The 56,241-nt window shown below is 62.7% G+C and carries 55 protein-coding genes, 2 tRNA genes and 1 pseudogene (2 of these 58 running past the window's edge); 34 read left to right on the forward strand and 24 right to left on the reverse strand.

From position 1 onward, the window contains the following. Both DH08_RS20855 and DH08_RS20860 read left to right on the forward strand, forming a co-directional pair. A protein-coding gene (locus tag DH08_RS20855; RefSeq protein ID WP_192181222.1) for a hypothetical protein crosses the window boundary here: on the forward strand, window positions 1–248 show its 3' portion. The gene continues 7 nt to the left of window position 1, outside the view; only the last 248 of its 255 coding nucleotides appear in the window; its start codon lies beyond the left edge, outside the window; it ends in the stop codon at window positions 246–248. A 442-nt stretch (window positions 249–690) separates the two neighbouring features. Then, complete coding sequence (locus DH08_RS20860) at window positions 691–912, forward strand: site-specific integrase (RefSeq protein WP_192181110.1); 222 nt, start codon at window positions 691–693, stop codon at window positions 910–912. A 57-nt stretch (window positions 913–969) separates the two neighbouring features. Here DH08_RS20860 and DH08_RS20865 read toward each other — a convergent pair. Both DH08_RS20865 and DH08_RS20870 read right to left on the reverse strand, forming a co-directional pair. After that, window positions 970–1,044: transfer RNA gene (locus tag DH08_RS20865), tRNA-Val, on the reverse strand. Between the two features lie 137 nt (window positions 1,045–1,181). Continuing rightward, entirely contained in the window at window positions 1,182–1,865 is a 684-nt protein-coding gene (locus DH08_RS20870) for a phosphoglycolate phosphatase (RefSeq protein WP_192181111.1), read from the reverse strand. A 359-nt stretch (window positions 1,866–2,224) separates the two neighbouring features. Between DH08_RS20870 and rpiA the strand changes: the two genes are divergently transcribed. From rpiA to gor, 3 genes are all read left to right on the forward strand, one after another. After that, a complete protein-coding gene (rpiA, locus tag DH08_RS20875) occupies window positions 2,225–2,956 on the forward strand; it encodes a ribose-5-phosphate isomerase RpiA (RefSeq protein ID WP_192181112.1) in 732 nt (243 codons plus the stop codon). After that, window positions 2,943–3,557, forward strand: coding sequence for a DUF2059 domain-containing protein (locus DH08_RS20880; RefSeq protein WP_192181113.1), 615 nt, complete (start codon window positions 2,943–2,945; stop codon window positions 3,555–3,557). Before rpiA ends, DH08_RS20880 begins: the two co-directional genes overlap by 14 nt. A 119-nt stretch (window positions 3,558–3,676) precedes the next feature. After that, a complete protein-coding gene (gene gor / locus DH08_RS20885; protein WP_192181114.1) occupies window positions 3,677–5,068 on the forward strand; it encodes a glutathione-disulfide reductase in 1,392 nt (463 codons plus the stop codon). Window positions 5,069–5,132: 64 nt separating this feature from the next. Here gor and mgtE read toward each other — a convergent pair whose 3' ends face one another. Both mgtE and DH08_RS20895 read right to left on the reverse strand, forming a co-directional pair. Then, a complete protein-coding gene (gene mgtE, locus DH08_RS20890) occupies window positions 5,133–6,497 on the reverse strand; it encodes a magnesium transporter (RefSeq protein ID WP_192181115.1) in 1,365 nt (454 codons plus the stop codon). Between the two features lie 389 nt (window positions 6,498–6,886). Next, complete coding sequence (locus DH08_RS20895) at window positions 6,887–8,785, reverse strand: ABC transporter ATP-binding protein/permease (RefSeq protein ID WP_192181116.1); 1,899 nt, start codon at window positions 8,783–8,785, stop codon at window positions 6,887–6,889. A gap of 582 nt (window positions 8,786–9,367) precedes the next feature. Here DH08_RS20895 and DH08_RS20900 point away from each other — a divergent pair. Next, window positions 9,368–9,802, forward strand: a complete 435-nt coding sequence (locus DH08_RS20900; RefSeq protein WP_246800947.1) for a hypothetical protein — start codon at window positions 9,368–9,370, stop codon at window positions 9,800–9,802. 61 nt (window positions 9,803–9,863) lie between these two features. On the opposite strand, the gene DH08_RS20905 is transcribed toward DH08_RS20900, so the two are convergent. Together DH08_RS20905 and DH08_RS20910 are read right to left on the reverse strand one after the other, a co-directional pair. After that, window positions 9,864–10,544, reverse strand: a complete 681-nt coding sequence (locus DH08_RS20905) for a DsbA family oxidoreductase (RefSeq protein WP_192181117.1) — start codon at window positions 10,542–10,544, stop codon at window positions 9,864–9,866. A gap of 24 nt (window positions 10,545–10,568) precedes the next feature. After that, entirely contained in the window at window positions 10,569–12,389 is a 1,821-nt protein-coding gene (locus DH08_RS20910) for an extracellular solute-binding protein (RefSeq protein WP_192181118.1), read from the reverse strand. A gap of 289 nt (window positions 12,390–12,678) precedes the next feature. Here DH08_RS20910 and DH08_RS20915 point away from each other — a divergent pair, with 289 nt between their 5' ends. Beyond that, on the forward strand, window positions 12,679–13,308 hold the full coding sequence (locus tag DH08_RS20915) for an invasion associated locus B family protein (RefSeq protein ID WP_006199773.1): 630 nt from the start codon (window positions 12,679–12,681) through the stop codon (window positions 13,306–13,308). A 62-nt stretch (window positions 13,309–13,370) separates the two neighbouring features. Here DH08_RS20915 and hspQ read toward each other — a convergent pair whose 3' ends face one another. Both hspQ and DH08_RS20925 read right to left on the reverse strand, forming a co-directional pair. Further along, window positions 13,371–13,694 (reverse strand): heat shock protein HspQ, encoded by a 324-nt coding sequence (hspQ, locus tag DH08_RS20920; protein ID WP_192181119.1) that lies wholly within the window; start codon window positions 13,692–13,694, stop codon window positions 13,371–13,373. 221 nt (window positions 13,695–13,915) lie between these two features. Then, entirely contained in the window at window positions 13,916–15,127 is a 1,212-nt protein-coding gene (locus tag DH08_RS20925; protein WP_192181120.1) for a UbiH/UbiF family hydroxylase, read from the reverse strand. Between the two features lie 102 nt (window positions 15,128–15,229). Between DH08_RS20925 and DH08_RS20930 the strand changes: the two genes are divergently transcribed. The 8 genes from DH08_RS20930 to DH08_RS20965 all read left to right on the forward strand — a co-directional run bounded on the left by DH08_RS20930 (window position 15,230) and on the right by DH08_RS20965 (window position 23,462). After that, window positions 15,230–16,117: a DUF2182 domain-containing protein gene (locus DH08_RS20930; protein ID WP_192181121.1), complete on the forward strand. Its 888-nt coding sequence runs from the start codon at window positions 15,230–15,232 to the stop codon at window positions 16,115–16,117. A 15-nt stretch (window positions 16,118–16,132) separates the two neighbouring features. Continuing rightward, entirely contained in the window at window positions 16,133–16,747 is a 615-nt protein-coding gene (locus tag DH08_RS20935; RefSeq protein ID WP_192181122.1) for a DUF1326 domain-containing protein, read from the forward strand. Continuing rightward, the gene (pcsA, locus tag DH08_RS20940) at window positions 16,744–17,586 is read left to right on the forward strand and encodes a phosphatidylcholine synthase (protein WP_345892425.1); all 843 of its coding nucleotides are present in this window, start codon (window positions 16,744–16,746) and stop codon (window positions 17,584–17,586) included. The genes DH08_RS20935 and pcsA overlap by 4 nt, the downstream gene beginning before the upstream one ends. 41 nt (window positions 17,587–17,627) lie before the next feature. After that, window positions 17,628–18,605: a quinone oxidoreductase family protein gene (locus tag DH08_RS20945; RefSeq protein WP_192181123.1), complete on the forward strand. Its 978-nt coding sequence runs from the start codon at window positions 17,628–17,630 to the stop codon at window positions 18,603–18,605. A 133-nt stretch (window positions 18,606–18,738) separates the two neighbouring features. Further along, the gene (locus DH08_RS20950; protein WP_192181124.1) at window positions 18,739–20,316 is read left to right on the forward strand and encodes an ABC transporter ATP-binding protein; all 1,578 of its coding nucleotides are present in this window, start codon (window positions 18,739–18,741) and stop codon (window positions 20,314–20,316) included. Beyond that, a complete protein-coding gene (locus DH08_RS20955) occupies window positions 20,313–21,425 on the forward strand; it encodes an ABC transporter permease (protein ID WP_192181125.1) in 1,113 nt (370 codons plus the stop codon). The genes DH08_RS20950 and DH08_RS20955 overlap by 4 nt, the downstream gene beginning before the upstream one ends. Further along, window positions 21,425–22,345, forward strand: a complete 921-nt coding sequence (locus DH08_RS20960; RefSeq protein WP_192181126.1) for an ABC transporter permease — start codon at window positions 21,425–21,427, stop codon at window positions 22,343–22,345. The genes DH08_RS20955 and DH08_RS20960 overlap by 1 nt, the downstream gene beginning before the upstream one ends. A gap of 49 nt (window positions 22,346–22,394) precedes the next feature. Next, the gene (locus DH08_RS20965; RefSeq protein WP_192181127.1) at window positions 22,395–23,462 is read left to right on the forward strand and encodes a BMP family ABC transporter substrate-binding protein; all 1,068 of its coding nucleotides are present in this window, start codon (window positions 22,395–22,397) and stop codon (window positions 23,460–23,462) included. A 44-nt stretch (window positions 23,463–23,506) separates the two neighbouring features. On the opposite strand, the gene DH08_RS20970 is transcribed toward DH08_RS20965, so the two are convergent. After that, complete coding sequence (locus DH08_RS20970) at window positions 23,507–24,610, reverse strand: acyltransferase family protein (protein WP_192181128.1); 1,104 nt, start codon at window positions 24,608–24,610, stop codon at window positions 23,507–23,509. Between the two features lie 356 nt (window positions 24,611–24,966). Between DH08_RS20970 and DH08_RS20975 the strand changes: the two genes are divergently transcribed. Then, on the forward strand, window positions 24,967–25,410 hold the full coding sequence (locus DH08_RS20975) for a hypothetical protein (protein ID WP_192181129.1): 444 nt from the start codon (window positions 24,967–24,969) through the stop codon (window positions 25,408–25,410). 160 nt (window positions 25,411–25,570) lie between these two features. On the opposite strand, the gene rimO is transcribed toward DH08_RS20975, so the two are convergent. The 3 genes from rimO to DH08_RS20990 form a co-directional block, all read right to left on the reverse strand. After that, window positions 25,571–26,887 carry a 30S ribosomal protein S12 methylthiotransferase RimO gene (rimO, locus tag DH08_RS20980; RefSeq protein WP_192181130.1) on the reverse strand — a complete coding sequence of 439 codons (1,317 nt, stop codon included), beginning with the start codon at window positions 26,885–26,887 and terminating at the stop codon, window positions 25,571–25,573. A 172-nt stretch (window positions 26,888–27,059) separates the two neighbouring features. Beyond that, the gene (locus DH08_RS20985; RefSeq protein WP_192181131.1) at window positions 27,060–27,746 is read right to left on the reverse strand and encodes a TerC family protein; all 687 of its coding nucleotides are present in this window, start codon (window positions 27,744–27,746) and stop codon (window positions 27,060–27,062) included. 190 nt (window positions 27,747–27,936) lie between these two features. After that, complete coding sequence (locus DH08_RS20990; protein WP_192181132.1) at window positions 27,937–28,344, reverse strand: DUF930 domain-containing protein; 408 nt, start codon at window positions 28,342–28,344, stop codon at window positions 27,937–27,939. A gap of 288 nt (window positions 28,345–28,632) precedes the next feature. Between DH08_RS20990 and DH08_RS20995 the strand changes: the two genes are divergently transcribed. After that, entirely contained in the window at window positions 28,633–29,160 is a 528-nt protein-coding gene (locus DH08_RS20995) for an OmpA family protein (RefSeq protein WP_192181133.1), read from the forward strand. 49 nt (window positions 29,161–29,209) lie between these two features. On the opposite strand, the gene DH08_RS21000 is transcribed toward DH08_RS20995, so the two are convergent. Beyond that, window positions 29,210–30,670 (reverse strand): caspase family protein, encoded by a 1,461-nt coding sequence (locus tag DH08_RS21000; RefSeq protein WP_246800948.1) that lies wholly within the window; start codon window positions 30,668–30,670, stop codon window positions 29,210–29,212. 397 nt (window positions 30,671–31,067) lie between these two features. Between DH08_RS21000 and DH08_RS21005 the strand changes: the two genes are divergently transcribed. From DH08_RS21005 to DH08_RS21015, 3 genes are all read left to right on the forward strand, one after another. Beyond that, the gene (locus DH08_RS21005) at window positions 31,068–32,162 is read left to right on the forward strand and encodes an autotransporter outer membrane beta-barrel domain-containing protein (protein WP_192181134.1); all 1,095 of its coding nucleotides are present in this window, start codon (window positions 31,068–31,070) and stop codon (window positions 32,160–32,162) included. Window positions 32,163–32,434: 272 nt separating this feature from the next. Beyond that, the gene (locus tag DH08_RS21010; protein ID WP_345892428.1) at window positions 32,435–33,316 is read left to right on the forward strand and encodes a helix-turn-helix domain-containing protein; all 882 of its coding nucleotides are present in this window, start codon (window positions 32,435–32,437) and stop codon (window positions 33,314–33,316) included. Between the two features lie 154 nt (window positions 33,317–33,470). Continuing rightward, window positions 33,471–35,633 (forward strand): TonB-dependent siderophore receptor, encoded by a 2,163-nt coding sequence (locus DH08_RS21015; protein ID WP_192181135.1) that lies wholly within the window; start codon window positions 33,471–33,473, stop codon window positions 35,631–35,633. 36 nt (window positions 35,634–35,669) lie between these two features. Here DH08_RS21015 and DH08_RS21020 read toward each other — a convergent pair whose 3' ends face one another. Continuing rightward, window positions 35,670–36,206, reverse strand: coding sequence for a DnaJ domain-containing protein (locus DH08_RS21020; protein WP_192181136.1), 537 nt, complete (start codon window positions 36,204–36,206; stop codon window positions 35,670–35,672). Window positions 36,207–36,736: 530 nt separating this feature from the next. Here DH08_RS21020 and DH08_RS21025 point away from each other — a divergent pair. The 3 genes from DH08_RS21025 to DH08_RS21035 all read left to right on the forward strand — a co-directional run bounded on the left by DH08_RS21025 (window position 36,737) and on the right by DH08_RS21035 (window position 37,924). Then, window positions 36,737–36,826, forward strand: a tRNA-Ser gene (locus DH08_RS21025). A 196-nt stretch (window positions 36,827–37,022) separates the two neighbouring features. Next, window positions 37,023–37,241: a hypothetical protein gene (locus tag DH08_RS21030; protein WP_192181137.1), complete on the forward strand. Its 219-nt coding sequence runs from the start codon at window positions 37,023–37,025 to the stop codon at window positions 37,239–37,241. 23 nt (window positions 37,242–37,264) lie between these two features. After that, window positions 37,265–37,924, forward strand: coding sequence for a hypothetical protein (locus tag DH08_RS21035; RefSeq protein WP_192181138.1), 660 nt, complete (start codon window positions 37,265–37,267; stop codon window positions 37,922–37,924). A gap of 21 nt (window positions 37,925–37,945) precedes the next feature. Here the strand turns inward: DH08_RS21035 and DH08_RS21040 are convergent, their stop codons facing one another. Further along, the gene (locus DH08_RS21040; RefSeq protein WP_192181139.1) at window positions 37,946–38,194 is read right to left on the reverse strand and encodes a hypothetical protein; all 249 of its coding nucleotides are present in this window, start codon (window positions 38,192–38,194) and stop codon (window positions 37,946–37,948) included. 230 nt (window positions 38,195–38,424) lie between these two features. Between DH08_RS21040 and DH08_RS21045 the strand changes: the two genes are divergently transcribed. The 7 genes from DH08_RS21045 to DH08_RS21075 all read left to right on the forward strand — a co-directional run bounded on the left by DH08_RS21045 (window position 38,425) and on the right by DH08_RS21075 (window position 46,042). Next, window positions 38,425–39,666 (forward strand): septal ring lytic transglycosylase RlpA family protein, encoded by a 1,242-nt coding sequence (locus DH08_RS21045; protein WP_192181140.1) that lies wholly within the window; start codon window positions 38,425–38,427, stop codon window positions 39,664–39,666. A gap of 89 nt (window positions 39,667–39,755) precedes the next feature. After that, window positions 39,756–40,913: a D-alanyl-D-alanine carboxypeptidase family protein gene (locus DH08_RS21050; RefSeq protein ID WP_192181141.1), complete on the forward strand. Its 1,158-nt coding sequence runs from the start codon at window positions 39,756–39,758 to the stop codon at window positions 40,911–40,913. A gap of 154 nt (window positions 40,914–41,067) precedes the next feature. Next, on the forward strand, window positions 41,068–41,742 hold the full coding sequence (gene tmk / locus DH08_RS21055; protein WP_192181142.1) for a dTMP kinase: 675 nt from the start codon (window positions 41,068–41,070) through the stop codon (window positions 41,740–41,742). After that, complete coding sequence (locus tag DH08_RS21060; protein WP_192181143.1) at window positions 41,739–42,794, forward strand: DNA polymerase III subunit delta'; 1,056 nt, start codon at window positions 41,739–41,741, stop codon at window positions 42,792–42,794. The genes tmk and DH08_RS21060 overlap by 4 nt, the downstream gene beginning before the upstream one ends. An 82-nt stretch (window positions 42,795–42,876) precedes the next feature. Beyond that, window positions 42,877–44,424 (forward strand): methionine--tRNA ligase, encoded by a 1,548-nt coding sequence (gene metG, locus DH08_RS21065; RefSeq protein ID WP_192181144.1) that lies wholly within the window; start codon window positions 42,877–42,879, stop codon window positions 44,422–44,424. Continuing rightward, window positions 44,424–45,218, forward strand: coding sequence for a TatD family hydrolase (locus DH08_RS21070; RefSeq protein WP_192181145.1), 795 nt, complete (start codon window positions 44,424–44,426; stop codon window positions 45,216–45,218). The genes metG and DH08_RS21070 overlap by 1 nt, the downstream gene beginning before the upstream one ends. Window positions 45,219–45,220: 2 nt before the next feature. Then, entirely contained in the window at window positions 45,221–46,042 is an 822-nt protein-coding gene (locus DH08_RS21075) for an MBL fold metallo-hydrolase (protein ID WP_192181146.1), read from the forward strand. A 10-nt stretch (window positions 46,043–46,052) separates the two neighbouring features. On the opposite strand, the gene DH08_RS21080 is transcribed toward DH08_RS21075, so the two are convergent. Both DH08_RS21080 and DH08_RS21085 read right to left on the reverse strand, forming a co-directional pair. Continuing rightward, on the reverse strand, window positions 46,053–46,775 hold the full coding sequence (locus tag DH08_RS21080) for a GNAT family N-acetyltransferase (protein WP_345892429.1): 723 nt from the start codon (window positions 46,773–46,775) through the stop codon (window positions 46,053–46,055). 214 nt (window positions 46,776–46,989) lie between these two features. Continuing rightward, window positions 46,990–47,472, reverse strand: coding sequence for a RidA family protein (locus tag DH08_RS21085; protein ID WP_192181148.1), 483 nt, complete (start codon window positions 47,470–47,472; stop codon window positions 46,990–46,992). A gap of 189 nt (window positions 47,473–47,661) precedes the next feature. Here DH08_RS21085 and DH08_RS21090 point away from each other — a divergent pair, with 189 nt between their 5' ends. Both DH08_RS21090 and DH08_RS21095 read left to right on the forward strand, forming a co-directional pair. Next, window positions 47,662–48,342 (forward strand): TetR/AcrR family transcriptional regulator, encoded by a 681-nt coding sequence (locus DH08_RS21090; protein ID WP_192181219.1) that lies wholly within the window; start codon window positions 47,662–47,664, stop codon window positions 48,340–48,342. 235 nt (window positions 48,343–48,577) lie between these two features. Continuing rightward, window positions 48,578–48,847: pseudogene (locus DH08_RS21095) on the forward strand (arginase family protein); the annotation flags it as partial. Between the two features lie 20 nt (window positions 48,848–48,867). Here DH08_RS21095 and DH08_RS21100 read toward each other — a convergent pair. From DH08_RS21100 to DH08_RS21130, 7 genes are all read right to left on the reverse strand, one after another. After that, a complete protein-coding gene (locus DH08_RS21100; protein WP_192181149.1) occupies window positions 48,868–49,338 on the reverse strand; it encodes a hypothetical protein in 471 nt (156 codons plus the stop codon). Between the two features lie 33 nt (window positions 49,339–49,371). Continuing rightward, complete coding sequence (locus tag DH08_RS21105; RefSeq protein WP_192181150.1) at window positions 49,372–50,238, reverse strand: aldose 1-epimerase family protein; 867 nt, start codon at window positions 50,236–50,238, stop codon at window positions 49,372–49,374. A gap of 211 nt (window positions 50,239–50,449) precedes the next feature. Continuing rightward, window positions 50,450–51,166 (reverse strand): Bax inhibitor-1/YccA family protein, encoded by a 717-nt coding sequence (locus DH08_RS21110; protein ID WP_192181151.1) that lies wholly within the window; start codon window positions 51,164–51,166, stop codon window positions 50,450–50,452. Between the two features lie 25 nt (window positions 51,167–51,191). After that, window positions 51,192–51,959 (reverse strand): anti-sigma factor family protein, encoded by a 768-nt coding sequence (locus DH08_RS21115; protein WP_192181152.1) that lies wholly within the window; start codon window positions 51,957–51,959, stop codon window positions 51,192–51,194. Continuing rightward, the gene (locus DH08_RS21120) at window positions 51,956–52,489 is read right to left on the reverse strand and encodes a sigma-70 family RNA polymerase sigma factor (RefSeq protein ID WP_428338783.1); all 534 of its coding nucleotides are present in this window, start codon (window positions 52,487–52,489) and stop codon (window positions 51,956–51,958) included. Before DH08_RS21120 ends, DH08_RS21115 begins: the two co-directional genes overlap by 4 nt. Before the next feature lie 111 nt (window positions 52,490–52,600). Beyond that, entirely contained in the window at window positions 52,601–53,416 is an 816-nt protein-coding gene (phnX, locus tag DH08_RS21125; protein WP_192181154.1) for a phosphonoacetaldehyde hydrolase, read from the reverse strand. 28 nt (window positions 53,417–53,444) lie between these two features. After that, the gene (locus tag DH08_RS21130; protein WP_192181155.1) at window positions 53,445–54,599 is read right to left on the reverse strand and encodes a TIGR03364 family FAD-dependent oxidoreductase; all 1,155 of its coding nucleotides are present in this window, start codon (window positions 54,597–54,599) and stop codon (window positions 53,445–53,447) included. A 183-nt stretch (window positions 54,600–54,782) separates the two neighbouring features. On the opposite strand from DH08_RS21130, the gene DH08_RS21135 reads away from it, so the two are divergent. Next, window positions 54,783–55,967, forward strand: coding sequence for an amino acid aminotransferase (locus DH08_RS21135; protein WP_192181156.1), 1,185 nt, complete (start codon window positions 54,783–54,785; stop codon window positions 55,965–55,967). Window positions 55,968–56,079: 112 nt separating this feature from the next. Then, window positions 56,080–56,241, forward strand: the start of a protein-coding gene (mazG, locus tag DH08_RS21140; RefSeq protein ID WP_192181220.1) for a nucleoside triphosphate pyrophosphohydrolase. The gene runs 663 nt beyond the window's last position; only the first 162 of its 825 coding nucleotides appear in the window; the start codon lies at window positions 56,080–56,082; its stop codon lies off the right edge, out of view.

The following is a 56,241-nucleotide window of genomic DNA, read 5'->3' on the forward strand; positions in this document are numbered from 1 at the left end:
CCGAGAACACAAACTTCTCGGAAAAGAGATCTGAAAACCTGGTCTCAGAAGCACAAGCGCGCCGGGACTTTCTCAAGAAGGCAGGGCGTTTTGCTGCGGTGACGCCGCCGGCTATAACACTTTTGCTCGGCACAAGCTTGAACTCCAAAGCGATTGCCAAATCCGGTGGATCACGCCCTGGTCATGGCTGGGGGGATAGTAATCATATCCACACCGGCCCTCCCGGCGGTGGTCCGAAGAAGAAATAATCAGACGTGTCGCCGGCCTGTTTCCAGTACAAGCGACACTGTCTTAGGAAAGCCCGGTCTGCACACCCGCGCCGGGCTTTTCCCTTGGCACATGGCTAGAACGGACAAGTTGAACTAGGCATACCTCCGGTTGCGACTCTGGGCTCATCCGATTTGAGGGCCAGAGGACCCAAACACCGCCGTTTTGGCAGCTAGCAGCGAATCATGACCGGCCTATAACTCGCCAGCCGGCGAACCTACCCCGTTTTCCGGTTAGGTCCGGCGGTCGAACCCCAAGCCACCCCAGCCCCCCGGCCGCCGGGCCGCTGGACGTTGTTGGCCTGCAAACTTAGCCGTCACATAAAGCCGTGTTTGCGTTGAGGATCTACGAGGCACGCGACACCAGATGGCGCACCTATCGGCCGCCAGGCCAATTCCTTCACGTCGTCGCATACGAGGGCCGGTGCAGAAGATGCGCAGGCCCTGGTACACCGCCCGCGAGTTCTCCGAGCTGGGCGAGTACGTCACGCCGCATATCCTTCGCCACACGCGGGCGACTTGGATGATGCAGGCCGGCATTGACCTCTGGAAGGCCGCCGGTGCCGTCGGCATGTCCGTCAAGATCCTCGAAGAAGTCTACGGCACGCACCATCCCGATTTCCAGAAAGAGGCGGCAGAGGTGTGATTGTGGTGCGGAAGTTGTGCGGAAGGAAATCGAATGACTGCTAAGTGCTTGAAAGGATGGTGGGCGATGCAGGGATTGAACCTGCGACCCCACCCGTGTGAAGGGTGTGCTCTCCCGCTGAGCTAATCGCCCGCTCGTTGCCCGAAGGCCAAGCGAGCCGCGATATAAGGGAGGCTGCCTTGTGAAGTCAAGGCGATGTGCCACCATTCCGACAAGGACTGAAACGGGGCAAGGCCGGGCAGGCGCCGGAGGCTGATTGCCTTTGTCGCTCAGCCGCCGGCCGCGGCGATCAGCCGTTCCGCCAGATCCAGCGTCAGCGCATCGAAATGCGAGATCACCGCCGACGGCTCGAATTCGCGCACATGGCGGTCGGTGTAGCCGAAATCGACGGCCACCACCGGAATGCCGGCGGCCTTGGCGGTGTCGATGTCGGTCTGCGAATCACCGACCATCAGCGCCCGATGCGGGTCGCCGCCGGCCAGCCTGATGGTTTCGGTGAGATGGCGCGGATCGGGCTTGCGGAAGGCGAACGTGTCCTGGCCGGCGATCGCAGAAAAGTGCTTCGCCAGGCCGAGCGCCTCGATCAGGGCCACAGAATTAGCCTCGTATTTGTTGGTGCATACGGCCAGCAGATAGCCGGCCTCCTCGAAGCGGGCGATCGCCTCGACGACGCCGGGGTAGGGGCGCGACTTGCCGGGGATGTTGTCGGTGTAGTGATCGAGGAACAGTTTCAACAACCGGTCATGCTCCTCCACCGCCAGCGATCGCCGCTGTGCTGCATGGGCGCGTTCGATCATCACCCGGCCGCCATGGCCGACGTAGCGCTTGAAGCCGGCCTCGTCGACGGCCGCCAGTTCGCTGGCGGCGAGACTGTGGTTGAGGCTGTCGAGCAGATCCGGCGCCGTGTCGACCAGCGTCCCGTCGAGGTCGAACACGATGATCGGTCTGGTCATGGCCTGTCCTGTGGCGATTGCATGCCGGCAGGCGATAGCGGCTGCGGCGCGTCAAGGCAAGCGGGCTGGGCAAGCGGGCTGGCAGGCAGTCGAGGCAAGCAGACCCACCGGATTTCGCGGCGAGCCGCCAGAAATGAAAAACCCGCCACGGCGGCGGGTCGTTGGCGCAAATCAGCACCATGGACCAACATATAGCATACCTGCTGTCACCGTGTCAACGATTTCCAGGACGATATTCCTATGACGGCTGCCCACGCATCGCTCCCTGCGCGTCGCCAGGCGCACCGCCGCCGCCAAGGGCTTTGACCAGACTGGCAAAAATGTTAGGAGCCCGAGACGCTAGGATCGGGGGCAGCAGCATGGATGCGAGGCAATTGAAGGTCGAGGCCGCGCGGGCAGCCCTTGCCCATGTGAGCGAAGGCATGCGGCTCGGCATCGGCACCGGCTCGACCGCCGAGGAGTTCGTGCGGCTGCTCGCCGAAAAGGTCGCCACCGGCCTCACCATCGTCGGCGTGCCGACGTCGGAACGCACCGCGGCGCTCTGCCATGAGCTCGGCGTGCCGCTGTCGACGCTCGAGGAAACGCCCGAGCTCGACCTCACCATCGACGGCGCCGACGAGGTCGACCCGGCGCTGACCCTGATCAAGGGCGGCGGCGGCGCGCTGCTGCGCGAGAAGATCGTCGCGGCGGCATCCGGGCGCATGATCGTCATTGCCGACCGTTCGAAAATGGTCGAGACGCTCGGCCGTTTCCCGCTACCGATCGAGGTCAATCAATTCGGCCTGCGGGCGACCGAAATCGCGGTTCGTGCAGCGGCCAAAAGTCTCGGTCTTTCCGGCCCCATTACATTGAGGATGACGGGGGGCCAGCCTTTTGTTACAGACGGCGGCCATTTTATCCTCGATGCATCTTTTGGCCGCATTCCGGATACAAGAGCGCTTTCGAATGCTCTCCACGCCATACCGGGCGTCGTCGAGCACGGTCTTTTCATCGGGCTGGCGTCAGCGGCCATCATCGCCGGCGGCGACGGCATCCAAACCGTCCATGCCGCCCGAAAACCAGGGAGTTCTACCGACCATGATGTTGCATAACCGGGTTCGCAGCCTTTCGGCCATTCTGGTGGCTTCGGCCGTCTTCGCGTTTTCCTCGCCTGTCTTCGCGCAGGACGTGACCGAATCGCACCTGAAGGCAGCGCGCGCCGCCGTCGCCGCGATCCACGCCACCGACCCGTTCGACAACATCCTGCCGCAGGCCGCCGCCGCTCTCGAACAGCAGCTTATCCAGAAGAACCCGGACATGCAGGAACTGATCGGCAAGACCATCACCGACAAGGCGGTGGCATTGGCCTCGCGCCGCGCCGACCTCGAGAAGGAAGCAGCGCTGGCCTATGCCAAGGTCTTCTCCGAGAAGGAGCTCAGCGACATCGCCGCGTTCTACAGCTCCGACTCCGGCAAGAAGCTGCTCGACAGCGGCCCGACCGTGACGCGCGACCTGGTGAAGGCCGCCGACATCTGGCAGAACGGCCTTGCCCGCGATCTCGCCCAGCAGGTCGGCGAAACGCTGGCCGCGGCGGCGAAGGCCAATGCGCCGGCAGCGCCCGCTGCTCCCGCTGACGCCACGGCCCCGGCGGCTCCCGCCGACGGCGCTGCCCCGGCCGAAGGCGACGCGCCCGCCGACAACACGCAGAACTGATTTACCCCTTGCAGATGGCCTGACGGCCGCTGGACCAGAAAGCCCGGTTTATCCGGGCTTTTCTTTTGGCCATTGGCAGCCTACCTGTCTCACACATTTTGAAGGTGCAGGAGCAGTCTATGGCCGGTTACGACTACGATCTTTTCGTCATCGGCGGCGGCTCCGGCGGGGTGAGGGCGGCGCGTGTCGCGGCCGCACTCGGCAAGCGCGTCGGCATCGCCGAGGAATACCGCTATGGCGGCACCTGCGTCATCCGCGGCTGCGTGCCGAAGAAGCTCTACGTCTATGCCTCGCAATTTCCCGAGCATTTCGCAGATGCCGCCGGCTATGGCTGGACGGTGCCCGAGGCGAGCTTCGACTGGCCGACGCTGGTCGCCAACAAGGATCGCGAGATCGCCCGGCTGGAAGCCATCTACGAGAAGAACGTGAGAGGCGCCGGCGGCGAGACCTTCCATTCGCGCGCCATGCTGGTCGACCCTCATGTGGTGCATCTTCTCGGCGAGGATCGCACCGTCACCGCCGACCAGATCCTGATCGCCACCGGCGGTCGCCCGGCGCCACATCCGGCACTCCCCGGTCACGAGCATTGCATCTTTTCAAACGAAGCCTTCGACCTCAAGAAACTGCCGAAGGCGATCATGATCGAGGGCGGCGGCTATATCGCCGTCGAATTCGCCAACATCTTCCATGGGCTCGGCGTCGACACCACGCTGGTCTATCGCGGCAAGGAGATCCTGTCGCGCTTCGACATGGACCTGCGGCGCACGCTGCACGAAACCATGGAGAAGAAGGGGATAAAAATCCTCTGTCACGCCGTGTCGGAATGGGTCCGCAAGCGGCCGGACGGGCGGCTGGACGCTTTAGTCACCGGCGGCAAGGTGCTGACGGTCGACCAGGTCATGCTCGCCATCGGCCGTATCCCCAACACCGAGAACATGGGGCTGGAAGGCGTCGGCATCGAGCTCGGCCAAACCGGCGCCATTGTTGTCGACCAATACTCCCGCACCAACATCGACAACATCTGGGCGATCGGCGATGTCACCAACCGCGTGCAATTGACCCCGGTGGCGATCCACGAGGCGATGTGTTTCATCGAGACCGCCTTCAAGGGCAATCCGACCGCGCCCGATCACGACACCATACCGACGGCGGTATTCTCGCAGCCCGAGATCGGCACCGTCGGCCTGGCGGAAGACGAAGCGGTCAAGCGCTTTTCCGACATCGAAATCTACCGTGCCTCATTCCGCCCGATGCGGCACACGCTGTCCGGCCGTGACGAGAAGATGCTGATGAAACTGGTGGTCGACGGCGCTTCGAAGAGAGTGCTCGGGGCCCACATCCTCGGGCCGGATGCCGGCGAGATGGCGCAGCTTCTCGGCATTCCACTGAAGGCCGGGCTGACCAAGGACGACTTCGACCGCACCATGGCCGTGCATCCGACGGCGGCGGAGGAACTGGTCACCATGTACAAGCCGACCTACCGCGTGAAGGACGGCCAGCGCATCGATTGACGCCTGTTCCGACAACAGCCCTCGCGGCAACAGGATTGCCGCGAGGGGAGTGCTTGACGTTTGCTTAGAGCAGCGTGCCGCGCAGGATGACCAGCGCCACCGAGAAGTAGATCACCAGTCCGGTGACATCGACCAGCGTGGCGACGAACGGCGCCGACGCGCTGGCGGGGTCGAAGCCGATGCGTTTCAGCGCGAATGGCAGCATCGATCCCGACAGCGAGCCGAAGGTGACGATGCCGACCAGTGCCGCGCCGACGGTCGCCGCGATCAGCTCCCAGTGCGGGCCGTAGTCGTAGAAGCCGAAATACTGCCACAGCGTGATGCGGCAGACGCCGACGACGCCGAGGATCGATCCCAGCACAAGCCCGGTCGGCAGTTCGCGCAAGGCCACCCGCCACCAGTCGCCAAGGCCGATCTCGCGCAGCGCCAGTGCGCGGATGACCAGCGAGGTCGCCTGCGAGCCGGAATTGCCGCCCGAACTCATGATCAGCGGGATGAACAGCGTGAGCACGATTGCCTTTTCCAGCTCGCCTTCATAGCTCTGCATCGCGTTGGCGGTCAGCATCTCGCTGATGAACAGCGCGCAGAGCCAGCCCGCACGTTTCTGGATCATGGCGAGAAAGCTCATCTTCATGTAGGGCTCGTCGAGCGCCTCCATGCCGCCGAAACGATGCACGTCCTCGGTCGTCCCCTCGACCATCGTGTCGATGATGTCGTCGATGGTGACGATGCCGAGGATCTTGCCGTGGTCGACGACCGGAACGGCGAGCAAATCGTATTTGGAGATCAGCTGCGCCACCTTTTCGCTGTCGGTGAGCGGCGAGACCGTCACCGGCACGCGATCCAGCGCGACATCCATCACCAGATCGTCCGGCTCGCCGCTGATCAGCCGCCGCAGGCCCGTCGAGCGCACCAGGACATGCGTCTCGGGATCGACGATATAGATCGCGTAGATGGTCTCGCGCGTCCGCTCGACCTTGCGGATGTAGTCCAGCGTGCGGCCCACGGTCCAATCCGAGGGCACGCTGACGAACTCCGTCGTCATTAGCGACGCCGCGCTGCCTTCGGGATAGCCCAGAATGGCAAGCAGCGTGGCGCGCAGCGGCGGCGCGAGTTCGACGAGCAGTTCGGAACGCGCCGGTTCTTCCAACTCGCGCAGGATGTCGGCGGCGCGGTCGACCGACATGGCGGTGAGCAGCTTGCCGGCCTTGGCGCGTGGCAGCGCCTCGACAAGCTCGGATGCGCCGTCGAGCTCCGGCTGGTCGAAGATCTCGACCAGCCGCTCGAAGGGCACTTCGCAAAGCAGCTCGATCGCCGTTTCGCGAGGCTCGTGGTTCAGGGCCTCGACGACGTCGGCGACGTGATCGTTTGCCAGGATACGAGCGATGGCGACGGCCTCGTCGCCCGCTACGGGGGAAAGTTCGTTCATTGGTTCACTCCTTGCCGTCCGGCAGGACGTGAACCGGTCAGGTCACGTCTAGGCGGACGGCGGTTGCGTTCGACTACTGTCGCCAGGCATGGCGCGGTGACCTTTCTGCTCGCGGGCTAGCGCATGACCCCGAAAATCGGTTTCGATTTTCGGAAAGGATCATGCGCAAATTCTAGGTTTCTACAGCGTCCTTTGCGCGTCCGAAGTGACGCGCGGCGCTGTAGGTTGGAATTCTGCGAGCCGGCGCAACATAGGAGCGCCTCTTGCCGAGTCAATCGCAGCAAAGGGCAAAAACGACACCGGAGAGGCGAGATCGCGAGACTGTGATCGCCGCGCGAGGTCGCGCTAACGCGGCTGATGCCGGCGGGCAAGGATGCGCGGTGCCTAGACTATTTCTGCTTCAGCCGGCGCGGGAAGCGCAGCCATTTGTCCTCGACCGGCCTTGGGACCGGCCTTGGCTGTGCGAGGATGGTGGTGAGTTCGCGCGGCAGGCTTGGAGCCAGCGGCTTCTTGGTCGCGACGCCATCCGAGATCGCGACCACGCTGTGATAGAACTCGGCTCCGGACAGCGAGCGCGGCGGCGTGGCCTCGTGCATGACGCTGATCACCGTGACGTCGGGGCAGTTGTCCTTGATCCCCTGGTGGAAGGCGATCTTGCCTTCGGGATCGAGCGCGCCGGTTGCCTCGTCGAGGAACAGCAGCCCAGGCTGCTGCAGGATGATGCGGGCGACCACCAGCTTCTGCTTCTGGCCACCTGAAAGAACCTGGTCCCAGTTCTTCCCTTCGCGGCTTTCATCGGCCATGTGCTCGATGAAGTCGCCAAGGCCGGCCTTGTGCAAGGCCGATGCAACCTGCGCATCGCCATGATCTTGCTCGGAGCCGGGCAGGCAGACCAGCTGCTTCAACGTGACCTGCTGCAGCTTGACCTCCTGGGCGGCATAGAAACTCCTGATCCCTTCCGGGAAGACGATGGTGCCGCGGCCATAGGGCCACAGGCCGTTGATCGCCTTGATCAGCGAGGTCTTGCCGCAGCCCGATTCGCCTTTGAGGAACGTCCATTCACCACGCCGGAAGCGCAGGTTCGCCACGCTCAGGAACGGCGTCGCGTCCTCGCCCTGATGCGCCAGTTCGAGCTTCTGGATGGTCAGGCCGAAAACCGGGTTCTGGCGGTCGTAGCGGAAGTCGGAACGGCCGGTCTGGCTGTAGAACTCCTGCGGCTGCTGGACGTTCTCGATGGCGTTCGCCAGTTCGGTCACACGCTGGCTGTTGGCCCGCAATGTCGCGATATTAGGCATGACATGGATGAACCATGAACACTGGCTGATCAGCGAATTGACCAATTCGGAGCCGGTAATGTAGCCCTTGAGATCGAAGCCGTTGTGGATGAACGGAACAAGGCCCGGCCCATAGGCGACAATGCGGGCACCTATGAAATTGTAGATCAGCTCGAACGAATTATAGCTGGTGTTGACGATGTTCAGTCGCGCCCAGGTGCGGTCGATATCGACATAGAGCCGGCTGTGCATCGACTTCTGCACATTCTCGCCTTGCGAGGCGGCGACATGGAAACTGCGGCGCAGGAAGGTCGTCAGTTCGCCGCGATAGCTGCCTTCGGACTGCTGCATCCTGACGTTGAGACGTTCCAGCAGTCTGCCCAGCTTCACCGCGATCCAGGTGTTCAGCGGCACATAGGTGGCGACGGCCAGGAAGGCCAGGATCGCGCTGCCGTAGCTGCCGAGGAACTCCAGTCCTCTCACTTCCACCGAGGTCTCAAGCAGCTTCTGGCCGACGAAATAGAGTGACGTGGCAACAGCCAGGACGCCCATGGCGAGGCCGATGGCTCCGCCGGTCATGTCCTTGATCGATTCCTGGATGCGCTGGTCGATGTTGTCGGGAGCCGCGTTGCCGGACGAACCATGCTGGGCGTGGAAATGCGTGTGATTGGTGTCGAGCAGCGCTTCGTTGAAGCGGCTGTCCAGCCAGCCGCGCCATTTGCGATGCAGCGTCGCCGAAACGAGGCTGCGAATGCCGGTAAAGCCCGCATCCTTGAGGATGACCAACAGGACCAGGATGCCGGCGTTGGTCAGCAGCGACTTCAGGGGTGTGGTATTTGCGGCATCGTGGAAAAAAGCGATCGAATTGACCAGTTCACCCGATGCTTCGGCGAACCACACGCCCGATTTGCTGGACAGCGCCGTGAGCAATGCGATGACGAGGGTGAGTGTCCAGGCTTCCTTCCAGCGATCCGAGAACCAGTAGGCCCGCATCAGCCCCCAGAAGGTACGCATCGACGACACCGGCGTCAGGGGCGAAGGCCTTGCGGCCTCGCTAGGTAGTTCTGCCGGTACTGTACGTCGTGGTCTGCCGACCCGAATCACGATCCCGCCCACACCTTTTTTAGTTTTGTTACGGATAGTAACACCAATTGATCATTTTCTATTAATTTTCTCCCACCCTCTGTGAACACGCGCACGCAACGTTGCCATGGAGCAACAGGTCGAGCTGCGGAAGCAGTGCACAAAAACCGGATTATTGGTAGTTATTCCAATAGGTTGAGCAGCCATGGCGGCGACCGTTTTTACCTTCCCTTAGGGAAGCTTCTCACACGATTTTGTGAACCTTTTCGCATTGCCGAGCGGCCGATTTTCCTACGAAGGACTGACTGGCAGGTCCCCCAATCGGCTATCCCCGACCACTCCAGCAGTACTCTCGTGATGACTCGCGGGCAGCCGAGCCCGCATCGATTCGTCTCGCACAAAGCGTTTTAGGGCGCGGGCAGGTCGCGCCTTCCCAGATGCGCGGCAAGCCGCGTTTGACAATGCAGCCGTGCGGATCGAACCTGATCCATACATTGGCTTAGGGGGTCTTCCATGTCTGCACGTATATTTTCAGTCGCGATGCTGGCGGCCTTCGCCTGGATGCCTCTGGCGCATGCGGGTAGCCAGACCATTCCGGCGAGCGCCGAGGGCCAGATCGAGTTCAACACGCCGTCGGGCAATATCGGCTGCATCTACACGCCGAAGGGCGGCACCAGCACCTACCAGCCGCAGGACGGCGGGCCGAAACTGAGCTGCTCGCGCGTCGAGCCGAGTTACGTCACCGTCATTCTTGGGCCGAAGGGACCGGCGACGCTGATCAAGAACCCCGGCGAGCAGGGCTGCTGCAGCGACGTCGCCAAGCTGGCCTACGGGAACAGCTGGAAGAAGGGGCCGTTCTCCTGCCAGTCATCGACCAAGGGGCTTACCTGCGGCAGCAGCAATGGCCATGGCTTCTTCGTCAGCAAGGCCAAGGTGACGGTTAAGTAGAGCGTGTCGCCCAAAAGTGTGCAGCGGTTTTGGGACAACGACACGCGCAAAAACAATTACTTTAGCTCGCCGTTTCCAACTCGCCCCGCGCCTTGGCCGCTGCGACCTGGCGGATCGCGTCGGCAAGCGTCTCGGCGTCCTGTGCGCCCATCACCGCATATTTGCCTTCGAGCAGGAAGCACGGCACGCCGGTGATGCCCATGCGCGAAGCAGTTGCAATTTCGGTGCGCACCGCCTCGACATCGGCGTCGGTCGGCAGCAGCGTTTCGACCACGGAGGCGTCCATACCGGCTTCGCGCGCGGCTTCGACCAGCACGCCATGGTCGCCGATGTTGGCGCCTTCCTCGAAATTCAACTGGAACAGGCGGCGCACCAACCGGTTCTGCACCGCATCGCCAGCAGCACCTGCCCAGCGGATGACGCGGTGGGCGTCGAGTGTATTGGGCGCCACCTTGATGGCACCGAAGGCAAATCTAATCCCTTCCGCTTCGCCGAGAGGCTCGATGCGGGCATGGATCTCGCGGATACGTTCCTCGCTGCCGAATTTTGCCAGCATGTATTCGCGGCGATCCTTGCCTTCGGGCGGAATGGTCGGGTCGAGCTGGAACGGCCGCCAGCGCACATTGACCTCGATGTCGCCGGCAGCAGCGATCGCCTTGTCGAGCCGCTTCTGGCCGATGAAGCACCACGGGCAGACGACATCGGACACAACGTCGACCGTGATCGAGTTCCCGTCGCTCATCTTCATCTCCTGTCTGGAAGGATCTCAGTTCGCCTTGCGCCACCAGGTCGGTAGTTGATAACCGAATATGGGCGTCTTTTGCGGATGTTCCAGGTAATTCCAGTAGGCAATCCACTGCTGGTCGTTGTGCTGCATCGGCACCATGTAGTTGCCGGAGATCAGCAGCCGGTCGAGAACGCGCACCGCGGCGACATAGTCCTCCTTCGAACGAGCCCTCAGCATCGCATCGATCGCCGCGTCCACGGCCGGATCGGCGACGCCGGCAAGGTTGAACGAGCCTTCCGCCTTGGCGGCGGCAGAGCCCCAGCGCCCGATCTGCTCGATGCCTGGCGACAGTGAGTTGTTGAAGCCGCTCGAGCCGATCAGCACCTCGAAATCGAAGCGCTGCTTGCGCGACTGGATCTGGTCGCCATCGAGGCTGCGGATGGTGACGTTGATGCCGATCTTCTCCAGCGTGCGCTGGTAGATTGCGGCGAGGCGCTCTTCATCTTGCGATGAAGTCATGATCTCGAAACCGAAAGGTTTTCCCTCGGGATCGAGCATGGTCCCGTCCTTGACGCTGTAGCCCGCGGCCTTCAGCAGGTCGAATGCCGCCTTCAGTTCTTTGCGGTCCTGGCCCGAACCGTCGGTGATCGGCGGCCGCCAGCTGCCGTCCATGACGTCGGCCGGCACGCGGCCGGGGTAGGGCGCCAGCAGCGCCTTCTCTCTGTCGTCGGCCGGGTGGCCGAGAGCGGAAAGCTCGGAATTCTGCCAGTAGCTCATGGTGCGGTTGTATTTGCCGCCGAACAGGTTCTTGTTGGCCCATTCGAAATCGTAGAGCATTCCCAGGGCGCGCCGCACGACCGGATTGGAAAATTTCTGCAGCCTGGTGTTGAACAGGAAGCCCGTCACCACCGGCGGGATGCCGGTGTCGAAGGTTTCGGCCACCACGTCGCCTTTGTGAAAGGCCGGAAAATCGAGATCGCGCTCGCGCTTGACCGGGTCCGCCTCGGCGTCGGTGGCGCAGATGCCTTTCTTGAACGCTTCCGTCTTGGCATTGTCGTTGAGGAAATATTCAATCGTGATCTGGTCGTAATTGTCGAAGCCGCGCTTGGCGGGCACATCCTTGCCCCAATAGTCGGGATTGCGCTTGAACACGATGCGCTGGCCGGGCTGCACCTTATCCACCGTATAGGGTCCGCTGCCTATGACCGGCTTCAGCGTCGTCCTTTCGAACGTCTCCTTGTCGAAGCCATGCTTAGGGATGATCGGCGTCAGCGCGATGATCAATGGCGTCTCGCGATTGGCCTTCTTGTTGAAGGTAAAGCGCACGCTGTGATCGCCAGTCTTTTCCAGCTTGGCGATCAGGCTCATGCGATCGCTGTACGGCGGCCGTCCCTTGTCGGTGAAGACATCGTAGGTGAACAGCACGTCTTCCGGCGTCACCGGCTTGCCGTCCGACCATTTTGCGTTCGGGTTGAGGTGGAATTCGATCGACTTGCGCTCCGGATCCATGTCGGCGCTGTCGGCGAGCAGGCCATAGAGGCTGAAGGCCTCGTCATAATTGCGCTGCATCAAAGGCTCGAAGACCAGATTGCCGTAGATCGTGTCCATCATGCCGCGCGCCGTGGTGCGCAGGCTTTTCAGGATGAACGGGTTGAGATTGTCGAAGCTGCCGACGACGCAATAGGTGATGCTGCCGCCCTTCGGCGCATCGGGATTGACGTAGTCGAAATGCTGATAGTCGGCCGGCAGCGCCGGCTCTCCCTGCATGGCGATGGCATGCCTCGGTTCCGACACGGCCGGCCGGAGCGAAACGGTCAGAAACAAGATCGCGGCGATCAGCCAAACGAGAACGCGGCCCATGACCGTCTCCTTGCAGGCGGCTTTGTGATTCGCTGTGCACCCTAGAGCATTTCAAGCAGGGATTGAATCGCTCAGCAGGAGAAGAGTTCGGCCTGCGGCGAGCGCTTCCACGCAAGGGCTGCCCCGGTCATCACCGCACCAAGAATCACGGAGAACGGGCTGGATTCGACATCGCTGGCAGTGTAACACGCGCACCAAAGTCATGCTGTTGCCTCATTTCGGCAACAGGTAGCTGGACCACGCGCCACGAAGCGGCCGGTTCCGGGATCATTGAGAGGAAGTACACCATATGAAGAGCCTGAACAGCAACGCATACCGCCTTTCGGTCATGGCCGCAGGCGTCGTCGGCTTTCTGGGCGCTGAGCTTCCCGCTGCTTCGGCACAGCAGCAACAGCAGATTCCGCAAGGCTGGTTCAAGGCCTGCACCAAGCAGGAAGATGTCGATATCTGCAATGTCCAGAACATCGTCACCGCCGGCAACGGCCAGCTGGTCACCGGCGTCAGCCTGATCGAGCTGAAAGGCAAGGTAAACCGCAAGGTGTTCCAGGTGACGGTACCGACCGGCCGTCTGGTGCCTCCCGGCATCGGCCTGCAGATCGACACCGGCAAGGCGCAGAAGCTCGACTACGTGATCTGCTTCCCGGACCGTTGCGTGGCCGAAGTGCCGCTCACCGACCAGCTCGTCTCGTCCTTCAAGAAGGGCCAGGCAATCACGCTTACCTCGGTCAATTTCCAGAACCAGCCGAACCCGATCAAGGTTGCGCTGACCGGCTTCAGCGGCGCCTATGACGGCCCGCCGCTGCAGCAGTCGGACATCGAGGACCGGCAGAAGAAGCTGCAGGACTTCGTGGCCAAGAACAACCAGGACTTCGCCAAGAAGCTCAAGGAAGAGCAGGACAAGGCGAAAGCCGCCAACTGATCGCCGGGACAAATCCCGGACCATGAAAAAGCGGGGCATGCCCCGCTTTTTTCTTGCCCGCGTCAGTGTCTCAACTGACGTTTCGGCTGGTAGCGGCCGTCGGGCCGCTTGTCGAACATCTCGCCGATCTGCGGATGCCGGACCGGTTCGCCCGACTGGTCCTCAAGCAGGTTCTGCTCGGACACATAGGCGATGTATTCCGTCTCCGAGTTTTCGGCCAGCAGATGGTAGAAAGGCTGGTCCTTGCGCGGCCGCACGTCGGCCGGGATCGCCTCGTACCATTCTTCGGTGTTGGCGAATTGCGGATCGACATCGAAGATCACGCCGCGGAACGGAAACAGCCGGTGGCGGACCACTTGTCCGATCGAGAATTTGGCCGTTTTCATCGTACTCACCACTTAAGTCTTCAAAGCGCCGCAAGGACGCCCTAAGACCTTGAATCTACACATCCCGCCACCAAAATCGAGCCCCACTTTAGGGTGAGTGGGTGCCTATTTGGCGCAGACGCTCCTTCAATTCAATCCCGAAGCGCTTGACGTCTGGTCAAGCAACGTACCATCCGGTCCAGAGGTTTCGGGACGGGCAAGAATGTCCGATGTCGGCCTGGTTACCGGCGGACCTGTTTCCTGAAGCCCCCAGTGAGCGCCTGGAAGCCACTGCCCGGCCGCAGCCCCTCACGCATGAAGAAGGCACGCAGCGGTGCGAAGCTGCCAAGCACGCTGAGACCGGCACTGCGCGCCATCTGCGCCGGCAGCATGTCCGACAGCAGCGACCTGTTGAGCAGATTGACCGCACCGCTGCGCGCCAATATGTCGGGCCGCCGCCTGGAATCATAGGCCGCAAGGCTCATCCTGGAGCCTGGATCGGTTCGATTTTCGCAAGCGATTCCAATCAGGTCGTCGATATCCCTGATACCGAGATTGAGACCTTGTGCGCCGATCGGCGGGAAAACATGCGCGGCTTCACCGACCAGCGCGACGCGGTTCTGCGCGAAACGCCCAGGTGACGCCGCCGACAGAGGGTAGACCTGCCGGCCAGGCTCGACGGAGACCCGGCCCAGCATCGACTGCATCTGCTCTTCGACGCGCTGCGAAAGCGTGTCGTCATCGAGTGCTGCAAGCTCTTTCGCCGTCTCCGGTTTCACCACCCAGACGAGACTGGAACGATTGCCGGGCAGGGGAACCTGCGTGAACGGACCGGTTTCGGTATGGAATTCGGTCGAGGTGAAGGCATGCTCACTGCGATGGCCGAAATTGAGGACGAGCGCTGCCTGCGGATAGGGCCGCACGGAGGCCGCGATGCCTGCCGCCTCGCGCGCCGGCGACAGGCGCCCATCGGCGGCAACCGCCAGCGATGCCGAAATCTCGCTGCCGTCAGCCAACGCCGCATGCGCATGGCCGGCGTCGAGGCGCCAGCTTTCGACCATCGACTTCCGCCAGTCGATGCCGGGATGCGCGGCAACCGCCTTGGCAAGGGCGGGGAGAAGAACACTGTTGGGCAGGTTCAGGCCGAACTGCTCCTCGCCGATTTCCGTCGCGCGGAAGGTGACTGTCGGGCTACGGATCAGTCGGCTGGTTGCATCGACGATGCGCATCACCTTCAGCGGCGCCGCCTTCGGCTTGAGGTCGGCGAGCACGCCCAGCCGCTCGAGCACCGCAAGGGCAGGGTTCATCAGGGCGGTGGTGCGACCATCGGCGCCGGCTGCTTCCGGACCGATCAGCGTCACCGGAAAGCCTGCTTCGGCAAAACCGAGCGCGGCGATCAGCCCGGCCGGGCCGCTGCCGGCTACCAGTATCCGCGCTGTCTCCTGATGGTCCAATTTCGGCTTCCGGATCGCAATTGAGGCCCAACCGGCCGCCAATCTGTATAGGCCCGATCATGCGGCTTGATCAACGCGGCGATTCGGCCCATTTCGATTGCCATGAGCGACGACTTCAGCCATCTCGACCTGGCCGGACGCGCCGCCGCAGGCGTCGCGCGCAATTCCCGGCTGGCGGTGACCGTCAGCGTCGGCATGGGCATCGCCCTTGCCTGGGCCATTCTCGGCGCGATGGCGATCCGCGGCGCCGAAAGCCGCTTTGCCGGCGCCGATGCGCCCGGCGATACGGTGCTCAGATATCTGCCGCGCCTGCCGCTGCCGGATTTTCTCGACCGGTTCTTTGCTCTTTGCCTTGCGCCTGCACCGCTTGCCGGAGCGGCAGCGATACAAGCCCTGGCGCTGACGTCGATGTGGTTCCTGATGGCGGTGGCGACGATGCTGCCCTCGGCGGCACCCATGATCCGCACCTATTGCGAGATCGTCGACACAGCGCGGATCAAGGGCGAGCCGGTCGTCCACCCGCTTGTTCTGGTCGCCGGCTATCTCGGCATATGGCTGGTTGCGTCGACGCTGTTTGCCGCGCTGACGCTCGGCCTCCACGCATTCGCAGCGTCCGGGCAGATGCTCGATCCGGCGGTTGGAATTGCCGGCGCGCTCGCCCTGCTGATTGCCGGCCTCTACCAGTTCAGCGGCCTGAAGGAAGCCTGTCTGACAAAGTGCCGGAACCCGTTCTCGATCCTGTTTGCCAACTGGAGCGCAAAACCCTTGCGCATCTTCAGGCTCGGCATGCAGCAAGGCGTATGGTGCCTTGGCTGCTGCTGGGCACTGATGCTGGTGATGTTCGCCGTGGGCGCCATGAACGTCTTCTGGATGGCGCTGATCAGCCTGTTCACCCTGATCGAAAAACAGACAGCGGGCAGGATGCCAAGCCGGGTTGCCGGTGCGATACTGCTTGTGTGGGCAACCGCGCTGCTATTAGTCTCGGCCTGAGGGGGAGAGAATTCGATGAGCGACCAGGGCTGGGCAATGAAGGGAGAGCTCGTACTCTCCTGCAATTGCACGGTTTTTTGCCCTTGCGTCTTGTCTCTCGGCGGGCATCCGCCGACGGAGGGCTATTGCCAGACCTGGGCCGGATTCCGCATCGACGCCGGCCATTTCGGCAACGTCGACCTCTCCGGCCTCAATCTCGGGCTGATCATGGAAATTCCCGGCTATATGAGCCGCGGCAACTGGACCGCCGGCCTGTTCATCGACAAGCGCGCCTCGGTCTACGCGGTCAAGGCGCTGACCAGGATCTTCACCGGCAAGGCCGGCGGAACCACGTCGCTGCTCTCCATCCTGGTCGGAAAATTCCTCGGCGTCGAACAGGTGCCGATCAGCTATGAGACGCGTGACAAGACGCGCATCTTCCAGATACCGAAGATCATCGACGGGGCGGTGACGCCGGTTCCCGGCAAGGATCGCGAGAAGGATACGGTGATCAGCAACTCCGAATACTGGATCGCGCCGGAAATCATCGTGGCGAAGTCCGACAAGAGCAAGATGCGGGCCTTCGGCCGCAACTGGAACTTTGCCGGCCGCTCGGCCGAAATCTGCAAGCTGGACTGGCGCGGCCCGTGAGCAAGAACACATCGGCCAGGAAAACGGCCAAGAAAATCGCGGACCGGATTCCGCGGCCGAAGAAGAAAGTCACCTGGCCGCAGGCGCGCGCGTTTTCGGTCCATCTCTTGACCGCGTCGGGTTCGTTCCTGGCGTTCCTGTCGCTGGTCGCGGCAAGCGAGCAGCGCTGGACGGCGATGTTCTGGTGGCTCGGCCTGGCACTGTTCGTCGATGGCATCGACGGCCCGATCGCCAGGAAGCTCGAAGTCAAGGAGATCCTGCCGACCTGGTCGGGCGAAATGCTCGACAACATCATCGACTACGTCACCTATGTGCTTATCCCGGCCTTCGCGCTCTATCAGCGCGGCTTCATGGGCGAAAAGCTGTCGTTCCTGTCGGCGGCCATCATCGTCGTATCCAGCGCCATCTACTATGCCGACACCGGCATGAAGACGAAGGAGAATTTCTTCAAGGGCTTCCCGGTCGTCTGGAACATGGTGGTGTTCACGCTGTTCGTCATCGAACCGGGACAATGGGTTTCCTTCGGCGTGGTCGTGGCGGCCGGCATTCTCACCTTCGTGCCGATCAACTTCATCCATCCGGTGCGCGTAGTGCGGCTGCGGCCGATCAATCTCGGCATGACGCTTTTGTGGTGTGCCTTTGGCGCGCTGGCGCTGGCACAGGCCGCACTCGCCGCCTTCTACGACCAAATCGGCGTGCTCGGCGAACAGGTCAGCGACTTCACCAAGATCGGCATCACCGTGACCGGACTTTACCTCGCAAGCATCGGCGCTATCATGCAGTTCTTTCCAAATCTCGGCGCCAAGCCCGGCGCCGGAAAGACCGACCCCAAAGACTGACAGCCGCCCCAGGCGAGCCGTATCCCAAGAGAGACCAATCGATGCCCAAAGCAGTCCGTATCCACGCCCATGGCGGTCCGGAGGTTATGACCTATGAGGACGCCGATCCGGGGCAACCCGGTGCCGGACAGATCCTGATCAGGCACACCGCGATCGGCCTTAATTTCATCGATGTCTACCATCGCTCGGGCCTCTATCCGCCGCCCGGCGGGTTTCCGCTGATCCCGGGCGGCGAGGCGGCTGGCGTGGTGCTGGAAGTCGGCGCGGATGTCGACTGGTTGAAGCCAGGCGATCGCGTCGCCTATGCCGTCAATGTCGGCGCCTATGCCGAACAGCGCGTGGTTGCCGCGGACCGCGTTGTGAAAGTGCCGGACGGCATCAGCGACGAACAGGCGGCGGCCATGATGCTCAAGGGCATGACGGCCGAGTACCTTTTGCGCCGGACTTTCAAGGTGAAGGCCGGCGACACCATCCTGTTCCATGCGGCGGCCGGCGGCGTCGGTCTGATCCTCGGACAATGGGCCAGGCATCTCGGCGCGACCGTCATCGGCACAGCCAGTTCCGCCGACAAGATCGAGCTCGCCAGGGCGCATGGCTTCGACCATGTCATCAACTACAAGGAGCAGGACTTCGTCGCCGGCGTCGCCGCCATAACCGGCGGCCGGAAATGCGATGTCGTCTACGATTCCGTCGGCAATGATACTTTTCCCGCTTCGCTCGACTGCCTGAGGCCACTCGGCATGTTCGTCAGCTTCGGCCAGTCGTCCGGGCCGATCCCGCCTTTCTCGATGTCGCTGCTGGCGCAAAAGGGCTCGCTGTTCGCCACCAGGCCGACGCTCTTCGTCTACAATGCCAAGCGCGAGGACCTCGAAGCCTCAGCGGCGGCATTGTTCGACGTCGTGCTCAGCGGCGCGGTCAAGATCAGGATCAACCAGCGCTATTCGCTTAGAGACGCCGGCAAGGCGCACTCCGATCTCGAGGGCCGCAGGACGACCGGAACAACCATTCTCATCCCTTAGTCCCGTCTGCCTTGCTATCCCTTGAGTTTCCGCTGAAATTCTTGAAGCTCTTTCAAGTCGTGTGCCGCTTTCCGACGGGAGCCGGCAGCGCATACCATGCTTGCGGGAACACAGAACATATCTGGCAAACCAGATGGGAGGCACTGTGAGTGCAAATCATGACAGCACGACCCTGCTTGAGGTTCGTGGACTGACCAAGATATTCGGCACGCTGACGGCGTGCGACCATGTCGATCTCAACATCGCCAAGGGTGAGATCCACGCATTGCTCGGCGAGAACGGTGCCGGCAAGTCGACGCTGGTCAAGATGCTGTTCGGCTCGCTCGAGCCGAATTCAGGCGAGATCTTCTGGAACGGCCAGCCGGTCAGGATCGCCAGTCCGGGCGCCGCCAAGAAACTCGGTATCGGCATGGTTTTCCAGCATTTTTCGCTGTTCGAGGCGTTGACCGCGGCCGAGAACATCGCGCTGTCGCTGGACGACGGCTCGCCAATCAGCAGCATTGCGGCGAAGGCGAGGGCGCTTTCCTATAGCTACGGCCTGCCGCTCGATCCGGAATCGCTGGTTGGCGATCTTTCGGTCGGCGAACGCCAGCGTATCGAGATCATCCGCTGCCTGCTGCAGACCCCGCAGCTCATCATCCTCGACGAACCGACCTCCGTGCTGACGCCGCAGGAGGCCGACAAGCTGTTCGAAACGCTCGAGCGGCTGCGCTCGGAAGGCAAGTCCATCCTCTACATTTCGCACCGGCTGGAAGAGGTGAAACGCATCTGCGACCGCGCCACCGTGCTGCGCCACGGCAAGGTGGTCGGCCACTGCAATCCGCGCCAGGAAACAGCTTCATCGCTAGCCCGCATGATGGTCGGCAACGAGGTGAAAGCGGTGGTTCGTGCGCCGGCTGAAGGCATCGAGACCGCGCCGGCACTGCTCGATATCCGTGCGCTGACCCGCAAGCCGGCAACGCCGTTCTCGATCCCGCTCAAGAACATCAATCTGAGGGTGCGCGCCGGCGAGGTGATCGGCATCGCAGGCGTGGCCGGCAACGGCCAGGGCGAATTCTTCGAATCCGTCTCCGGCGAGGTGCTGCAGCAGGACGCCGGCTCGGTGCGCATTCGCGGCAAGGATGCCGGTGGCCTCACCATCACCGGCAGGCGGCTGATGGGCGCTGCCTTCGTGCCCGAAGAGCGGCTTGGCCATGGTGCAGCACCCCGCATGAAATTGTCGGAAAACCTGCTCCTGTCGCGCCACGCCACCGACGGCAAGGCTTTTGTCGGCTCCGGCGGCATGGTCAAAAGCGGTGCGGTCTACAGCGCCTCCCAGCGCATCATTGAAGCGATGGACGTGCGCAAGAGCGCGCCGGATCCGGAAGCCGCCGCACTTTCCGGCGGCAATCTGCAGAAATTCATCGTCGGCCGCGAGCTCGACCGCAGGCCGAGCGTCATGGTGGTCAACCAGCCAACCTGGGGCGTCGATGCGGGTGCGGCCGCGCATATCCGCCAGGCCCTGATCGAACTGGCCCGCAGCGGCTCGGCCGTGCTGGTGATCAGTCAGGACCTCGACGAATTGTTCGAGATTTCGGACGCCATCGCGGTCATGCACAATGGCGAATTGTCGAAGCCGCTGCCGATCGCCGAAGCCACATTCGAGAAGATCGGACTGCTGATGGGCGGTGCCGAACCCGGCCACGCCGAACACACGCTGGAGACGGCATGATGCGCCTCGAACTCGTCAAACGCCCGCAGCGCTCCATGCTGTTTTCGGCGCTGTCGCCCTTCATCGCCTTCGGGCTGACGATCGTCGCCGGCGCCATCATGTTCGCGTTGCTCGGCGTCAACCCGCTGAGCGCGTTTCGTATCTATTTCATCGAGCCGATCAGCCAGGTCTGGCAGTTGCATGAACTGGCGATCAAGGCAGCGCCCTTGATCCTGATCGCGGTCGGCCTGTCGGTTTGCTTCAAGGCCAATATCTGGAACATCGGCGCCGAGGGCCAGTTCGTCCTGGGCGCCATTGTCGGCTCGATTATCCCGGTGTTTTTTCCTCAGTTCGAGGGACCGCTGGTGCTGCCGCTGATGCTTCTGCTCGGCATGGTCGGCGGCGCCGCCTATGCGGCAATCCCGGCTTTGCTGAAGACGCGCTTCGGCACCAACGAGATCCTGACCAGCCTGATGCTGGTCTATGTCGCGCAGCTCTTCCTCGACTGGCTGGTTCGTGGCCCGTGGCGCGATCCGCAGGGCCATGGTTTCCCGCAGACCATTCAGTTCAACGACTCGGGCATCCTGCCGGAATTGATGCCGGATGCCGGCCGCGCCAACTGGGGCTTCATCTTTGCGCTGCTCGCGGCGGTGGCGATCTGGATCCTGATGAGCCGCATGCTGAAGGGTTTCGAGGTCCGCGTGCTCGGCTCGAGCCCAAGGGCAGGGCGCTTCGCCGGCTTCGGCCTCAACCGCATGGTTTTCTTCGCCTTCCTGCTGTCGGGTGCGCTGGCCGGGCTTGCCGGCATCTCGGAAGTCTCCGGCGCCATCGGCCAGCTGCAGCCGGTGATTTCGCCAGGCTACGGTTTCACAGCCATCATCGTGGCCTTCCTCGGCCGGCTCAATCCGCTCGGCATCGTCGCCGCGGGCCTGGTGCTGGCGCTGACCTATCTCGGCGGCGAGGCAGTGCAGAGCGCGCTCGGCATCTCCGACAAGGTGGCACGTGTGTTCCAGGGCATGCTTTTGTTCTTCGTGCTCGGCTGCGACACGCTCATTCACTACCGCATTCGTCTGATCGGATTGGCCGCGCCGAAACTCGAGGCCGCACCGAAGTTGAAGGAAGCCCGCTGATGGACATCACCGTCAACATCCTTTTGACCATCGCCACGGCGGCGACGCCGCTGCTGATCGCCGCGATCGGCGAACTGGTCGTCGAACGCTCCGGCGTGCTCAATCTCGGCGTCGAAGGCATGATGATCATGGGTGCGGTCGGCGGCTTCGGCGCCGGCTACCTCACCGGATCGCCATGGATCGGGCTGCTCGCGGCCGTCGCCATGGGCGCTGTGTTCTCGCTGCTGTTTGCAGTCATGACGCTGTCTTTGGCCACCAACCAGGTGGCGACCGGCCTGTCGTTGACGCTGCTCGGCCTCGGCCTGTCCGGCATGATGGGAACCGGCTTCGTCGGCCAGCCCGGCGAACGGCTGCCCAACCTCGACATTCCCGGCCTGACGTCGATCCCGGTCGTCGGCAGGCTGCTGTTCGGCCAGGACCCGATCTTCTACATCTCGATCGCGCTGACCGCCGCCGTCATGTGGTTCCTGTTCAAGACCCGCACCGGACTGACGCTGCGCTCGATCGGCGACAGCCACACCTCGGCGCATGCGCTTGGCATCAAGGTCATCCGCTATCGCTATCTCTCGGTGATCTTCGGCGGCGCCTGTGCCGGCCTTGCCGGCGGCCACCTGTCGCTGGTCTACACGCCGCAATGGGTTGAGAACATGACCGCCGGACGCGGCTGGATCGCGCTGGCGCTGGTCGTCTTCGCCTCCTGGCGGCCATGGCGGGTGCTGGCCGGCGCCTACATCTTCGGTGCCGTCTGGATCGGCCAGCTTCATGCACAGGCATTTGGCATTCCGGTGCCTTCGCAACTGCTTTCTTCGCTGCCCTATCTGGCAACCGTCGTGGTTCTCGTTCTAATCTCGCGCAACAAGCGTCTGACGATGATGAACACGCCGGCTTCCTTGGGGCAGCCATTCGTTCCGGATCGTTGACAATAACAAAGACGGGAAGCTCCAAGGCTTAACTCAGAGAGGTAACACAATGAAAAAACTGCTTATTGCCCTGATCACCACCACCGCCGCCATGTCGCTGGCGGTAACCGCCGAGGCCGCGGACAAGTTCAAGGCCTGCTGGGTCTATACGGGCCCGATCGGCGACTTCGGCTACTCCTACCAGCATGACCAGGGCCGCCTCGAAGTGGAGAAGGCGCTCGGCGACAAGGTCGAGACCGCCTATCTCGAGAACGTCGCCGAAGGCCCCGATGCCGACCGCGCTTTCGAGCGTCTGGCACGCGAAGGCTGCAAGCTCATCTTCGGCACTTCCTTCGGCTTCATGGATCCGGAAGTGAAGGTTGCCAAGAAATTCCCCAAGGTGATGTTCGAGCACGCCACCGGCTACAAGACCGGCGACAATCTCGGCATCTACAATGCGCGCTTCTATGAAGGCCGCTATGTGCTCGGCCAGATCGCCGCCAAGGAATCGAAGGCCGGCGTTGCCGGTTACATCGTTTCCTTCCCGATCCCCGAAGTGGTGATGGGCATCAACTCCTTCATGCTCGGCGCGCAGTCGATCAACCCGAACTTCAAGGCCAAGATCGTCTGGGTCAATTCCTGGTTCGATCCGGGCAAGGAAGCCGACGCCGCCAAGGCGCTGTTCGACCAGGGCGCCGACATCATCGTCCAGCACACCGATTCCACCGCCGCCTTGCAAGTGGCCGAAGAGCGTGGCCTGCACGGCTTTGGCCAGTCTTCGGACATGATCAAGTTCGCACCCAAGGCGCAACTGACCTCGCTCACCGACGATTGGGGTCCGTACTATATCAGCCGCGTCCAGGCGGCGCTCGACGGCACCTGGAAACCGGGCAATGTCTGGCTGGGCATCAAGGACGGCGCCGTCAAGCTGGCTCCGTTCACCAACATGCCCGACGACGTGAAGGCGATGGCCGAGGCGACCGCGAAGAAGATCGCCGACGGCTGGAACCCCTTCACCGGGCCGATCGCCAAGCAGGACGGCACGCCGTGGCTGAAGGACGGCGAAGTCGCCGACGACGGCACGCTGCTCGGCATGAATTTCTACGTCAAGGGCGTCGACGACAAGCTGCCGCAGTAAGTATCGGAAAAATCAAACGAAAAGGGCGCCGCGAGGCGCCCTTTTCATTCGGCGGGTTGCGCATCGGTGACGCGACGAAACCGCGCCAGCGCAGCCTCAACCGCACGGCCAAGCCAGCTCTTGACCATGCGCTGGGCCGGTCGTTCGAAATAGCGCCAGATCGCCCATGAAGCAAAGAGCATGAGGGCGACACAGCCCAGGGCGGCGGTCCATTTGCCGACCAGCGGTGCGGCGGCATTGATCGCGAGATAGCCGATGTTTTGGTGCAGAAGGTAGAGCGGATAGGTCAACCCGCCCAGCGCCAGCGTCAGCCCGGATGGGCCAATCCGGCTACGCAACAGAACGCCGCCGATCAGCATGGCATGCATAGCAAAATTGGCGATCACGAGATGGGGCTGCGAAACGGCAATGCCGTATTCGTTCAGCATCCAGTCCCGCGTCACCGATATCGTGCTGCAGGACAGCAGGAAGGAGGCCGCAAGCAGCAGCAAGGCTGGCAGCGAACGGCCATGCGCATGGATATGGTGGACCAGCACGCCGGCGGCGAAGAACGGGCCGAACTCGGTGATGAACAGCAGCCTTATTGCACGACTGCCGACGAAGAACTCGTTCAGAGCCGAGATTGCCAGCCAGATGAAGATCAGCTCCAGCTTGCGTTTCTGGAAGATGCCGGTGAACAGAGCGAGCGTCACCCATCCGTAGAAAACCAGCTCGAGGACGATCGACCAGTAGACGCCGTCCATGAACGATTGGCCGAAGGCCGGCGCAAACATGGACAGGTTGGCGGCATATTGGGCGAAGGAGGTTGAAAACAGCGGTTCGCCGACAGAAAGGATGACGATGAAGGTGATCGTCATGCAAGCGAGAAAGCCCGGATAGAGACGCACGAACCGCGCCATCGCAAACTGTTCCCAGTTGCGGCCTTCCGCCGACCAGGCGATGACGAACCCGCTGATCAGAAAGAACAAATTGACGCCGAGGTAGCCGTACAGGGCGAACGGCGCGGCAAGCGAATAGGCTTCGGCGAGAGCGCCGCCGGAGGCCGCGCCGCGAAAGAAATAGTGGAAGATGACGACAGCCAGCGCAGCCGCCAGCCTCAACAGGTCCAGCGAAGCGATGTAATCCTGCCGCACCGGTTTGACGTGCATGCGAACCCCCGCATTGACAGTTTGAAACCATTAATGCGGATTGCGGCCGAATGGGTTAAGACGCCGGAACTATCGCCGGTTGTAGTAAATGCGGCGAGGTTGAAACGACGTCAGGCCGCCGAGCCGTAGAGGTCGCAGACGTCGCGCGGTCGATCTTGAAGGATCTCTCGACGGTCTTTCGCCAAGTGTTCAAGCCGGCATTTCTTGTGAGTTCCATGTCTTCGTGCGCCCGTCACAATATCCGTGATGCGGCTCCGTGACCGCCTTCACATACACCAACGGCTTTTACTTCCAAGCTGATCTTGCGGCCCGGACTAAATCGGTCGGCGTGACAAGTGTCAGCAGAAGGAGGTCTTATGCAATTGAATAAAAAACTCTTGGCGATCATCGGGAAACGCATTCCCGCCATCTTCGACGTCATCCCGCGCGGACCACAGGGGCGGCTTGTGCAGATCGCACTCAATCCTCAGCCGCTCCCGCCTCACGAACTGGGCGCCGCGATCGCCGACGAATTCGTCCGCTGCGCGTGGTTCGCCGAGCGAGGCGGGCTCGGTATGCAAGCGTTGTTGAGCGACCTTGACGATTGGTGCCCCACGCGACCGAAGATACCGAAGCTTCCGCCGTGGTGGGGGCCATTTCCAGACCCGGAGCCGCGACCCGATTGGTTCGTGGACTATCATTTGGGATTTGCCGCACGCCTGTCGGTAGTCGCAGCCGAGTCGACGGGCATGCAACTGGATAAGACCCTCGATCAGGTGATCGATCGGTCCCTGGCTGCAATCGAGGCGGTGAAGCTCTGACGAAACGCAACACAGATTACCGAAGGGTGTGCCAAAAAAATCTGAGGGCGCCGGGAGGCGCCCTTTCGGCGGCTTCCGGTCTCGCAAGGACGTGGCGAACCGCATCGGCCCGCCTTAGATCCTGAGCCGGCTTCGTATCGCCCGTTCGAAAATGTTGATTCTAAACCGCCGAACCATAGAGATCGTAGGCATCGGCACGGTCGATCTTGACGGTGACGATGTCGCCGGCGCGCAGCGGACGGCGCGACTGGATATGCACCGAGCCATCGATCTCCGGCGCATCGTATTTGGTGCGGCCCTTGGCAGACGTGCCATGCGCCTCGTCGATCAACACCGGCAGGCGCTTGCCGACCTTCTTGGCCAGCTGCGTCGCCGAGATCTTCTGCTGGCGCTGCATGAAGCGATGCCAACGTGCTTCCTTGATCTCTTGGCGGACCTGTTCGAGACCGAGGTTGTTGGAACGCGCACCCCTGACCGGCTCGTATTTGAAACAGCCGGCGCGGTCGATCTTGGCCTCGTCCAGCCAGTCGAGCAGCATCTCGAAATCCTCGTCCGTCTCGCCGGGAAAGCCGACGATGAAGGTCGAGCGGATGGCGAGATCCGGGCACACCTCGCGCCAGCCGCGAATGCGCTCCAGTGTCTTTTCGCCATGCGCGGGGCGGCGCATGTTCTTCAGCACCTGTGGCGAAGCATGCTGGAACGGGATGTCCAGATAGGGAAGGATTTTTCCCTCGGCCATCAGCGGGATGACGTCGGCGACATGCGGGTAGGGGTAGACATAGTGCATGCGCACCCAGATGCCGAGCTTGCCGAGCTCTTCGGACAGGTCAAGGAACTTCGCCCGCACCTCGCGATCGCCGAACATGCTTGTCTGGTACTTGATGTCGATGCCGTAGGCGCTGGTGTCCTGCGAGATGACCAGGATCTCCTTGACGCCGGCCTTGGCCAGTTTCTCGGCTTCGCGCAACACGTCGGCGGCCGGGCGCGAGACGAGGTCGCCGCGCAGCGCCGGGATGATGCAGAAGGTGCAGCGGTTGTTGCAGCCTTCGGAAATCTTGAGATAGGCGTAGTGGCGCGGTGTCAGCTTGACGCCTTGCGGCGGTAGCAGGTCGACATACGGATCGTGGCTGGGCGGTGCTGCTTCATGCACCGCCGCCATCACGCTCTCATAGGCTTGCGGTCCGGTGATGGCGAGAACGTTCGGATGCTTTTCGCGGATGACATCGGGCTCGGCGCCAAGGCAACCGGTGACGATGACCCTGCCATTTTCCGAAAGCGCGGAACCGATTGCGTTGAGCGACTCGTCGCGGGCCGAATCGAGGAAGCCGCAGGTGTTGACGACGACGAGATCGGCGCCGTCATGCTTGCGCGCGATCTCATAACCTTCGGCGCGCAGGCGCGTGATGATGCGTTCCGAATCCACCAGGGCTTTCGGGCATCCAAGACTGACGAAACTGACGCGGGGAGCTGCGGACATTTGCGGTTTCCAATGGACGCGGGCCGGAAACCCTGAGGTCCGGCCCGGAAGTCCCGATACATATCGATCTTTTGGGCTCTCGCGCGAGCCTGATTTGCGCGGCGCAATAGCACAGTTCCGCAGTCAAGCAAACCGCGAACGGGTCGCCGCGATGCGCGCCGACCGCCCAAGCTCAATGATGGCTCGGTCCGAACCAGGGCGCCAGGAACGCAAACTGCTCGGGAAACTGCTGCACGGCACCATCCAGAAACATCTTCACCGCGACGTAGAGAATGATCAGGAGGCCGATATAGGCAATCCAGCGGTATTTGTGCAGCAGCCGTGCGACAAACGAAGCGGCGAAGCCCATCAGCGCAATCGACAGCGCCAGGCCGATGATCAGCACCGTCGGATGGTCCATCGCCGCCCCCGCGACCGCAAGGACGTTGTCGAGAGACATTGAAACGTCGGCAATGACGATCTGCCATGCTGCCTGGGCGAAGGTCTTGCGCGGTCCCTTGCTGCCAATCGTTCCGTCCTTGTCGTAGTCGACATTGGACAGCGATTCCGTCGCATCATGTTCCTGCTCGTGGGTGACACGCAGCTCGCGCCACATCTTCCAGCACACCCAAAGCAGCAGCAGGCCGCCGGCGATGAGGAGCATGGGGCCGATGGCGAGCAGCCACTGCGTGATCAGGGCAAAGAAGATGCGAAGCACAGTGGCGGCCGCGATGCCGACGAGAATCGCCTTCTTGCGCTGGTCGGAGGGAAGGCCGGCTGCGGCAAGGCCGATAACGATGGCGTTATCGCCGGCAAGTACGAGGTCGATGGCGATGACCTGGAGCAGGGCCGAGAGGCCTGCGGCGGTGAAAATTTCCATCGGCTGGAGGCCCTTTGCTTGTTCGCCGAGTGTCGGTCGTCGAATATCCAGACGCCCTAACGTGTATGGTTCGTGCGCGTCAAGGGATTGCAGGGGACAATGTCGGACGCCCGCCTTGATATAGGGCAAGCAGGACTGTCGCCGAGGGCGGCCAAGGCCCGCAAATGCCAGGAATCGGGCTTAGAGGATTCTAGTCGTAGAGATTGTACTTCGTCCAATCGGCCTGCGGGATTTCGTCGCCGATCCGGTAGCGGAGCTGCAGCACCTGCATATGGTCCGGTGCGGTCTGGCACTTGAATTTCAGCCGATACCACTGGCCCTTGCTGCGGAAGGCAGCCCCTGGGCTTCTGATCGCGTCGGTGCCCATTTCCGGGGTCGCGAAGGCGTAGGCGACGACGCGATCGGCCTTGAACTTGCGGTCGTCGTGGGAAATCCGGTCCAGCACCTCTGCATCGCAACGCTGTTCGAGCCGCGTCTGTGGATCGAGTTTCAGCAGGCCGGCGCGTAGCGCGCTATCCATCGCGCTGGCCGGCCACGCCAGCATCAGCGACGCCAGCACCATAAGGCAGAGCTTTTTCATGGGCGCGACAAGCAGCATACTTCGTCCAGGAAATCAACCAAGCGCGATCGCAGGCTTTCTCTCGAAACCATCGGGCAGGCAGGCGCGGAACGGCGTGACGTCAGGCGTCAAGTTCAACTCGCCTGCCAATTCCGCATGGTGTATGTTCGCCTCCAACACCTTCGCAGAAGCGCTTGTTCGCGGGCTCCCGCTACAGCGTCTGGCCAGTCGCCACAGGGTGATTTGGATGTGAGATTGATCACATCTCACGCGCAGCAGATGCGGGATAATGCGCTGCGATCCGTGACGTCAGCACTGGAGGCGGCAATGCGGGCAACCATTTCAATCTTCGTTCTGGCGGCAGCACTGGCGGCGTCGAATTCGTCGCTTGCCGACCCGGTCCAATCGTCGGAAGACATCATCAAGTTTTTCGCCAAGACGTCCGATCTGGGCGCATCGCGTGGGATATGCGTCGGCGCCCAGGATCAATGCGAGAGCAAGACCGATGCACCGGCGCCAAGCGGCCTCGATATGCTGATCAACTTCAACCTGAATTCCGCCGAGCTGCTGCCTGAAGCGCGAGCCAAACTGGGCGAATTCGCCAAGGCGCTGAAAGACAACCGCCTGAAGACACACAATTTCGTCGTTGAAGGCTATACCGACGCTTCGGGCGCGCCGGCCTACAACGATCGCCTGTCGGAGCAGCGGGCTCAATCGGTGACGGCATTCCTTTTGTCGAGCGGAATAGAACCGGCACGCGTCAAGGCTGTCGGCCTCGGCGCGACCAATCCGCGCGTTCCCGACCCCTACGATCCGGTCAACCGGCGGGTCGAAATGCGGCTGAGCGTGCAATAGACGGCATTCGCCTGCCGATGATGCCTGCCAAATGGCAGGCTTGGGTTCCCTAGAACACGCCGCCTATGCCGATCCCGCCACTGATGTCGGGCGGAGGAGCCGCGGGACGCGAAGCTTGCGGCTTCGACGCTTTGCCGGCCTTGCGGTTGGTTGCCGCCTTGCCGCGCGCCGGAGCCAGACCTGTGGAAACCCTCGCCGGCTTGGCCTTCACAAGCACCGGGTCCTTGCAGACCCTGCCGGAATGCAGGAACAGGTCGCTCAGAAGCTCGACCGTGGGTTCGGTCGTCGATGCCGTTTGCCTGGTGTTCTTGTAGTAGTTGGTGACGGCGCGGACTGAACCCTTGCCCCAGCTACCGTCAATCGTCGTCCGGTAGCAGCCGAGGCGCCGCAATTCCGTCTGGATGCTGCGTGCGAGATCGGTTGCTTTCTCCTGGTCCGGCTCGCCCGACTTGCCGACGATCAGCGTTTCGAGGCCGGAGACGACGCTTTGCCGCGCGCCCTCGAGGCTGGCCATCTGCGTGCCGACGGGCTTGGCCGGTGCGGCTGAGGGCGGCGAAATCTCGACCGATCGCAATGTCTGCCCGACGATGATCACCGCGGTCTGCAGATCGTTGGACGCAAGCTCGATCTGCAGTTTTTCCTTGGCGACCGGATCCGACAGAATGCGCGACAGGCTGGCGCTGAGCTGAGCCGGGTCGAGTTCTTGCTGCTCGGTGAAATAGAACTGCTCGCGCAGGTTCGACTGGTCCCATGGCACCTGGCGGCCAACGGTCAGTGCTTCGGTCTCGTTGCGCACCCGGATCATCATGTCCGAAATGCTGAGCCCTGGAATCTCGATGTTCTTCAGCAGAGCCGTGGTGAAGGGGCTGTTGTCGCCCGACCCGTCGACCGTCGTGTTGCCGGGCTGCGTCGCGAAGGCGACAAACGTGTTTTCGCCGACCTCGACCTGAGCGAGACCATCCATGGCGCTCGCGCCTTTGCCCATGGGATTGTTCCGGCACGCATCGAGAAAAATGAACGTCTGCCGCTCCCGGCTGGCAAACCTCGAAATCACGTCGTTGAGCCTGACCGCGCGCGCGGTCAACTCAGCAAGGTTCTGAGCATCGGGGGTGTCGACCGGCAGCAGATAGTTTTCGCCCTGAAGCTGTACCCCGTGGCCGGCGTAGAAGATCAGCACGGCACTGGCGCCGGCAAGCTTGCCGTCGGCCTCCTGAAAGAGCCTGGCAAATCCGTCGGACGAAAGATCCGTTCCTGTCAGCACATCGAAGTTCAGCCTTTTCAGGCTTTCCGAAAGCCTTGTCGCGTCGTTGCCGGCATTCGCCAGATGGGGAAGGTGCGTGCTTTGATAATTGGAATTGCCGATGACGATCGCCAGCCGTTTGCCGGGCTGCGACGACAGTTCTTCCACGACCGCGGCCTGAGCGCCGATCGATCCGAACAATGAAACCAGCAGAACTGCCACAATGCGCAGGAAGGGACCGTAGGTCATGTCACGAGCTCGTTTCAGCATGCGACAATCTTCGAGTCACCGAAGTGTCCACCCGCCTGGCGCCGTCCCTCTTCGTGCGCCGAAACCAGTATCTCCGAAGACAGCGGCAATTTTTACACGAGAAACCATCCTGAAGGAAGGCTGCGTGGCACGGCTCACTTTCGACCTGCGCGTGCGCCTTGTCCTCAACACGCCGTCGAGCGCAACCACAGGGCGGCCCTGCCATCTCAGCATGCCGGGGCCAGCGCTTCGCACGACTCGATATGCTCGCTGAACATAAGCTGGTATGCTCCTTGCCAATAAAGGAGCAATTGTTGCGCTCGCATCTGCAGCAGTCAGTGACATACTTCATAGTTCATCGGCGAACCGCATGCCCTGATATTCGAGTCTGATATCGCAAGCAGCCAGGAAGGGGACAATGAAAGCAGAGAATTGGCTTCTGCGCCTGTGCACGGCGAGCGCGTTCTCGATCGGCACGGGCTTCATTTTCATGCCCTCCACCGCGAACGCCTGCATCCTCGACAACGATGGAACCTTTCTCGACACGAGTTGCTATATTGGCGGCGCGGCCAACAGCGCGATTGTCGACACCTCCCTGGATGCGCTTGGCAACATTGTCGACGACATCGTCGATGCGGATGTCAGCCCCGCCAAAATAGCCCCACCGGGCCAGGCCGCGCCATTCGGTGTTTTCGCGTCCGGCCAGCTTGCCCATACCGAGCATGACGGTTTCAGGGTTTCGAACAGCATCGATACGTTCGACGGACCGCATTTCGACGTCGATGAATTCTCCGCCGCCGTCAGCGTGGACTTCAATGCCGCGAAGCATTTCGGCTTCGACAACGAGCACGGCCTCAACCTCGGTCTGTTTGGCGGCTACGCCTCGGCCGAGGTAGGCGTCGATGCTTTCGGGTTCTTCGACGGCGGTGAGGCCACCAACAGAAGCGGCATGTTCGGCGGCTATGGCCTCTATCGTCACGGCACAAGCTATGTGCTCGTGGCCGCATCGGCATTCCTCGGCAACACGGACGTCGACCGCTCCGGCACGTCCGGAAGCTACGACACGCAAGGCTATGCGGTAACCGGATCGGTCGGCCGTATCTTCAGCCTGACCGATCGGGTGCGCCTTGACCTGCGCGGCGGATTGCTGGGCGTCACGTTTACCGGTGATGCCTATACGGACGATTCCGACACGGATTTCGGAAAGAGCCGCTTGTCGTTTGGCGCGGTCAAATTCGATCCCGGAATCTATGCCGATTTTCAACTCGGGAACGGCATGGTGATAAGCCCCTATGCGCGGGCAGATATCCAGCAGCGCTTCGGTTATTCAAACACGGCCAGCGTTGAAGGCGTGGAAAGCGAGTTCGACGATGCGGACCTCTCCGTGGCCCTGTCCTCAGGCTTCAATCTCAAGATGACGCAGGCAACCACGCTCAGCAGTGAAATTCGCGGCAAGTGGTCCGAAGACAGCTCAACCATCAGCGGCAAGCTGGGCCTGAAGATCGCCTTTTGACATTCAGCAAAGCGTGGGTTGTGGCCGGATCGAACCTGTCTCGATCCAGGCAACAACTCGTTGCGGTGTTGCGCCGCTCGACTGTCCGAGACGGACCTCGCCGGACGCACGGGAAGGGGGCCGGGTGCCGGCTGCGGCCACACCGTAGCCGACACAGGCTGCCCCACCGGACCCACTCCGCGACAAAACTTGACCGTTTTCATCAAGAAATGTACTAAACCTTTCATCAAGAAATGTACTGAACCAGAGTCTCGATCAGATGAGAGGAAAGCGTGTCCTTCGTTCCGCGCATGGAAAGCCGCATTCAGGGATTTTCCGTCATTGGCGGTTTGAAATGCCACGTCTGGGACGGCGCGGTTGCCGACCTCTGGGATGTGTCATGCGCGGACCGGGCCGAGGGCTTCTATGTCTCTCCCGACCCCCGGCTGTTTGTCGCTCTCGATGTCGAAGGCGACGGCGCCTTCTTCGTCGAAGGGGTCAAGGGCGAAGCGCGCCGCCACGACCGGGCCTTTTCCATGGCCTACATTCCGGCCGGGGTGCCGATTCGTGGCCGGGTCGATGGGCTGCACCGGATCAGGCATCTCGACCTGCACTTCGACGCCGCAGCGCTGACGCGCCGCTTCGGCCGCAGCCTCGATCGCGAGGCCCTGCATGTGTCACGCTTCCAGTTTCGCGACGACCGGATCGCAACGCTTGCCGGCCTGATTGCCGCCGAATGCGACGCTGGCCAGAAGCTGCATGATCTCTACGGCGAGGGCCTGCTCAACGCCTTGTTCGCGAACCTTTTCCAGATAGACCAGCCGGTTGCCGCGCGGCGCCGGGCGCCGTTGTCCCGCCGCAAGCTGCGCCTCGTCATCGATTATATAGACGCGCATTGCCTGGACAGGATCCGTCTCGCCGACCTCGCCACGCTGACCGGCCTGTCCGAAACCGCAACCAGCCACGCCTTCAAGGCGGCGACAGGCGTGCCGCCGCATCGCTGGCAGATGCAGGCGCGGATCGGCAGGGCACAGGCGATGATGGCGCATGATGCCGCCTCGCTCGGTGATATTGCCGAGGCGACTGGGTTTTTCGACCAGGCCCATCTGACGCGGGTGTTCAAGTCGGTCGTCGGCGTGACGCCGGGCGCCTGGAAGAGCGCCGTCCGTGAGTGACATTTCCGCAACATGACGCTGCGATGTCAGCCGTTTGGACAAGAACCGACAAACCGCCCAACTCCGTCCAATGACCAGCAGATAAGTTGAGATAAATGATCAAGTATCTCAATGTCGACGGGCGGGCACTTTCCTTATGAGCAGAATTTACCGGATGAAGTCGCTTCTGGCTGGCAGCGTCGCTGCTGTCGCGATGATCTCGCCGATGGCCGCGTTCGCGCAGACCGTGCAAACCGGCACCCAGCTGGAACCGGTGCTGGTCGAGGGCGAGTTGGGCGACAGCGCCACCGGGCCGGTCGACGGCGTCGTCGCCAAGAAAACGACGACCGGCTCCAAGGCGGCCACCGAGCTCAAGGACATCCCGCAATCGGTCTCGGTGATCGGCCGGCAGGAAATCGACGACCAGGGCGCGCAGAAGGCCGACGAGGCACTGCGCTACACCGCCGGCGTGTTCGCCCAGCCTTTTGGCCCTGACAGCGACACCAACTGGATGTTCATCCGCGGCTTCCAGGCGACGGCCACCGGCACCTACATGGATGGCCTGCAGCTGTTCAGCTACGGTTTTGGCGGTTTCTATGTCGACTCCTTCGGATTGGAGCGCATCGAGGTGCTGAAGGGACCGGCCTCCGTTCTCTATGGCGGCAGCAATCCGGGCGGCATGGTCAACTATGTCAGCAAGCGGCCGGATTTCGAACGCAAGCGCTATGTCGAAACCGGCGTCAACGACGCAGGCAATGTCTATCTCGGCTTCGACATCGGCGATGTCGCCAACAATGGCGCGGTCAGCTATCGGGTGACGGGCAAGGTCGCCGGCGGCGATACCTACAGCGACTATCAGGACGGCTGGCGCGGCTTCATTTCGCCAAGCATCAGCTGGAAGCCGGACGAAGCAACCACGCTGACCATCCTGGCCAACTACAGCCACATCGACGAGAACCACAATGGCGGGAGCTTCCTGCCTTACGACGGCACGGTGACGGACCGGATCGTCAACGGCGTGAACTACGGCCGCATCGACCCCGACGCCAACTTCACAGAACCGAGCATCGATCTCTACAAGCGCGAGCAGGGCTCGATCGGCTACGAGTTCGAGCACACTTTCGACAATGACTGGACGGTGCGCTCAAATGCCCGCTTCACCGCCGCCGACATCAATGAAGTCAGCGTCTATCCCAACGGTTGGGTGAGCCCTACATCGACGCAGCTGAACCGCATCAACTTCGGTCACGACACCGACGCGATGACGTTCCTGTCGGACCTGCAGATCGAGGGCAAGGTCGAGACCGGCCCGCTCGAGCACACGCTGCTGGCCGGCATCGACTACAAATATTACAACATCGACCAGGTGCAGTCGTCGGCCCTCTTCGGAACGACCCCGCCGATCGATGCCTTCGACCCTGTCTATGGTGCGCCACTTACAGAGCGGGTCAGCTATCTCAACCAGGATCTGACGCAGAAGCAGCTCGGCTTCTATGCGCAGGACCAGCTGCGCTTCGGCGACGGCTGGCTGGTGACGCTGAACGGCCGCTATGACCGCGGCTGGCTCGAAGCCGACAATCGCCCGACATATTACTCTGCGAGCTCCAGCACGCAGAACAGCACCGTCGGCGATTTCTCCGGCCGCGCCGGCCTCGCCTATGAGTTCGCCAACGGCGTAACCCCCTATGTCAGCTTCGCCACCTTCTTCAACCCCATCATCGGTACCGACGCCAACGGCAACCTGTTCAAGCCGGAAGAGGGCGTGCAGTACGAGGCCGGTATCAAATACGTGCCGACCTTCATGGATGGCCTGTTCGCCCTGTCGGTATTCGACCTGACCCGTCAGAATGTGCCTTCGAATGTTACCCTGTTCACGCAGTTACAAACCGGCGAGGTGCGCTCGCGCGGCGTGGAACTGGAAGGCAAGGTGAACATCACCGAGGATTTCCGGGCAACGGGCGCTTTCACTGCCTATGACATCGACATCACCAAGGACATCAACCCCGCGCTCATCGGCAAAACGCCCTTCATCGTACCCGAAGTGATGGCCTCGGCCTCGGTCGACTACACTTTCCGCGGCGACTGGTATGACGGCATCTCGATCGGCGCCGGCGTGCGCCATCTCGGCTCCTCATGGGCCGACAATGAGAACACTGCGAAGGTGCCGGCTGTCACGCTGGCCGACCTGAAGCTTGGCTATGAAAGGGAGAACTGGGGCGTCGATCTCAACATCACCAATCTGTTCGACAAGACCTATGTCGCCAGCTGCCAGACGACGCTGACCTGTTCGTATGGCGAAGGCCGGTCGTTCAAACTGAAGGCGCATACCAGTTGGTGACGACCCAAGGAGGAAGGCGGCGACGAGTCTTCCGCGTCAGCTTGTATGGTCCAGTAGTCTGGTGGTCGTGTCACGACGATGTTCGGAATTGGCGCGATCGATGCCGTCTACGGTGATCGCGAACATCCCGTTTTCGATCCTTGCGATCCAGCCTTTTGCCTTTAGATACCAGAGATGAAACTCCAGGTGTTCGCGCGGACAGCCTGACAAGCGCTCGAGTTCTGTATCGCCAATGCCGGGATTGTTCACGTCTTGTCGGCGTTTGACATAAAGAAGCGAGAGCACCTTGGCCTGAATGACGACGTCCCGTTCGATGCCTTTGGTGTTGCCGGCTTCCTCGGTCAACTCGCGCCGAAGGTTCAAATGGTCTTTATACTGAATGTCATACTGCGCGCGCTTGACCGGATCTCTGAGCGTATTATGAGCCTCCACGATTTCGCTGAAGCGTGCTTCATCGCCGGTGATTTGATTATCGGGATGGTAACGCATAGCAAAATGACGAAATATCCGTTCTATCGTTTCCGAATTCGCGTTCGGGCTGATTTCCAGAACTTCGTAGTAGTCAATGAACATAGTGGCGCCTCCACGACATCGCTATTGCGCACACCGGCGGGCCTCCGCCAGCATCCGCCGAGCGAAGCGTAAGTTGGCTAAAGTGTTTGGTGGGCTCACTGCGCCCCTCTCGAGTTCAACCGCGCGCCGTAATATCAGCATAAAGCTTGTACGAACTCTTTACGAAAGTCGCAGATCGGACCTCTGCCGCCATTGCTCAGACCTCTCGCATCAGACTAGAGGACTTCGGTTGAGTCGGCATGATACAAACGTCGATAGATCCGCGCCGTTGTCGCCATCGTGGATTGCAACTGCAAGTGGTTGATTCCTCCGCGATGTAGGTGCCGGGGCGCGCCACGGTCCCGCTGAGCATTTTGCGCATATGCTGCCTGGTCAGCAGGAAGGCGCCGCAGCGGTGGTTGACGCCACCCTCGATGCCGCTCTACAGGAATGAACAGCGAACCGGTCGGGAACGCCTTCGGTGCCAATCTGGTGCCAACTGCTCAAGACTGACCGAACGCGACAATCCTAAGTGATTGAAAAATCACGACGGAGGGATGGCCGAGCGGTTTAAGGCACCGGTCTTGAAAACCGGCGTGGGCGCAAGTTCACCGTGGGTTCGAATCCCACTCCCTCCGCCATCAAAAATCCGTATAAGCATTCATCCCGTCCCACCTCGAATATCCGGTCTCGGACGACGCGATCTGGATGCGATGACATTGACGGGATCACAGATCAGGAGCAAGTTGAGCGCACCGGCCGAGCCCGGGCAGGCCCGGCCGGGACCGCGTGTGCGATGAAAACCTCGAGCAGCACGGAGACTGACGGGAGGAAGAAATGAGCCGGGTCAAGGAAGTTTGCGATCGAGCACGATCGCTATGGCTGCGGGTGGTGCGATCGACCCACCCTGTCGACGATGTCGAGAACGACGAGCTGTATCGGCTGATCGACGGCAAAAACAAGGTCATCACCGGCACCAACTTCGAGGCGTCCCGCTTCGACATCAAGACCGCTCTATCGCGGTGGGAGAGCTACACGCCGCCGAACGTTAACTGAAAACTATTCCGGTTCGGAGTACTTTGGAGAGCCCAGCCACCGCGCTGGGCTTTTCCATTTCAGTGAACAATGCGATCGGCTATCTCGGCTCGAAGCCGGGTTACGAGCGCGAGTGGCCCGACCGCGAGCCAGCGAGCGCTGAGGCATGGGAGAAGGCACGCCTCCTGCTACTGGTGGTAGAAGAAGAGAAGCAGAACGATCGCAGTCAGAGGGGAGAGGGCCAGATCAAACTTACCAAGGATCAGAGGCAGCGCTTCGACGAACTGGTTGACGCGCTGCGCGCGGCGTATCTTCACCACCGTTGCCGGTCGGCGCATAGGCACTGTGAATGCATCGGCCATCTTCCTCGAAGCGGTCGCTATTTGGATAAGCTCTCTTCGGCTCAGGTCGCGGTGGCCGCCTCAAAGACCTCCTGCCGCTTATTTAGCAATCACTTGTATTCTTCCTCAAGGAGGATCATGCTTGCTGCTCTGGTCGGGAACTCTTTTGAGGGAGGTTTTCCGATGCGTATCGTGCTCTTCGTCATCGCAGTGGCGGTAACCTTCGTCCTGTGGGACAGGTCCATGAACGAAGGTCGGTATACCGCGCAGGTGGAATCAAGCTTCCGGCAGGCGGCAGCTGATCTGCCGAGCGGTTCTTACGGCCGTGAGATCAGGTTAAACCGCGACCTGATGAAGCATTGAGCCTGGAGCCGCCAGCACTTCCTAATTGCCGGCCATCAACACAAATGTTGTCCGCAATTTGCGAGGTTCGACCCGCTTGAGGCAATGTTCCGGAATATTCGGCCAAACTGCCACGCCGCATTCCTTTTCGGTGACCACAACGGGTTCGCCAGTCATCTCGACGTTGGCGGCCTCGCTGGTGGACGACGCAAACAGCAGCGTCTCGGTCACGAGCCCGGCAACGGCGGCGACCTGTGTCAGCACGATAGCGAAAGCGACATTTTTAAGCATTCGGCGACAACGCGCCGAGCGGGCTCCGGTTCCATGGTGCGCCTCGCGCCAATCCGCAGGCGAGGGCGCGCCACAATCTCGCCCGGTTCCGACCATATTCGGTTAACACCGTGATAAACAATTCCTGCGCACAAGGGATTGGGGATCAGGGTCGCTGGCATGTTTCGTGCGGGTGCTTTGGCTCCCACGGAATTCAGCTGGCAGCGAGACTGTAGGGGACATCAGGAAAAATGCAGACTTCGGCGCGCCCGCGTCTTCGTCGCGCTCCCGCTTTCGTGCTGTTCGCCGTCTCGACGGCGTTGCTGGCTGCCTGCGCGGCGCCGCAGCCGAAGGCGATGGTCGACACCAGGAAGCCGCGCTCCAAGGAGTATTTCTCCGAAACCGAATATGGCGTGAAGGCAAGCCCGCGCGTCAGGTTCACTATGGCAGGCATCCCGCGTGGCGGTGGCCGCGACCAGCTCGGCAAGCCCTACCAGGTGCGCGGCAAGTGGTACTATCCGAAGGAAGACAAGCGCTATGCCAAGGTGGGTCTCGCCTCCTGGTATGGTGACGCGTTCCACGGCCGGTTGACCGCCAATGGCGAAATCTACGACATGAAGCATCTGACCGCGGCGCATCCGACCATGCCGCTGCCAAGCTATGCCCGCGTCACCAATCTCAAGACCGGCAGCTCGGTCATCGTGCGCGTCAACGATCGCGGTCCCTATCACGAGGGGCGCATCATCGACGTGTCGCAGCGTGCCGCCGAAATGCTCGACTATGCCAATATCGGCACCGCCAAGGTGAAGGTCGAGTATGTCGGCCGCGCCCCGCTCGACGGCAATGACGACCAGTATCTGATGGCTTCCTACCATCCCGGCAACAGGGCGCCGGACCCGTCCGATGGCCTGCCGACCGGCGTCATGGTGGCCATGAATGGCCCGTCGCCGAGCCTGCCGATCAGCGCGGCCGCCGTGCCGTTTCCCGGTCAGCTGACCGATTCAGGCCAGCAGCCCGAAGCGCAGCCGGTCATGTCCTTGCAGGCGCCGTCTTCCAGCGATGTCACGCTGCCCGATTTCGGCCCGATCGTGCCTGAGCGCCCGGCAATCAACCTGCCGCCGCAATCGCCCTTTGCCATGGCTTCGCTGTCCTACGCTGATGAGCGTGTCGAGCGCGCCGACGTCTTTGCCGCTTTGGGTGGCCAGGGCATGTCGCCTGCCGATGTCCTGCAGTCCTGGAAGCGGACCAACCCGCAGACCCCGTCGGCCACCGCCGACTACGTCGCCGCCGGTACGTTCGAGGATGCCACTGAGGCCAGGCGCGTGGCGGCCGGGCTCTCGGGTTTCGGCACGACCGAGATCCAGCGCTCCGACCTCGATGGCAAGGACTGGTATTCGGTCAACCTCTATCCGGATGGCCATGGCAGCCTGGACGAGATGCTGCAGGCTGCGTGGTCGCATGGCGCGCCCGACGCGCTTGTTGTGCGCAACTGATCAATTTCGCGCTCGCGGTTGATCCGCCGGGAAAAAGCCTGATAGCTTTGCGGGCATGACGCACGCCGGCTAACGGGTCGAGATTCCTTATGCAATTTCGCTTTTTCTCACCTGTTCTGGGACTTGGCCTGCTGCTGCTCTCGCTGGCTTCGGCGAGTGCACAGCTTTTCGAGACCAAGGCCGCGCAGGCCTTCATGATCGACGCCGAAACCGGCACTGTCTTGTTCGCCAAGGACGCCGACAAGCCGATCCCTCCCGCATCGATGGCCAAGCTGATGACGATGGAGGTGGTTTTCAACGCCATCAAGTCCGGCCGCATGACGCTCGACGACACCTTCGTGGTTAGCGAGAACGCCTGGCGCACGGGCGGGGCGCCGTCGGGAACGTCGACCATGTTCGCCAAGCTCAAATCGGCGGTCAGCGTCGGAGACCTGATCCAGGGCGTGACCGTACAGGCCGCCAATGACGGCTGCATCGTGCTTGCCGAAGGCATGGCCGGATCGGAGGCGAACTTTGCCGCGCAGATGACCGAACGCGCGCGTCAGCTCGGCCTGCAGAAATCGACTTTCGTCAACGCGACCGGACTGCCGGCCGACGGGCAGCAGACGACGGTCAGGGAACTCGCGCTGCTGGCGCTGCATCTCTGGCGCAACTACCCGCAGTTCTTCCGCTATTACGGCCAGCCGGAATTCACCTGGAACAAGATCACGCAGAGGAACCGCAATCCGCTGCTCGCCATGGGCATCGAGGCCGATGGCTTCGTGGCCGGCACGAGCGAGGCGGCGGGCTTCGGCATCGTCGGCACGGTCAGCCATAACGGCACGCGGGTGATCGCGGCGATGAGCGGGCTGGCCAGCGACCGCGAGCGGTCCGAGGAAGCGCGCAAGCTGCTCGACTGGGGCTCGCGGTCGTTCGAAAAGACCGAGATCTTCGCCAAGGACGAAGTGGTCGGCGAAGCCGCAGTCTTCGGCGGCGCCAAGTCCGGCGTGGCGCTGAAAGCCAAGGGGCCGGTGGACATCTTCCTGCCGATCGCCAACCGTGACAAGCTGACCGCGAAGATCGTCTATGACGGGCCGGTTTCCGCACCGGTGGAAGCGGGGCAGCCGGTCGGCGCGCTGCGCGTCTGGATCGGCGACACGCTGAGCCAGGAGACGCCGCTCTTCGCAGCCGAGTCGGTCGGCGTCGGTACTCTGCCGCAGCGCGCGCTCGATGCCGCGAAGGAACTGGCCGTCGGCTGGCTGCGTTAGGGCAATTGCAGGAAAAGCGCGCCGAGGTTTTCCGTCCGGATTTGCGTCAAAACAGATAGTTGGAAGTGGCTTCTGGCCTCAGGTCGTGGACCTTTTTTCAAGCCGGGACTAAGACAACATCCAGACCAGGGCGGCACGGCAAGGGCAGTTTCGAGTGGCGAGCGGATTTTTCATCACCTTCGAAGGCGGCGAGGGCGCCGGCAAGTCGACGCAGATCGAGCGCCTGGCAAGTAAGATGCGTGCCAAGAAATACGATGTCCTCGTCACCCGCGAGCCGGGCGGCTCGCCGGGCGCTGAAGCGGTCAGGCATGTGCTGCTTTCAGGTGCCGCCGAACCGTTCGGCCCCAAGATGGAGGCGCTGCTTTTCGCGGCCGCGCGCTCCGACCATGTCGAGCAGGTCATCCGGCCGGCGGTCGAGCGCGGCACGATCGTGCTTTGCGACCGCTTCATCGATTCCTCGCGCGTCTACCAGGGCGTCACCGGCGGCCTCGATCCGGCCTTCATGGAGGCGCTGGAGGAGGTCGCCATCAACGGCATGGTGCCCGACATCACGCTGATCTTCGACATCGACCCGGCCGAAGGCCTGCGGCGGGCCACGGCACGGCGCGGCGCCGGCGACGGCCCGGACCGTTTCGAAAAGGAGACGCTCGATATCCACCAGCGCCGCCGCGAGGCCTTCCTGGCGATCGCCGCGGCGGAGCCGCAGCGCTGCATCGTCGTCGACGCTTCCGCCGACCCCGATACGGTCGACCATGTCGTCACCGCCGCCGTGTTCGCCGCCCTGGAGACCATGACGCCGACGCACAAGCGGCAGGCAACACCGGCATGATCTTCGAACGCATCGCCCCCGAACAGCACGACACGCTGGACGGCGTGCCGGAGTCGTCCGAAACGCCGCGCCTGGTCGGCCATGCGCAGGCCGCCGCCATGCTGGCATCGGCCTATCGCTCCGGCAAGCTGCCGCATGCGCTGATCCTTGCCGGCCCGGTCGGCATCGGCAAGGCGACTTTGGCTTTCCATCTGGCGCACCATCTCCTGAAGCATCCGGCCTTCAGCCAAGCGCCGGACGCGCTAGCGGTTCCCGATCCGGCCTCATCGCTGTTTCGCCAGATCGCCACCGGGGCGCATCCTTCCGTGCTGCATCTGACCCGCCCGGCCAACGACAAGACCAAGAGCTTCAAGACGGTCGTCACCGTCGACGAGATCCGCAAGGTCAGCCGCTTCCTGTCGCTGACCTCGCACGACGGCAGCTACCGGATCGTCATCGTCGACCCGGCCGACGACATGAACATCAATGCCGCCAATGCCTTGCTGAAGAATCTTGAGGAGCCGCCGGCGCGCACGCTGTTCATCCTCATCGTCCATGCGCCGGGCAGCCTGCTGCCGACGATCCGCTCGCGCTGCCAGATGGTGCGGCTGACGCCGCTCGACGCCGAGGATCTGATGACCGTCCTCCAGGGCATCGAACCACCGCCGCCGGAAGAGCCGGCGGCACGCGCAGCACTGGCCGAACGGGCAGGGGGCAGCGCCCGCAACGCGATCCTTTTGACGCAATATGGCGGTCTGGAGATCGCCGCCGCCCTGGACGCCCTGGTCGGCGCCAGAAAGAGCGACGTCAGCGGCGCCTATCGGCTTGCGGAGGCTGTCGGCGGCCGCGACCAGGCGATCCAGTTCGACATCTTCAACCGCCATGCGCTGGACCTGCTCTCGAACGGCGCAAGCGAGGCGGCACTTGCCGGTGATCTGGCGCGGGCCAAAACGCTGTCGGACACTTGGCACGAGGCGCTGAACGCTATATCTGAGACCGACACCTACAATCTCGACAAGAAGCAGCACGCCTTGACCATGATCGACCGCCTGAATTCCGCAATGCGAATGTGACGGGCCCTCGGGATGGCAATCGCCGTTCCGATGCGATATCCACCGCCACACTCCCATTCAGACATTCATGACGGCTCAATCCATGGCACGCGAAAAATATTACCTGACCACTCCGATCTTTTACCCGAACGGCAAGCCGCATATCGGCCATGCCTACACGGTCATTGCCAGCGACGCGCTGGCCCGCTTCCAGCGTCTCGACGGCAAGGATGTGCTGTTCCTCACGGGCACCGACGAGCACGGCCTCAAAATGCAGCAGACGGCCGAGAAGGAAGGCATCACGCCTCTGGCGCTTGCCGACCGCAATTCGGCGATCTTCCGCTCGATGACCGAAACGGTCGGCGGCTCGAACGACGAATTCATCCGCACCACCGAACCGCGCCACTACGCATCCTGCCAGGCGATCTGGAAGGCGATGGCAGCCAATGGCGACATCTATCTGGACCGCTACAGCGGCTGGTATTCGGTGCGGCAGGAGGCCTATTTCGAAGAGAGTGAAACCACGCTCGGCGACGACGGCGTGCGGCGCGAGCCGCTTGGCTCGCCGGTCGAATGGAACGAGGAGGAAAGCTATTTCTTCCGGCTGTCCGCCTATCAGGACAAATTGCTGGCGCTGTATGAAAACCAGCCGGATTTCGTCGGCCCGGCCGAGCGCCGCAACGAGGTGCAAAGCTTCGTCAAGTCCGGCCTCAAGGATATCTCGATCTCGCGCACCACCTTCAATTGGGGCGTCCCGGTGCCGGGCGACGACAAGCATGTGATGTATGTCTGGGTCGATGCCTTGACCAACTACATCACCGCCGCCGGCTATCCCGACACCAAGGCCTCGAAATGGAGCTTTTGGCCGGCCACGCACATCATCGGCAAAGACATCGTGCGCTTCCACGCGGTCTACTGGCCGGCTTTCCTGATGTCGGCCGGGATCGAACTGCCGAAGCGGGTCTTTGCCCACGGCTTCCTGTTCAACCGCGGCGAGAAGATGTCGAAATCGGTCGGCAATGTCGTCGACCCATTCACCATGGTCGAACATTACGGGCTCGACCAGGTGCGCTACTTCTTCCTGCGCGAAGTGCCGTTCGGCCAGGACGGCAGCTACAGCCACGATGCCATCGTCAACCGCACCAATGCCGATCTTGCCAATGGCCTCGGCAATCTGGCGCAGCGCTCGCTGTCGATGATCGCCAAGAACTGCGGCGGCACGGTGCCGAAGCGTGGCGATCTCACCGAGGCCGACGGCGCGATCCTCGACCAGGCAGTCGAGGCTCTCTCGGCCGCGCGCAAGGCGATGGCGGAGCAGGGCATCCACCTGGCGCTGGCGGCGATCTTCGGCGTGGTGGCGGAAGCCGACCGCTACTTCGCCTCACAGGAGCCCTGGGCGCTGAGGAAGACCGATCCGGTGCGTATGGAGACGGTGCTGTGGACGACCGCCGAAGTGGTGCGGCGTGTCGCATTGCTCTGCCAGCCCTTCATTCCGGGTTCGGCGGCAAAGCTGCTCGGCCTGCTGGCGGTGCCGGCGGGCAGCCGCGACTTCGCACATGTCCACGCCGACCATGCGCTTGTGTCCGGCACGGCCTTGCCGGCGCCGGAGGGCGTGTTCCCGCGCTACGTCGAGCAGGATGCCAAGGCCTGATGCTCGTCGACAGCCACTGCCATCTCGATTTTCCTGATTTCGCCGAGGAGCGGGCGGCCATCGTCGCCCGCGCCCTGGCGGCCGGAATTGGCCGCATGGTGACTATCTCGACACGGGTGAAGCGGTTCAATCAAATTCTTGAAATTGCGGAGTCTTTTGACGACGTCTATTGCTCAGTCGGCACCCATCCGCACAATGCCGCCGAAGAGCTTGACGTGACGACCGCCGATCTTGTCCGGCTGTCGGCCCATCCCAAGGTGGTGGCGATCGGCGAGGCAGGGCTCGATTACTTTTACGATCACGCCCCGCGCGAGGCGCAGGCGCAGGGATTTCGCACGCATATCGCCGCCGCGCGCGAGACCCGCCTGCCGCTGGTCATCCATTCGCGCGACGCCGATGACGACATGGCAGCGATTCTCGAGGACGAAACAGGGAAGGGTGCCTTCCCCTTCATCCTGCACTGTTTTTCGTCGGGACGGCGGCTGGCGGAAGTGGGCGTTGCGCTTGGCGGCTACGTGTCCTTCTCCGGCATCCTGACCTTCAAGAATTCAGCCGAGCTGCGCGCCATCGCCGCCGACGTACCGCATGACCGCCTGCTGGTCGAAACCGACGCGCCATATCTCGCGCCGATCCCGTTTCGCGGCAAGCGCAACGAGCCCGCCTATGTCGCCCACACGGCCAAGGTGCTGGCCGAGACGATCGGCGTCGGCGAGGCCGAGATCGCTGCTATCACCACGGACAACGTCTTCCGGCTTTTCGGGAAAATGCCGCGTCCGGACGCGCCGGGCGCCTGAGCATGAGCGACCGGCTGCGCCTTACCGTTCTCGGCTGCGGCTCGTCGCCAGGCACGCCACGCATCACCGGCGACTGGGGCAATTGCGACCCGGCCAATCCAAAAAACCGGCGCATGCGCACGGCGGCACTCGTCGAGCGCATCGCGGCGAACGGCGCCAGGACCACGGTCGTCATCGACACCGGCCCGGATTTCCACGAGCAGATGCTCTTGGCATCGGTCAAACGCATCGACGCGGTCATCTACACGCACCCGCATGCCGACCACATCCACGGCATCGACGATCTGCGCGGCTTCGTACTCGAACAGCGCCATTTGATCGATGTCCACGCTGATCAGCCGACGATGCAGCGCCTGCGGCAGGCGTTCGGCTACTGCTTCGAAACGCCGCCGGGCAGTTCCTATCCGCCGATCGTGCGCGCCCACATCATCGATCACGCCACGCCAGTGGTGATCGAAGGCGAGGGCGGCACCCTCACCCTCGAGCCGCTGCCGCAGATCCATGGCGACATCATCTCGCTCGGCTTTCGCATCGGCGGGCTCGCCTATTGCCCTGATATCAGCGACTTTCCGGACGCCACGGCGGAACGGCTGCGCGGCCTCGACACGCTGGTCGTCGACGCGCTGCAGTACAACCCGCATCCGAGCCATCTGTCGCTTGGCCAGGCGCTTGGCTGGATCGAGAAACTGGCGCCGAAGAACGCCGTGCTGACGCACATGCACGTGCCGCTCGACTACGCCACGGTGATGGCCGAGACGCCGGACAATGTCGTGCCGGCCTATGACGGCATGGCGATCGAAATCCCTTATGAGTCAGTGCGATAAGAATAGCCCTTCATGAGGGCGTTTGGCTCTTTGGCCCGAATATCAGCAGCGTTCCGATCCGCTCATAGCCCATCCGGGGATAAAGCAGAGCCCCGGCGTGGGTTGCGGCCAGTACCGAGCACCGCGACCCGTGTGCCCGATCGTCGTGCAGCATTTTCGCCATCAGAGCCTGGCCGAGGCCGCGACGCCGGTGCGAAGGCTCGACATACATATCCGCGCACCACGTGGCGCCCCCGGCGTCCACGCTACGCACGCGCCCAACGATAGCGTCGCCATCGACCGCCACATACTGGCGGAACGGCGCGCCGTCGCCGAGCAGATTGTCGGCGATCGGGCGCCTGCGCATGATCTTTCCCAACTGCGCCGCCCGTTCGGCTGTGCGCACGCGTTCGACCGAAGCAACCGCCGGCGGGCTTGGAATCTGGCGCAGCCGGTGGATGAAAAAGCCTTCCGTCCGAAGCAGCCGGTAGCCGAGAGCCTTGTATGCGGTTCGCGTCGGCCCATCCGGTTCGTCGTTCGCGATCACGACGGAAATGGCAAAGCCCGGCCGCGCATGCTGCCGCACGATAGCATTGGCTTCCTGAGCGGCAACGTCATGGACGACCCATTCCTCGCTGCGGTAGTCGCGAGAATTCTTGCGCTCGGCATCGCGCATCAGCCACAAGGGCCCGACGCGGCTGGCTTCGTAAGGAAACGTGTGGCTCTTGCCGGTGCTGTAGCCATGCACGAACACCTCGATTGCCGATTCAATCTCACGCTTTGCTGTCGCCATCCGGGCAGCGTAGCGTTGGCCATCTGCTCAAGGCAACACACATCGATCGTGGCAAGCCTATGAAAATCAGCGGCAATTTCCAGATATCGGCCAAAGCATAAGTTCCATAATCTATCTTATGCGACTTTCGGATGCGGCTGCCTACGGCGCGCTCGGGCCAAGAGCCGTCGCCCCACTAATCCAAAATGACGATGGCCTCCACTTCGAAGAGCATGGGGACGATTGCAAGCTTGGGAACGGGGACCAGAGTCTGCGCAGGCAGCGCCTCACCGAACATTTCCTTGACGTTCTTGGTCAGCACCTCAAGCTTGGACATATCGTGATCGACCACGAAGACGGTGAGCTTGGCGACCTGATTGGGTTTCGCGCCGATACCCTCGAGCGCGGCGCTCAGGTTCGCATAGGCCTGTTTCACCTGGACAGCGAAGTCGGGCGACAGGCCTCCCGTGCTGTCCTGGCCGCCCTGCCCGGAAATGTAGGCCACCCGGGCGCCGGGCGGCGTGATCACCGCCGTGCTGTAGCCGTTGGGCGACGGGTCGTAGAGGGTCTTCGGATTGACGATGGTCAGCTTGTTTTCCGTCGCCGTCGCTGCTGTGGGGATTGATATGTTCATGATGACTAGCCCTCCGATAAGCAGATGCTTGATTGCGCGTGACATGATTGTCTCTTGGCTCCGCGGGCTGCGAGCGACCTCGCGACCGGCATGATTGCACTTTAACCATATCAGCCATAGGGTGACTCATACGATGTACGAGTCATCGTATGGTACAACGTACTAGCCAAGTGGTCAGCATCGACATTCCTGACGGTGACTGCCAAAATCGAAGTTCGGCGAGAGAGGAAGATGATGGCAGCCAAACGCAGCGGCGCCGGGAGCAAACGAGCAAGGGCGGCGCCCCAACCCGCGCAGGAGGTGCCTGGTGAACCGCCTCTCTCCCGGGACCGTATCGTAGCGACCGCGCTGGAACTTCTGGACGCTCAAGGGCTCGACGGATTAACGATGCGTCGGCTGGCCGATCGCCTCGGCGCGGGCGCGATGAGCCTGTACTGGCACGTCGACAACAAGGAGGAGGTCTTTGATCTGGCGCTCGATTCGGTGCTCGAGTATCGCGGACAGCCGCAAATGGTTGAGTCTCAAGACTGGCGCGCAGATGTCGTTCATATGCTCGAAGACTGGCGCACCAGCATGCTGCGCCATCCCTGGTCGGCATCGCTGTTGCCGCGCCGGGCCCTCGGCCCGAACATCCTCGGTCGCCTGGAATTGCTGAGCAAGACCTTGTCGAGGGCCGGTGTAGCGGACGCAGATCTGAACGTCGCGATATGGTCGCTGTGGAACTATGTTATGGGCGCCACCATCACCCGGGGGAACTTCGACCTCTCGGACGACGACAGGACCGCCGCGCAGCAGCGCCTTACCAGCGAACGCTACCCGACGATCGAACGCTCCCGCCTGCTGTTGGATGACGATTGGGACGGCGCTTTCCGGAAAGGTCTCGACTTCCTGCTCGATGGCCTCGCTCCAAGATAAGAACTTGGTTGCAACATCAGATAAGCCCTCTCCGCAAACGACCCTATCCTGCGCCCTCAACACCGAAATTTCAGCTGAACCATCATCAAGGCCATCCAGAAATGACCGCCTCGCCTCCCTTTCTCGGCTTCCCCGATCGCCTCGCCGATGGTCGCATGCCCCGTGCGGTGATCTTCGGAGCCGGGCACGGCAGCACCTATCCCGGCAACGACAGCAGCGGCCATGCCTTGGCCGCCGACGCCATCCGCATGGAGCGCGGGTCGTCGTCACCCTCGACTGCGACGGCCTCGATCCCGGCATCATGCCGGGCGTGGCCGCGCGCACGCCCGGCGGCCTCACCTACACGCAGGTGATCGACCTGATCGCTGGCCTCGGCAAGCGGGCCAGGATCGCGGGATTCGACCTTGTCGAGCTTTATCCGCCCGCCGACATTGACGGCCCGTCGGCCCTGACCGCCGCGCGCCTTCTCGTCAATGCGATCGGCACCATCGTCAGGCAGATTTGAAACCCGGCTTACCCTCGCCTCTATGCCGCTTTGAAGCCTGCTCGAGCGTCCATGTATGCTGACGGACTGGGCTCGCTTTTCATCATCGTTTCTCGCCAAGTCTCCTGCTCGGCGTTTATCAGAGCCAATTCCCAAACACAGGCGATAACAGGTCTCGTTACCGTATCCATCGGTTCAGTGGCGGAATACAGCTTCCGATAGATATGCTGACAAAGCACCGAACCTTGTATCCACCAGTGAGCCGAGATGGAAACACCCAGCTCGCCGGGATGAATGATCACAAAGCCCATGCCATTGTCATCGCCCTCGTCCGCCACCCGCTGCAGAACCTCCTCGCGCACGAATGACTGCGCCAGGGTCGCCATAGGCCCGTCGACTTCCTTGTTGTCTGCGACGAGGCCATAGACTTTGAGCTTGAGGCCGCCAATGTCCCATTGGCCCAAATTTGAAACACCACGTGGACGGTAGATCTCGATTGTTTTGGAATTCATTGAGCTTACTCCGACCAGCCGTCGTGCACGACGCTACAACAGACGTACCTGATAGCTCAGAACACGCTTCGCGGCAGGCTCGATCAGCATCACGCCGGGTTTGTCGGTGAATTCACCATCGAAATCCGTTGGGCTTGCAATGCCGTGCCAGGGCTCGATGCAGAGGAACGGCGCGCCGCCCGGCTTGGACCAGATGCCCAGCTCCTGGAATCCTTGCCACGACATTTCGATCGCCGGGCCTTGGTCTGCGGCGTAGCGCACGCTGGTGCTGGCAGGCCGATCCAGGATGACGGCGTCGTCTTCAAACAGCCGTTCCGACAGGGCGAGGCTCTTGCCTTCGATGGGCGTGGGCTGCGGCTTTGGCAGCAGAAGGCCATCCTTCAGCCGGCGGATCGGCGCCGGTTCATTGTCGGCAAAGGCCAACTGGTAGGCTTCCTTCGACAGACCCGGCAGCAACGGCCAATTGAATGCCGGGTGCGCCCCGATCGATGCTGGCAGCGTCTCGTCGCCGGTGTTGGTGATCTCAAACGTGACGCCGAGCTGCCGCTGGCCCAGGCTGTAGCTGACCGCGAGGCGAAAGGCGAACGGGTAGTGGACACGGGTATCGGCATCGTCGGTCAAAACCAGCGTGCATGACCGAGGCCCCTGCTCCGCCCACGTGAAGCGTCTGTCGCGGGCGAATCCATGCTGTGTCATCGGATAGTTGCGCCCCTGATGGCGCAACCGGTCGTCCTTCAGTCGGCCGACGATCGGGAACAGAACCGGAGAGTGACGCCGCCAGGCCGGACCAGCCTGCCACAGAAGCTCGGTTCCCTCGGCATCGCGCAAGGAGACCAGTTCGGCGCCCTGCTCGACCACGGTCGCCGAGATGCCGTCACCGTGAAGCGTCACCTGTTCCATACATCCTCGCGGCTGGCTGGTGTGGCCGCAGGCTAGCAAAGGGCCCAGCGCGAACTCAAGAGCGGCGGGCTGCGCCGCAACTCATACATACAGCCGCGACGAGCGCTTTCACGCTACGGGCGAGATCGCGCCCGCTTCAAATGAAAAACCGTGGCCGGAGGTTTCCCTTCGGCCACGGCAAGGTTCGAGATGTTGCCTTGCTACGGTCCGGCTACTCGCGCTCGCCGGTGAAGTTCAGCAACAGCTGGAAGATGTTGATAAAGTTCAGATAAAGCGAGAAGGCGCCGAACACGGCGAGCTTCTGCTGCGATTCCGCGTCGAAATTCTCGGCATACTGTTCCTTGATCGTCTGCGTATCCCAGGCGGTCAGGCCGATGAACACGGCGATGCCGATCACCGAGATAGCGAACTGCAGCGCCGTCGAGCCGAGGAAGAGGTTCACCACGCTGGCGATCACCACGCCGATCAGGCCCATGATCAGGAAGGACGAGAACTGGGTCAGGTCGCGTTTGGTCGTGTAGCCGTAGAGGCTGGTGGCGCCGAACATGGTGGCGGCGATGAAGAAGGTGCGCGCGATGCTGGTCCCGGTGAAGACCAGGAACACGGAAGCCAGCGACAGGCCCATGACGGCGCAGAAGGCCCAGAACATGGCCTGGGCGCTTGCTGCCGACATCGTCTGCATCTTGAACGAGAACAGCAGCACGAAGGCGAGCGGCGCCAGCATCACCACCCATTTCAGCGGGGTGGAGAAGATCGGCACGTAGAGAGCGGGCGTCGAGGCCACGGCGAAGGCGACGAGGCCAGTGACGACCAGGCCGAGGCCCATATAGTTGTAGATGCGCAACATATGCTGGCGCAGGCCCTCGTCATACACGGCGCCGGCTCGGGCGCCGGTGCCCACGCGGTATCCAAGATCGGGGGTATTCATGCTGGTTCTCCTTGGCTGGATCGGATCAGTAAAGCGTTTTGGCGAGTGTCTCGGCGGCGCGGTCGAGGTCGCGGACATCGCTTCGCGCGACGATTGCGTAGGCGACATCGCCAATCTGGAAATAGGCTGACGAGATATCGCCCGAGGGTGCGACGGCAGGCCTGACCACGTCGAATGTTCCCGGCCTGATGGCAAAGAGCGAGATAAGCCCAAGCTCCCCGGCTTCGACGATCATTTCGACGCTCGGGCCGAACTGTGACGGATAGACCTGTACGTCGCGGACCTTCCAGTCCTTCGGCAGCGACGGCATGACGATCGCCGTGGCGGCGCGGATCTCGTCGCTGTCGTAATTCGGCGCCTCGGTCTGGGATGCCATGGTTTCGCGCATCAGCGTCGTCCGATGCGCCCGGATCGCCTCCTCGAGATAGGCCGGCGGCTGGGTCGAGGCGACGACCTGGGTCACCGGCCCGAGCATGCCGTTCGCCAGCCAGCCCGCGGCGACGAAGACGGCGACCGCCGCCGCCCGCTGCAGCACGCCGAGCACACGGCCCCGGGCGAGTCCCCTCTCCAGCCGCCGGGCGGCATCGGCCGTTGCCGGCCGCGCCATGCCTTTTGAACCGGCAAGCGCCACCCGCAGTTCGTCGCGTGTCCTGAGGTCGGACATCACCCGCGCCGCCGTTTCGGGACGCGCGGACAAAAACGCCTCGACCTCGATACGGCGGGCAACGTCCAGCTGGTCGTCGACATAAGCGTCAAGGTCGGCGTCGGTCACGGGATCCAGCACTGCAGTCATGGCTCGCCTCTCACGATCCGGAGATGATTTTTGGCGCGCGCCGGCGCGTTGTCTTCCATCTCGCGCAGCGCCGCGCGTGCCCGGCCGATGCGTGACATCAGCGTTCCCAACGGTACGCCGATGGCCTTGGCTGCCTGCTCGTAGGTAAGGCCCTCGATGGCGACGAGATGCAGCGCCGAGCGCTGCTCGTCCGGCAGCGCGAAAAAGGCTTCACGTATCTGCGCCAGGCGAACGGAATGCTCCTGCGGAGCCTGCGTGCTGCTGTCGGCGAGGTGTCCAGCCTGCTCGAGGCGCGCCGCTTCGGAGCGGCGCGACCGCAAGCGGTCGATGAAGGCATTGTGGACGATCGACAGCAGCCACGCGCGCAAATTGCCGCCGGCGCGGAAAGTGCCGCGCCGCTCATAGGCCCGCACCAGCGCATCATGCACCAGATCCTCGGCATCGGCGCTGTTGCGCGTCAACGAGTGCGCGTAGCGGCGGAGCGAACCCAGCTGTCCTACGATATCGAAGCGTGGCATCGACCGTTTCATGCCCTGTTTACGGAGCACGGTAAGGTTTTAATCCCGCCTGTGTCGGATTTTTTACCGCCACCTGCCGGACAGGCATTCGGATCAAGCCTGCTGAAAGCGCTCAGGCTTCGCTCAAGGCCTTTCGCCGCGCCGCAGCCTGCCCTCGATCATGGCGATGACCGGCAAGAGGTCGGCGACGCCATTGACGACATAGTGGGCGCCGGCGGCGCTGAGCCTGGCGCTTGCCTCGACACGTTTTTTCCTGAACACGTCCGGCGCCAGCGCCTGCGTCTCCGCCAGCGTGTGACCGAAGACGTTTCCGGTCACCGAGACGCCGACCGTCCAGGCACCGGCGTTGATCCCTTCGGCGATGCCGACCTCGGTGTCGTCGACCTTGACGCTCAGCCATGGCGGATAGACGCCAAGCTCGGTCAGCGCCTTCCACAGCATGAATGGCGTTGGCCTGCCGTCGGGCGTGTCGCCGGTGCAGACCAGGCAATCGGGCGAGAACCCCTGCCCGGCCGCCACCGGCAGGATCTCGGCCATGATGTCGCGCGTATAGCCGGTGGTCGAGCCGATTTTGAGACCCCGCGCCCGCAGCGCCGCGACGACATCGGCAACGCCCGGGATGACATCCGAAAACCGTGCCGCCACCGCCCGGTTCTTCGGCACGAACACGGCGTAGACGGCATCGATGTCGGCCTCCGTCGGCGCATGGCCGCGCTGTTTCGCCCAGGCCGCCGCGACCCTCGGCAGCGCCATCAGCGCCGCGATATGCGGGCGCTTGGCCATGCCCATCGGCCCGCGCGCCTCCTCGACGCTGATCGCCACGCCGAACTCGGCAAAAGCCTCGACGAACATGCCCATCGGCGCCAGCGAGCCGTGGTCGACGACGGTGCCGGCCCAGTCGAACACCACGGCGCGGAGCAAGCCCTCAGTGGCCATCATGCGACCTTCCCATCATGCGATCTTCCCATCATGCGATCTTCATCGTCTGGGACATGGTTGCGCCGAACAGCTCTTCGATCACCTCTTCGGCGATGGCAAAAGAGGTGCTGGCGCCGGTGCCGCTGGTGATCATCACCAGCCGCACATCCTCATGCGGCGCATCGGCGAACATGGTGCGGTCGGCCGCCGAGGCGTAGATGCCCGTCCAGCGCTCGAGCACGCGCGGAACCGGTCCGCCGAACACGGCGCTGAACTCCTCGAGGATGATCTCGTCGACCCGCTCCGAGGCGAACGGATCGGGCGTTGTCGCATAGTGATGGGAATCGCCGACCACCAGCGTACCGTCAGCGCTCTGCACCACGATCAGATGCACGCCATTGTCGAGCGCATCGCGCTGCTCGGCTTCCAGCCGGCGCCGCAAGGCGCCCCCCTCGGGCAAGGCAGCATAGCCGGCATAGCGCGCAAGCCCCAGATCGGACATCACCGATACCGGCAGCCGGAAGCCGGGATCGGCCAGCCGCATCATCTGCAGCTTGCAGCGCGTGACGGCATAGTGCGCGATGCGGTCGGGATAGAGCGTCGCCAGGTCGTCGCCGGGACAAACGATCACCTTGCCGGCCTGCACAATGCCGCGGCTGGTTTCGATATAAGGTGGCTCGACCCGGCGAACCGCCGTTTCGCGGCGGAACTCGACGCCCTGCCGTTCGGCGAGAAAGGTGGCAAGAAGCGGGATCGCCTGGCGCGATTCGACACGCACCTCGTGCGGGCTCCACAGGGCGCCGGCAAATTCCTGTCCGGCCAAACCGGGATAGTCGCGGTTGAGCGCATCGGCTTCGAGCAGCTTGCACCCCTCGCCCATCTCTGTTTGCAGGAAGGACTCGACCACCGCTCGCGGACGGCGGGCAACGACGACGGCGCCGCGCTGGATGATGTCGATGCCGGCAGGTCCTGCCACCTCCAGCCAGATATCGCGGGACCGCATCGCCCGCCGCCAGACCTGGCCGCGCTCCTGGCCGCTGACGGTGATGAATCCGAAATTGCGCACCGAGGCGCCATTGGCCTGCGCATCACGGTCGATGACGACGACGGAAAGGCCACGGCGAACGGCGGCGAGCGCATGCGCCAGGCCGACAATACCGGCGCCGACAATGGCGAGGTCGAATTGTTGTTGCCGGCTCATCATCGTCTCACGCCGTCATTCTCGCGCTTGTCCCGGAAATGGCTATTCAAACTACGTCGATGTGACAGGAACGTGTAGGGCACGTTTCGCATCTTGGCGCCGAGGCTTTTCAGCCTGCCGCATAGGAAACCGCTGGCGAAGCCCGGCCGATTTGCGTATCACTCCGCCGCCATTGGAGCCATGTCGATGTTCGAAACCCTGCAGCCCGCCCCTGCCGACAAGATCCTTGCCTTGATCGGCCTCTATCGCGCCGACCCGCGCCCGGACAAGCTCGACCTCGGCGTTGGTGTCTACAAGGACCGCGACGGCAAGACGCCGGTCATGCGCGCCTTGCGCGAAGCCGAAAAGCGCCTGTTGCAGAGCCAGGACACCAAGACCTACCTCGGCCTTGCCGGCGACACCGGGTTCAACACGGCGATGGCCAGGCTGGCCTTTGGCGAGGCAGTCGACTTCTCGCGCATTCGCGCCGCGCAAGCGCCCGGCGGGTCCGGCGCGCTGCGGCTTGTGGCCGAACTTTTGAAGCGCACGCGCGCCGACGCTACGATCTGGCTGTCGGACCCAACGTGGCCGAACCATATGCCGGTGATGCGCGCCGCCGGCCTGCAGATCCGCGAATACCCCTATTTCGATGCCGCCTCTGGCGCGGTTCGCTTCGACGACATGCTGGCGGCATTGCGGACCGCCAAGAGCGGCGACGTTGTGCTGCTGCATGGCTGCTGCCACAACCCGACCGGCGCCAATCTCGATGCGGCGCAGTGGGCCGGAGTGACCGACCTTGTTGTCGAGCGCGGCCTGTTGCCCTTTGTCGACATTGCCTATCAGGGCTTTGGCGAAGGACTGGACGCCGACGCTGCTGGTCTGCGCCTGCTCGCCGCAAAAGTCCCTGAAATGGTCGTCGCCTCGAGCTGTTCGAAGAATTTTGCCGTCTACCGCGACCGCGTCGGCGCGGCGATGATCCTGGCCAAGGATGGCGCCCAGGCCGATGTGGCGATGAGCCAGATGCTGTCCGCGGCGCGCGCCATCTATTCGATGCCGCCGGACCATGGCGCGGCGGCGGTGCGGATGGTTCTGGAAGATGCTGCCCTTCGGGCCGACTGGGAAGCGGAGCTCGAGGAGATGCGCCTGCGCATGCTGAGGCTGCGCGTCGCGTTCGCCGAGGCGCTGCGCCGGCAGTCGAACTCCGATCGCTTCGATTTCGTCGCCAGCCATCGCGGCATGTTTTCGCGGCTTGGCCTGACCGAGGCGCAGGTCGAGCGCCTGCGCGCCGAGTATGGCGTCTACATGGTCGGCGACAGCCGCATCAATGTCGCCGGCCTGCCGGAAGACGGCATGGACAAGCTCGCCAAGGCGATCGTCTCGGTGCTCGACTAGCGCCAGTCGACCTCTCGGGATCGGCTGGTTGCATGCCGGCACCTGTGGACAATGCCCCCTCGCCGACCGACGGCATTGGCCGGCCGGCCGCATGCACGATAGCATCCGGCTGATGAAACCCTCGCAAGACATTTCCCGGCTGATCGAGATCATGGCGGCGCTCAGGGCGCCGAAAACCGGCTGCCCGTGGGATATCGAGCAGGATTTTTCGACCATTGCGCCCTACACGATCGAGGAAGCCTACGAGGTGGCGGACGCGATTGCGCGCGGCGAC

Source organism: Mesorhizobium amorphae, from assembly GCF_014843845.1.
GTDB lineage: Bacteria > Pseudomonadota > Alphaproteobacteria > Rhizobiales > Rhizobiaceae > Mesorhizobium > Mesorhizobium amorphae_A.

Coding starts and splice junctions, on each gene's coding strand:
- DH08_RS20870 (WP_192181111.1), bottom strand. CDS start 1,865: ATGACCAGACCGATCATCGTGTTCGACCTCGACGGGACGCTGGTCGAC.
- rpiA (WP_192181112.1), top strand. CDS start 2,225: ATGGATGCGAGGCAATTGAAGGTCGAGGCCGCGCGGGCAGCCCTTGCC.
- DH08_RS20880 (WP_192181113.1), top strand. CDS start 2,943: ATGATGTTGCATAACCGGGTTCGCAGCCTTTCGGCCATTCTGGTGGCT.
- gor (WP_192181114.1), top strand. CDS start 3,677: ATGGCCGGTTACGACTACGATCTTTTCGTCATCGGCGGCGGCTCCGGC.
- mgtE (WP_192181115.1), bottom strand. CDS start 6,497: ATGAACGAACTTTCCCCCGTAGCGGGCGACGAGGCCGTCGCCATCGCT.
- DH08_RS20895 (WP_192181116.1), bottom strand. CDS start 8,785: ATGCGTACCTTCTGGGGGCTGATGCGGGCCTACTGGTTCTCGGATCGC.
- DH08_RS20900 (WP_246800947.1), top strand. CDS start 9,368: ATGTCTGCACGTATATTTTCAGTCGCGATGCTGGCGGCCTTCGCCTGG.
- DH08_RS20905 (WP_192181117.1), bottom strand. CDS start 10,544: ATGAGCGACGGGAACTCGATCACGGTCGACGTTGTGTCCGATGTCGTC.
- DH08_RS20910 (WP_192181118.1), bottom strand. CDS start 12,389: ATGGGCCGCGTTCTCGTTTGGCTGATCGCCGCGATCTTGTTTCTGACC.
- DH08_RS20915 (WP_006199773.1), top strand. CDS start 12,679: ATGAAGAGCCTGAACAGCAACGCATACCGCCTTTCGGTCATGGCCGCA.
- hspQ (WP_192181119.1), bottom strand. CDS start 13,694: ATGAAAACGGCCAAATTCTCGATCGGACAAGTGGTCCGCCACCGGCTG.
- DH08_RS20930 (WP_192181121.1), top strand. CDS start 15,230: ATGAGCGACGACTTCAGCCATCTCGACCTGGCCGGACGCGCCGCCGCA.
- DH08_RS20935 (WP_192181122.1), top strand. CDS start 16,133: ATGAGCGACCAGGGCTGGGCAATGAAGGGAGAGCTCGTACTCTCCTGC.
- DH08_RS20945 (WP_192181123.1), top strand. CDS start 17,628: ATGCCCAAAGCAGTCCGTATCCACGCCCATGGCGGTCCGGAGGTTATG.
- DH08_RS20950 (WP_192181124.1), top strand. CDS start 18,739: ATGGGAGGCACTGTGAGTGCAAATCATGACAGCACGACCCTGCTTGAG.
- DH08_RS20955 (WP_192181125.1), top strand. CDS start 20,313: ATGATGCGCCTCGAACTCGTCAAACGCCCGCAGCGCTCCATGCTGTTT.
- DH08_RS20960 (WP_192181126.1), top strand. CDS start 21,425: ATGGACATCACCGTCAACATCCTTTTGACCATCGCCACGGCGGCGACG.
- DH08_RS20965 (WP_192181127.1), top strand. CDS start 22,395: ATGAAAAAACTGCTTATTGCCCTGATCACCACCACCGCCGCCATGTCG.
- DH08_RS20970 (WP_192181128.1), bottom strand. CDS start 24,610: ATGCACGTCAAACCGGTGCGGCAGGATTACATCGCTTCGCTGGACCTG.
- DH08_RS20975 (WP_192181129.1), top strand. CDS start 24,967: ATGCAATTGAATAAAAAACTCTTGGCGATCATCGGGAAACGCATTCCC.
- rimO (WP_192181130.1), bottom strand. CDS start 26,887: ATGTCCGCAGCTCCCCGCGTCAGTTTCGTCAGTCTTGGATGCCCGAAA.
- DH08_RS20985 (WP_192181131.1), bottom strand. CDS start 27,746: ATGGAAATTTTCACCGCCGCAGGCCTCTCGGCCCTGCTCCAGGTCATC.
- DH08_RS20990 (WP_192181132.1), bottom strand. CDS start 28,344: ATGCTGCTTGTCGCGCCCATGAAAAAGCTCTGCCTTATGGTGCTGGCG.
- DH08_RS20995 (WP_192181133.1), top strand. CDS start 28,633: ATGCGGGCAACCATTTCAATCTTCGTTCTGGCGGCAGCACTGGCGGCG.
- DH08_RS21000 (WP_246800948.1), bottom strand. CDS start 30,670: ATGCTGAAACGAGCTCGTGACATGACCTACGGTCCCTTCCTGCGCATT.
- DH08_RS21005 (WP_192181134.1), top strand. CDS start 31,068: ATGAAAGCAGAGAATTGGCTTCTGCGCCTGTGCACGGCGAGCGCGTTC.
- DH08_RS21015 (WP_192181135.1), top strand. CDS start 33,471: ATGAAGTCGCTTCTGGCTGGCAGCGTCGCTGCTGTCGCGATGATCTCG.
- DH08_RS21020 (WP_192181136.1), bottom strand. CDS start 36,206: ATGTTCATTGACTACTACGAAGTTCTGGAAATCAGCCCGAACGCGAAT.
- DH08_RS21030 (WP_192181137.1), top strand. CDS start 37,023: ATGAGCCGGGTCAAGGAAGTTTGCGATCGAGCACGATCGCTATGGCTG.
- DH08_RS21040 (WP_192181139.1), bottom strand. CDS start 38,194: ATGCTTAAAAATGTCGCTTTCGCTATCGTGCTGACACAGGTCGCCGCC.
- DH08_RS21045 (WP_192181140.1), top strand. CDS start 38,425: ATGCAGACTTCGGCGCGCCCGCGTCTTCGTCGCGCTCCCGCTTTCGTG.
- DH08_RS21050 (WP_192181141.1), top strand. CDS start 39,756: ATGCAATTTCGCTTTTTCTCACCTGTTCTGGGACTTGGCCTGCTGCTG.
- DH08_RS21060 (WP_192181143.1), top strand. CDS start 41,739: ATGATCTTCGAACGCATCGCCCCCGAACAGCACGACACGCTGGACGGC.
- metG (WP_192181144.1), top strand. CDS start 42,877: ATGGCACGCGAAAAATATTACCTGACCACTCCGATCTTTTACCCGAAC.
- DH08_RS21070 (WP_192181145.1), top strand. CDS start 44,424: ATGCTCGTCGACAGCCACTGCCATCTCGATTTTCCTGATTTCGCCGAG.
- DH08_RS21075 (WP_192181146.1), top strand. CDS start 45,221: ATGAGCGACCGGCTGCGCCTTACCGTTCTCGGCTGCGGCTCGTCGCCA.
- DH08_RS21085 (WP_192181148.1), bottom strand. CDS start 47,472: ATGTCACGCGCAATCAAGCATCTGCTTATCGGAGGGCTAGTCATCATG.
- DH08_RS21090 (WP_192181219.1), top strand. CDS start 47,662: ATGGCAGCCAAACGCAGCGGCGCCGGGAGCAAACGAGCAAGGGCGGCG.
- DH08_RS21100 (WP_192181149.1), bottom strand. CDS start 49,338: ATGAATTCCAAAACAATCGAGATCTACCGTCCACGTGGTGTTTCAAAT.
- DH08_RS21105 (WP_192181150.1), bottom strand. CDS start 50,238: ATGGAACAGGTGACGCTTCACGGTGACGGCATCTCGGCGACCGTGGTC.
- DH08_RS21110 (WP_192181151.1), bottom strand. CDS start 51,166: ATGAATACCCCCGATCTTGGATACCGCGTGGGCACCGGCGCCCGAGCC.
- DH08_RS21115 (WP_192181152.1), bottom strand. CDS start 51,959: ATGACTGCAGTGCTGGATCCCGTGACCGACGCCGACCTTGACGCTTAT.
- DH08_RS21120 (WP_428338783.1), bottom strand. CDS start 52,489: ATGAAACGGTCGATGCCACGCTTCGATATCGTAGGACAGCTGGGTTCG.
- phnX (WP_192181154.1), bottom strand. CDS start 53,416: ATGATGGCCACTGAGGGCTTGCTCCGCGCCGTGGTGTTCGACTGGGCC.
- DH08_RS21130 (WP_192181155.1), bottom strand. CDS start 54,599: ATGATGAGCCGGCAACAACAATTCGACCTCGCCATTGTCGGCGCCGGT.
- DH08_RS21135 (WP_192181156.1), top strand. CDS start 54,783: ATGTTCGAAACCCTGCAGCCCGCCCCTGCCGACAAGATCCTTGCCTTG.